60 protein-coding genes, 2 tRNA genes and 2 pseudogenes (1 of these 64 only partly in view) are annotated in these 57,426 nt (G+C 43.9%); 18 read left to right on the top strand and 46 right to left on the bottom strand.

Annotation, left to right across the window (positions count from 1 at the left end; all coding sequences use genetic code 11):
* Nucleotides 1-221 precede the first annotated feature (221 nt).
* Both VER99_RS06620 and VER99_RS06615 read left to right on the top strand, forming a co-directional pair.
* Nucleotides 222-1,136, top strand: a complete 915-nt coding sequence (locus tag VER99_RS06620) for a DMT family transporter (RefSeq protein WP_020333165.1) — start codon at nt 222-224, stop codon at nt 1,134-1,136.
* A gap of 248 nt (nt 1,137-1,384) precedes the next feature.
* A complete protein-coding gene (locus tag VER99_RS06615; protein ID WP_020333164.1) occupies nt 1,385-2,317 on the top strand; it encodes a helix-turn-helix domain-containing protein in 933 nt (310 codons plus the stop codon).
* Between the two features lie 83 nt (nt 2,318-2,400).
* Here the strand turns inward: VER99_RS06615 and VER99_RS06610 are convergent, their stop codons facing one another.
* The 8 genes from VER99_RS06610 to VER99_RS06575 form a co-directional block, all read right to left on the bottom strand.
* Nucleotides 2,401-3,387 (bottom strand): sugar ABC transporter substrate-binding protein, encoded by a 987-nt coding sequence (locus VER99_RS06610; protein WP_020333163.1) that lies wholly within the window; start codon nt 3,385-3,387, stop codon nt 2,401-2,403.
* 24 nt (nt 3,388-3,411) lie between these two features.
* Nucleotides 3,412-4,368 (bottom strand): ABC transporter permease, encoded by a 957-nt coding sequence (locus VER99_RS06605; RefSeq protein ID WP_020333162.1) that lies wholly within the window; start codon nt 4,366-4,368, stop codon nt 3,412-3,414.
* A gap of 12 nt (nt 4,369-4,380) precedes the next feature.
* Nucleotides 4,381-5,370, bottom strand: coding sequence for an ABC transporter permease (locus VER99_RS06600; RefSeq protein ID WP_020333161.1), 990 nt, complete (start codon nt 5,368-5,370; stop codon nt 4,381-4,383).
* Nucleotides 5,367-6,866: a sugar ABC transporter ATP-binding protein gene (locus VER99_RS06595; protein ID WP_020333160.1), complete on the bottom strand. Its 1,500-nt coding sequence runs from the start codon at nt 6,864-6,866 to the stop codon at nt 5,367-5,369. The genes VER99_RS06600 and VER99_RS06595 overlap by 4 nt, the downstream gene beginning before the upstream one ends.
* Before the next feature lie 315 nt (nt 6,867-7,181).
* Nucleotides 7,182-8,057 carry an arginase family protein gene (locus tag VER99_RS06590; protein ID WP_020333159.1) on the bottom strand — a complete coding sequence of 292 codons (876 nt, stop codon included), beginning with the start codon at nt 8,055-8,057 and terminating at the stop codon, nt 7,182-7,184.
* Between the two features lie 40 nt (nt 8,058-8,097).
* Nucleotides 8,098-8,751: a cyclase family protein gene (locus tag VER99_RS06585; protein ID WP_020333158.1), complete on the bottom strand. Its 654-nt coding sequence runs from the start codon at nt 8,749-8,751 to the stop codon at nt 8,098-8,100.
* Nucleotides 8,752-8,893: 142 nt separating this feature from the next.
* A complete protein-coding gene (locus VER99_RS06580) occupies nt 8,894-9,871 on the bottom strand; it encodes a quinone oxidoreductase family protein (protein WP_020333157.1) in 978 nt (325 codons plus the stop codon).
* Nucleotides 9,872-9,995: 124 nt separating this feature from the next.
* The gene (locus tag VER99_RS06575; protein ID WP_020333156.1) at nt 9,996-10,928 is read right to left on the bottom strand and encodes a helix-turn-helix domain-containing protein; all 933 of its coding nucleotides are present in this window, start codon (nt 10,926-10,928) and stop codon (nt 9,996-9,998) included.
* Nucleotides 10,929-11,265: 337 nt separating this feature from the next.
* Here VER99_RS06575 and VER99_RS06570 point away from each other — a divergent pair, with 337 nt between their 5' ends.
* Nucleotides 11,266-12,216, top strand: a complete 951-nt coding sequence (locus VER99_RS06570; protein ID WP_020333155.1) for an AraC family transcriptional regulator — start codon at nt 11,266-11,268, stop codon at nt 12,214-12,216.
* 63 nt (nt 12,217-12,279) lie between these two features.
* On the opposite strand, the gene VER99_RS06565 is transcribed toward VER99_RS06570, so the two are convergent.
* Nucleotides 12,280-12,612, bottom strand: coding sequence for an EthD domain-containing protein (locus VER99_RS06565; protein WP_020333154.1), 333 nt, complete (start codon nt 12,610-12,612; stop codon nt 12,280-12,282).
* Between the two features lie 259 nt (nt 12,613-12,871).
* On the opposite strand from VER99_RS06565, the gene VER99_RS06560 reads away from it, so the two are divergent.
* Complete coding sequence (locus VER99_RS06560; protein ID WP_020333153.1) at nt 12,872-14,110, top strand: MFS transporter; 1,239 nt, start codon at nt 12,872-12,874, stop codon at nt 14,108-14,110.
* A gap of 73 nt (nt 14,111-14,183) precedes the next feature.
* Nucleotides 14,184-15,056, top strand: a complete 873-nt coding sequence (locus VER99_RS06555; protein WP_020333152.1) for an arginase family protein — start codon at nt 14,184-14,186, stop codon at nt 15,054-15,056.
* A 182-nt stretch (nt 15,057-15,238) separates the two neighbouring features.
* On the opposite strand, the gene VER99_RS06550 is transcribed toward VER99_RS06555, so the two are convergent.
* A complete protein-coding gene (locus VER99_RS06550) occupies nt 15,239-15,529 on the bottom strand; it encodes a hypothetical protein (RefSeq protein ID WP_020333151.1) in 291 nt (96 codons plus the stop codon).
* A gap of 662 nt (nt 15,530-16,191) precedes the next feature.
* On the opposite strand from VER99_RS06550, the gene VER99_RS06545 reads away from it, so the two are divergent.
* Both VER99_RS06545 and VER99_RS06540 read left to right on the top strand, forming a co-directional pair.
* Entirely contained in the window at nt 16,192-16,329 is a 138-nt protein-coding gene (locus VER99_RS06545) for a hypothetical protein (RefSeq protein ID WP_155521825.1), read from the top strand.
* 12 nt (nt 16,330-16,341) lie between these two features.
* Nucleotides 16,342-16,518: a hypothetical protein gene (locus VER99_RS06540; protein ID WP_020333150.1), complete on the top strand. Its 177-nt coding sequence runs from the start codon at nt 16,342-16,344 to the stop codon at nt 16,516-16,518.
* A gap of 72 nt (nt 16,519-16,590) precedes the next feature.
* Here VER99_RS06540 and VER99_RS06535 read toward each other — a convergent pair whose 3' ends face one another.
* Nucleotides 16,591-17,787 carry an MFS transporter gene (locus VER99_RS06535; RefSeq protein WP_020333149.1) on the bottom strand — a complete coding sequence of 399 codons (1,197 nt, stop codon included), beginning with the start codon at nt 17,785-17,787 and terminating at the stop codon, nt 16,591-16,593.
* Between the two features lie 405 nt (nt 17,788-18,192).
* On the opposite strand from VER99_RS06535, the pseudogene VER99_RS06530 reads away from it, so the two are divergent.
* Nucleotides 18,193-18,445 (top strand): annotated as a pseudogene (locus VER99_RS06530) (transposase domain-containing protein); the annotation flags it as partial.
* Between the two features lie 157 nt (nt 18,446-18,602).
* Here VER99_RS06530 and VER99_RS06525 read toward each other — a convergent pair.
* From VER99_RS06525 to VER99_RS06515, 3 genes are read right to left on the bottom strand one after another with little or no spacing between them, the layout of a single operon-like run.
* A complete protein-coding gene (locus VER99_RS06525) occupies nt 18,603-19,922 on the bottom strand; it encodes a c-type cytochrome (protein ID WP_020333148.1) in 1,320 nt (439 codons plus the stop codon).
* 6 nt (nt 19,923-19,928) lie between these two features.
* On the bottom strand, nt 19,929-21,698 hold the full coding sequence (locus VER99_RS06520; RefSeq protein WP_020333147.1) for a GMC family oxidoreductase: 1,770 nt from the start codon (nt 21,696-21,698) through the stop codon (nt 19,929-19,931).
* A 17-nt stretch (nt 21,699-21,715) separates the two neighbouring features.
* Complete coding sequence (locus VER99_RS06515; RefSeq protein WP_020333146.1) at nt 21,716-22,441, bottom strand: gluconate 2-dehydrogenase subunit 3 family protein; 726 nt, start codon at nt 22,439-22,441, stop codon at nt 21,716-21,718.
* Between the two features lie 352 nt (nt 22,442-22,793).
* Between VER99_RS06515 and VER99_RS22995 the strand changes: the two are divergent.
* Nucleotides 22,794-23,503, top strand: a pseudogene (locus VER99_RS22995) (DDE-type integrase/transposase/recombinase); the annotation flags it as partial.
* A gap of 245 nt (nt 23,504-23,748) precedes the next feature.
* Here VER99_RS22995 and VER99_RS06505 read toward each other — a convergent pair.
* The 8 genes from VER99_RS06505 to hppD all read right to left on the bottom strand — a co-directional run bounded on the left by VER99_RS06505 (nt 23,749) and on the right by hppD (nt 29,354).
* Nucleotides 23,749-23,825, bottom strand: a tRNA-Val gene (locus VER99_RS06505).
* A gap of 35 nt (nt 23,826-23,860) precedes the next feature.
* Nucleotides 23,861-23,937, bottom strand: a tRNA-Val gene (locus tag VER99_RS06500).
* Nucleotides 23,938-24,116: 179 nt separating this feature from the next.
* Nucleotides 24,117-24,455: a hypothetical protein gene (locus VER99_RS06495; protein WP_020333144.1), complete on the bottom strand. Its 339-nt coding sequence runs from the start codon at nt 24,453-24,455 to the stop codon at nt 24,117-24,119.
* A 166-nt stretch (nt 24,456-24,621) separates the two neighbouring features.
* Nucleotides 24,622-25,284 carry a DUF2726 domain-containing protein gene (locus VER99_RS06490; protein ID WP_020333143.1) on the bottom strand — a complete coding sequence of 221 codons (663 nt, stop codon included), beginning with the start codon at nt 25,282-25,284 and terminating at the stop codon, nt 24,622-24,624.
* Nucleotides 25,285-25,427: 143 nt separating this feature from the next.
* Nucleotides 25,428-26,096: a maleylacetoacetate isomerase gene (maiA, locus tag VER99_RS06485; RefSeq protein WP_020333142.1), complete on the bottom strand. Its 669-nt coding sequence runs from the start codon at nt 26,094-26,096 to the stop codon at nt 25,428-25,430.
* Between the two features lie 14 nt (nt 26,097-26,110).
* Nucleotides 26,111-27,148: a fumarylacetoacetate hydrolase family protein gene (locus tag VER99_RS06480; RefSeq protein ID WP_020333141.1), complete on the bottom strand. Its 1,038-nt coding sequence runs from the start codon at nt 27,146-27,148 to the stop codon at nt 26,111-26,113.
* A 9-nt stretch (nt 27,149-27,157) separates the two neighbouring features.
* A complete protein-coding gene (locus tag VER99_RS06475; RefSeq protein WP_020333140.1) occupies nt 27,158-28,288 on the bottom strand; it encodes a homogentisate 1,2-dioxygenase in 1,131 nt (376 codons plus the stop codon).
* Entirely contained in the window at nt 28,281-29,354 is a 1,074-nt protein-coding gene (hppD, locus tag VER99_RS06470; RefSeq protein ID WP_020333139.1) for a 4-hydroxyphenylpyruvate dioxygenase, read from the bottom strand. Before hppD ends, VER99_RS06475 begins: the two co-directional genes overlap by 8 nt.
* A 530-nt stretch (nt 29,355-29,884) precedes the next feature.
* Between hppD and VER99_RS06465 the strand changes: the two genes are divergently transcribed.
* Nucleotides 29,885-30,991: a M20/M25/M40 family metallo-hydrolase gene (locus VER99_RS06465; protein WP_020333138.1), complete on the top strand. Its 1,107-nt coding sequence runs from the start codon at nt 29,885-29,887 to the stop codon at nt 30,989-30,991.
* A gap of 182 nt (nt 30,992-31,173) precedes the next feature.
* Complete coding sequence (locus VER99_RS06460; RefSeq protein WP_020333137.1) at nt 31,174-31,611, top strand: hypothetical protein; 438 nt, start codon at nt 31,174-31,176, stop codon at nt 31,609-31,611.
* Between the two features lie 147 nt (nt 31,612-31,758).
* On the opposite strand, the gene VER99_RS06455 is transcribed toward VER99_RS06460, so the two are convergent.
* Nucleotides 31,759-32,841, bottom strand: a complete 1,083-nt coding sequence (locus tag VER99_RS06455; RefSeq protein ID WP_020333136.1) for an ABC transporter substrate-binding protein — start codon at nt 32,839-32,841, stop codon at nt 31,759-31,761.
* Nucleotides 32,842-33,022: 181 nt separating this feature from the next.
* Here VER99_RS06455 and VER99_RS06450 point away from each other — a divergent pair, with 181 nt between their 5' ends.
* Both VER99_RS06450 and VER99_RS06445 read left to right on the top strand, forming a co-directional pair.
* Entirely contained in the window at nt 33,023-34,075 is a 1,053-nt protein-coding gene (locus VER99_RS06450; RefSeq protein ID WP_020333135.1) for a FecCD family ABC transporter permease, read from the top strand.
* Nucleotides 34,075-34,845, top strand: coding sequence for an ABC transporter ATP-binding protein (locus tag VER99_RS06445; RefSeq protein ID WP_020333131.1), 771 nt, complete (start codon nt 34,075-34,077; stop codon nt 34,843-34,845). The genes VER99_RS06450 and VER99_RS06445 overlap by 1 nt, the downstream gene beginning before the upstream one ends.
* A 114-nt stretch (nt 34,846-34,959) precedes the next feature.
* Here VER99_RS06445 and VER99_RS06440 read toward each other — a convergent pair whose 3' ends face one another.
* The 13 genes from VER99_RS06440 to VER99_RS06380 form a co-directional block, all read right to left on the bottom strand.
* Nucleotides 34,960-35,604, bottom strand: a complete 645-nt coding sequence (locus VER99_RS06440) for a hypothetical protein (protein WP_020333130.1) — start codon at nt 35,602-35,604, stop codon at nt 34,960-34,962.
* A gap of 33 nt (nt 35,605-35,637) precedes the next feature.
* Nucleotides 35,638-36,117 (bottom strand): DUF2059 domain-containing protein, encoded by a 480-nt coding sequence (locus VER99_RS06435; RefSeq protein ID WP_020333129.1) that lies wholly within the window; start codon nt 36,115-36,117, stop codon nt 35,638-35,640.
* Nucleotides 36,118-36,213: 96 nt separating this feature from the next.
* Nucleotides 36,214-37,005, bottom strand: a complete 792-nt coding sequence (locus VER99_RS06430; RefSeq protein WP_020333128.1) for a hypothetical protein — start codon at nt 37,003-37,005, stop codon at nt 36,214-36,216.
* Between the two features lie 357 nt (nt 37,006-37,362).
* Nucleotides 37,363-38,151 (bottom strand): phosphotransferase enzyme family protein, encoded by a 789-nt coding sequence (locus VER99_RS06425; protein WP_020333127.1) that lies wholly within the window; start codon nt 38,149-38,151, stop codon nt 37,363-37,365.
* Between the two features lie 76 nt (nt 38,152-38,227).
* A complete protein-coding gene (locus VER99_RS06420; RefSeq protein ID WP_020333126.1) occupies nt 38,228-38,488 on the bottom strand; it encodes a nicotinamide mononucleotide transporter in 261 nt (86 codons plus the stop codon).
* Between the two features lie 79 nt (nt 38,489-38,567).
* Nucleotides 38,568-38,948 carry a hypothetical protein gene (locus VER99_RS06415; RefSeq protein WP_020333125.1) on the bottom strand — a complete coding sequence of 127 codons (381 nt, stop codon included), beginning with the start codon at nt 38,946-38,948 and terminating at the stop codon, nt 38,568-38,570.
* Nucleotides 38,949-38,960: 12 nt separating this feature from the next.
* The gene (locus tag VER99_RS06410; RefSeq protein ID WP_020333124.1) at nt 38,961-39,116 is read right to left on the bottom strand and encodes a hypothetical protein; all 156 of its coding nucleotides are present in this window, start codon (nt 39,114-39,116) and stop codon (nt 38,961-38,963) included.
* A 116-nt stretch (nt 39,117-39,232) separates the two neighbouring features.
* Nucleotides 39,233-39,676: an N-acetyltransferase gene (locus VER99_RS06405; RefSeq protein WP_020333123.1), complete on the bottom strand. Its 444-nt coding sequence runs from the start codon at nt 39,674-39,676 to the stop codon at nt 39,233-39,235.
* A 151-nt stretch (nt 39,677-39,827) separates the two neighbouring features.
* The gene (locus VER99_RS06400; RefSeq protein ID WP_020333122.1) at nt 39,828-40,208 is read right to left on the bottom strand and encodes a hypothetical protein; all 381 of its coding nucleotides are present in this window, start codon (nt 40,206-40,208) and stop codon (nt 39,828-39,830) included.
* A gap of 148 nt (nt 40,209-40,356) precedes the next feature.
* Nucleotides 40,357-41,139: a hypothetical protein gene (locus VER99_RS06395; protein WP_020333121.1), complete on the bottom strand. Its 783-nt coding sequence runs from the start codon at nt 41,137-41,139 to the stop codon at nt 40,357-40,359.
* Between the two features lie 889 nt (nt 41,140-42,028).
* Nucleotides 42,029-42,286: a hypothetical protein gene (locus VER99_RS06390; RefSeq protein WP_014231655.1), complete on the bottom strand. Its 258-nt coding sequence runs from the start codon at nt 42,284-42,286 to the stop codon at nt 42,029-42,031.
* Nucleotides 42,287-42,487: 201 nt separating this feature from the next.
* Nucleotides 42,488-43,612 (bottom strand): 23S rRNA (adenine(1618)-N(6))-methyltransferase RlmF, encoded by a 1,125-nt coding sequence (rlmF, locus tag VER99_RS06385; protein ID WP_020333120.1) that lies wholly within the window; start codon nt 43,610-43,612, stop codon nt 42,488-42,490.
* A complete protein-coding gene (locus tag VER99_RS06380; RefSeq protein WP_020333119.1) occupies nt 43,599-44,114 on the bottom strand; it encodes a M48 metallopeptidase family protein in 516 nt (171 codons plus the stop codon). The genes rlmF and VER99_RS06380 overlap by 14 nt, the downstream gene beginning before the upstream one ends.
* Nucleotides 44,115-44,263: 149 nt before the next feature.
* On the opposite strand from VER99_RS06380, the gene VER99_RS06375 reads away from it, so the two are divergent.
* Nucleotides 44,264-44,494, top strand: a complete 231-nt coding sequence (locus tag VER99_RS06375; protein ID WP_014231652.1) for a glutaredoxin family protein — start codon at nt 44,264-44,266, stop codon at nt 44,492-44,494.
* Between the two features lie 7 nt (nt 44,495-44,501).
* Here the strand turns inward: VER99_RS06375 and VER99_RS06370 are convergent, their stop codons facing one another.
* Complete coding sequence (locus tag VER99_RS06370) at nt 44,502-45,371, bottom strand: LysR family transcriptional regulator (protein ID WP_020333118.1); 870 nt, start codon at nt 45,369-45,371, stop codon at nt 44,502-44,504.
* Between the two features lie 111 nt (nt 45,372-45,482).
* Between VER99_RS06370 and VER99_RS06365 the strand changes: the two genes are divergently transcribed.
* From VER99_RS06365 to VER99_RS06355, 3 genes are all read left to right on the top strand, one after another.
* Nucleotides 45,483-46,706, top strand: a complete 1,224-nt coding sequence (locus VER99_RS06365; RefSeq protein ID WP_020333116.1) for an MFS transporter — start codon at nt 45,483-45,485, stop codon at nt 46,704-46,706.
* 66 nt (nt 46,707-46,772) lie between these two features.
* Complete coding sequence (locus VER99_RS06360; RefSeq protein WP_014231649.1) at nt 46,773-47,354, top strand: DUF1415 domain-containing protein; 582 nt, start codon at nt 46,773-46,775, stop codon at nt 47,352-47,354.
* A gap of 139 nt (nt 47,355-47,493) precedes the next feature.
* Nucleotides 47,494-48,069, top strand: a complete 576-nt coding sequence (locus tag VER99_RS06355) for a nucleoside triphosphate pyrophosphohydrolase family protein (RefSeq protein WP_014231648.1) — start codon at nt 47,494-47,496, stop codon at nt 48,067-48,069.
* Between the two features lie 81 nt (nt 48,070-48,150).
* Here VER99_RS06355 and btuD read toward each other — a convergent pair whose 3' ends face one another.
* The 9 genes from btuD to VER99_RS06310 form a co-directional block, all read right to left on the bottom strand.
* Nucleotides 48,151-48,918, bottom strand: coding sequence for a vitamin B12 ABC transporter ATP-binding protein BtuD (gene btuD, locus VER99_RS06350; protein WP_029791807.1), 768 nt, complete (start codon nt 48,916-48,918; stop codon nt 48,151-48,153).
* Entirely contained in the window at nt 48,905-49,900 is a 996-nt protein-coding gene (gene btuC, locus VER99_RS06345) for a vitamin B12 ABC transporter permease BtuC (RefSeq protein WP_020333111.1), read from the bottom strand. The genes btuD and btuC overlap by 14 nt, the downstream gene beginning before the upstream one ends.
* A gap of 112 nt (nt 49,901-50,012) precedes the next feature.
* A complete protein-coding gene (locus VER99_RS06340; protein WP_014231645.1) occupies nt 50,013-51,041 on the bottom strand; it encodes a succinylglutamate desuccinylase in 1,029 nt (342 codons plus the stop codon).
* A 309-nt stretch (nt 51,042-51,350) separates the two neighbouring features.
* Complete coding sequence (locus VER99_RS06335) at nt 51,351-53,156, bottom strand: M3 family oligoendopeptidase (protein WP_020333108.1); 1,806 nt, start codon at nt 53,154-53,156, stop codon at nt 51,351-51,353.
* Nucleotides 53,157-53,242: 86 nt separating this feature from the next.
* The gene (gene cobC, locus VER99_RS06330) at nt 53,243-53,860 is read right to left on the bottom strand and encodes an alpha-ribazole phosphatase (RefSeq protein WP_014231643.1); all 618 of its coding nucleotides are present in this window, start codon (nt 53,858-53,860) and stop codon (nt 53,243-53,245) included.
* Between the two features lie 11 nt (nt 53,861-53,871).
* Nucleotides 53,872-54,405 carry a bifunctional adenosylcobinamide kinase/adenosylcobinamide-phosphate guanylyltransferase gene (gene cobU / locus VER99_RS06325; protein ID WP_020333107.1) on the bottom strand — a complete coding sequence of 178 codons (534 nt, stop codon included), beginning with the start codon at nt 54,403-54,405 and terminating at the stop codon, nt 53,872-53,874.
* On the bottom strand, nt 54,402-55,202 hold the full coding sequence (locus tag VER99_RS06320; protein ID WP_020333106.1) for an adenosylcobinamide-GDP ribazoletransferase: 801 nt from the start codon (nt 55,200-55,202) through the stop codon (nt 54,402-54,404). The genes cobU and VER99_RS06320 overlap by 4 nt, the downstream gene beginning before the upstream one ends.
* A complete protein-coding gene (gene cobT, locus VER99_RS06315) occupies nt 55,202-56,245 on the bottom strand; it encodes a nicotinate-nucleotide--dimethylbenzimidazole phosphoribosyltransferase (protein WP_020333105.1) in 1,044 nt (347 codons plus the stop codon). Before cobT ends, VER99_RS06320 begins: the two co-directional genes overlap by 1 nt.
* Before the next feature lie 18 nt (nt 56,246-56,263).
* A complete protein-coding gene (locus VER99_RS06310) occupies nt 56,264-56,875 on the bottom strand; it encodes a flavin reductase family protein (protein ID WP_014231639.1) in 612 nt (203 codons plus the stop codon).
* A gap of 286 nt (nt 56,876-57,161) precedes the next feature.
* On the opposite strand from VER99_RS06310, the gene VER99_RS06305 reads away from it, so the two are divergent.
* Nucleotides 57,162-57,426: the 5' portion of an NAD(P)H-binding protein gene (locus tag VER99_RS06305; protein WP_020333104.1), read on the top strand. It continues 425 nt past the right edge of the window; 265 of the gene's 690 nt are visible here — the first part of the coding sequence; the start codon lies at nt 57,162-57,164; its stop codon lies off the right edge, out of view.

Here is a 57,426-nt window from a genome sequence, read left to right as displayed (position 1 = left end):
GTTGATCCCGAGTACTCAGAAGACTCAGCGTAGAAGACATCAAAGATGTGGCTATTAGGCACTATTGAGCTATGGAACTTCCTCTTGCCAAAGATCGAATGACAGCCACCGCCTCAATAGAACTTTGACCTAAATAAACCACACCTTGGCAGATACAGCCAAGTAAGCCTGAGAATATCGAGGCATGATGATTTTACATCTCAAGGAAAGAGGAAATCATCATGAATATGGGATACTTAAACGTATTAATGTGTTACCTGCTGGTTGGTATTAGCTACCCTATCGCAGCAGAATCAATGAACAGCATACCAGTATGGACATTCATCGCTATCACCTTCGCAATAGGTTTTGCGTTTTTGTACATCATTGGTCGTGCGACTGGTGCTCCGGCTATTTTTTCACTCAGCTTTAAAACCTGGGCCATCATAAGCTTACAGTCACTGCTTGGGGCTGTACTATACACTGCATTTCTACTGTACGGATTCGAATACTCGAACGCAATTTCTGCCTCAATTTTTACGAGTATCGCTCCGGCAGTAGTACTGACACTGTCGTATTTCTTGCTTAAAGAAAAACTCAGCACTCGAAAAGGTTTTGCGATTCTGTTAGCGATAGCAGGCGTGTTAGCTCTAACAATTCCTTCAAGTGACACATCAGGTAGTACATCGATTTACGGCATCGTTCTACTAGCACTATCAACACTATCAACTTCAGGTTGTGTGATTGCAGCGAAGAAATATGACGTTCAGCTTCCTGCACTAACTATGGCGACAGGCGTATGTTTTACCGGCATGGTTTTTACTGTACCGCTAATGTTTCTGCTTGAAACCAAAGACATTGACCTGTCACTATTGTTTGATAGCAAAAACACAGTGACCATGATCTACTACGGTATTCTGGTATGGGCAGTCCCTTACTTCTGCTTCTTCAACGGCGTAACAAAAATTCCGGCAAGTGCGACTGGTATGGCTTTTGCGATTATCCCTGTAGCGTCAACTTTCTTCTCTATCATCTTCTTTGACCAGTCACTGACGATGACAGACGGAATTGCACTGCTGATGGTAACCGGTTCAATTCTTCTTTCAGAATCGAACGAAACCGAATCTTATACAGTACAAACTGAGTTAGAAAGTTAACGCACCAACACTGAACACAACAAATCACAAACGCACTCCCAAGGTGAAAATAGCACCAAGTGAGTGCGTTTAGTTTATTGACATAACATTTTTTCTCCTCAAACTTTTCTTATCAGCAAAGCTATCTCACTGTTTTCCCGACATTTATGCAATATGCACCTTTTTTGCGCACAGAAATTAACCAAGACTTTTTAGTGGCACTTATATTGCTTTATAGCTAGTAACTGGTTTTAGTTGGGAACACTTGAATGATGAGCACTATTTTTTCGACTGACACTTTGGATCAAAAAGATAGATTCAACTACTGGAATGACGTGGTAACTAAACACTACGCACCTTGTCTGGGTATCGCCAGTGATACAACTCAATTCAAAGCGACGACATCTGTTCAACACGTTGGCTCTACAGAATTAAGCCATGTCGCTTCAGAAAGTATTCGCTATGATCGTCGCACTACAGATTTACGCAATGTACCACGCGAAGACATATTTCTTTCTGTTATGTTAGAGGGCGAAGGTTATTTCGAGCAAAATGACCGTCAGGTATCACACAATGTTGGTGACATCCTAATATACGATTCTGGCAAACCATATTCATTCAATTATACTTCCGCCTACAAAGCGATGCTTCTGCGTATTCCTCGTCCGTTAATCCAGGCGAAAGTAACCCGATTAGATAATTTGGGTGGCACTGTTTTAAATGATCAGTCATCATTTGGTCGCTTAATCAAGTCGCTAATGAACGAGACATCAATTATAGCCTCATCTCCAGAGCTGATAAACGAGGACGATTTTATTGTCCCAACACTCGATATGCTGACAACGGCCATCAGTCGGGCAACGGCAAACGATAGCCCTATCGCGTCTAACAATAAACAACTAAACGAAATCAAAACTTACATCCGCAATCATATTACTGATGAAGAGTTAAGCCTTGAAAGTGTTGCTTCTCAAAAGGGTATTTCTTTGCGAACACTAAGCAGACTATTTGCCGAAGTTGGAGAAACTCCACGTAATTGGTTGCAATCCCAGCGTCTATCTTGTGCCTACGATGCACTGGCAAATAAACGTGTAACAAACATCACTGAAGCGGCACTCACTTTTGGTTATAAAGATCTTTCTCACTTTAGCCGCACTTTCAAAAAACAATTTGGTTACTCTCCACGAGAATTGACACGATAACCATCTAAAATTCAATGAGTAAAAATAAAAAAGGGATAAGTAACTGTGCTACTTATCCCTTTTGCTTCTACCCCAATACCCTATTAAAGATCTTGAATACCTTTACAGTCACTCAAGTTATCTTTAGTAATAATAGGGTTTGGCATATAGATGTATTTATCTAACTTCTCACCATCCAACAATTTCACCGCCGCATCTACTGCGTATTTGGCGTCACTGTAAGCATCAGACAATACTGTCGCATACTGGATACCCGCTTTGATATTTTTGTACCCTGGGACTTCACAACCAACACCGACTAAAGCGAGCTTAGAAGCATCAATATTGGCGCGTTCAGCTGCGACAATCACACCCGCCATCATTAAATCTTCTACCGCGTAGACACCTTCAACCTGATCACCAAAGCGAGTGAATAGTGAAGACGCGGCTGTCATAGAGACGTTCTGATCCCAGTTACCTGGTTGTTCACCGAGAATTTTAATGTCCGGTGCTAGCTTGCTTAGCTCTTCAGTAAAGCCTTTCATACGACCAATTGACGTTGGGGCCCCCGGAGTACCGGTAATCACAAAAATTTCGCCTTTTTTACCATAGCCTTTCGCTTCAAACGCATCGACCATCGCTTTCGCAGATTCACGACCAATGTCTTCACTGTTTCCGCCTGTATACACATCCCAGAATCTTTCAGACTGTTTTGCTGGTAACGCGTCACTGATGATGAGTGGAATACCCGCTTTTTGAATTTTGCGCATAGATGGAATGAGCGCGTTTGCATCTACCGGCCATAAGATAATCGCATCTGGGCGTTTCGCAATCGCCTGTTCAACCTGGTTAGCCTGGTTCGCTGGATCAAACGGACTGGTTGTTGTTTCAAAATCCAAACCCGCAGCGGTTGCTTCTTGCTTGAAGAAACGTAAGTAGTCCGCACAGTACGTACATTCTTCAGTTGGCTGAAGCAGTATCACTGACTTACCTTCCGCAGCCTGTGCCACCGACACAGTTGCGGCTGAAGCAAGCGCGGCTGTCGTAGCCAGCGCAGTTAAAGAGTGTTTTAGAAATAATTTTGTTTTCATCGTGACATCTCCGTTGTCCGTTGATTATCCATGTGTTTTTTTAACAAGATTTATACGTAGTGAACTCAGATCACCATTCATCAGAACGACGAATCCCAGAACACAACCATTGACTAATAATGTGGTCGCAGAACTTGCGCCCATAAGGCTCAACCCATTACCAAGAGCAGCAAGAATCATCACACCTACCGCTACCTGATGAATTTTGCCGACGCCACCACCAAGAGAGACACCACCCAGAATCGCGGCAGAAGCAGCTTGAATTAGGAGCGTGTCACCAAGTGTTGGCGAGCCTGTTGCCAGACTGATTGAAATCAAAGCACCTGCTAAGGCGGCTAGCATTCCAGATAAACCAAATGCAACACACAAAGCAGCAGAAGTATTTGCACCGCTCATGATTGCGGATTGTCTGTGGCTACCTGTTGCATACAGGTCTCTTCCCAAGCGAGTAAAGCTAAGAAGCAGGTATACAACTATCATCGCTGCAATCGTAATAAGGATGCGAGGTGAGAATACGTACGCTATCTGTGCATCCAAAACATCTGATGCATCAAAGTTGTAGTAAGGGACGACATTGCCATCAGCGATCCAGTAAGCAAAACCCGATAACAGAATCATCATGCCTAGTGTGCTTACTAACGAAGAAACTTTGAGTTTAATAATGAACGCAGCATTAATAAGTCCGACGACAAGGCCAAACACCATCGCCCACATCACACCTATAATGGCGCTATCTACGCCTGTTTTAGCCAGAATAAGACCACCGACAGCAACCATTGAAGCAACTGAAAGATCGAACTCACCAACAATCATAGTGAGCACCAGACCTAAAGCCACCAGCCCAACTAAACCGAAATTCTGCATTAAAGCAAACAGGTTCCCACTGGTTAAAAAGAAACTGTTCATGCAAGCAAAAAAGACAGGTATAGCGATAAACAGAAACACTCGTAATATGTCTGACGAATTCCATTTAGATTTCATTTTGCATCTCCTTTATTTACGCTTACGAGACAGTAATGCACCCAGCACTACAGAAATAAGTACAACTGCGCCTTTTACCATCAACTGCATATCCAGAGAAAAACCAGCCAACAACAGAACGTTACCAACTATCGCCAGGAACAGAGCGCCAAATACTGCGTCTTTTATACGGCCATGCCCACCAGCAATAGCAACGCCACCAACGAGTACTGCCGCAATTGCACTAAAATCCAGTCCTGCACCAAGCGACAAATTCCCTTGTGAGTTTTGCGATGCGATAAGAATACCGGTTAAAGAAGCGGTTGAAGACGCGATGATATAAGCCATCGCAACGGCTAATCCCACTCGAAGTCCAGAAAGTTTTGCAGTGGTTGCATTGATACCAATTAGCTGGATTTCTCGCCCTAAACGCATGCGTGATAAGAAGAACTCACACGCAAACAACACGAATATCAAAATAAATAACTGGTTTGGTACTCCCGGGAAGATATGACCGACACCGAGCCACTCAACGCTGACATCACTAGTTATGGTTCGTCCACCCGATACCCAGGAACCAATACCGGTAATCACCGAAGACGCTGCAATCGTCGTGATAATTGGATTGGTTTTCATTGCGCCAACTGCCGTACCCTGAATAACACCGAAGATGATGCCGACGGCCAAAGTCAAAACAATCGCCGCTGGAATACCAAACTGCAATGAGCTAGCAAAAATAATGGTGGATATAGACGTTGTCGCACTGATCGACAACATAAACAAATTGCCACTAATTGTTACCAAAGCCAGTCCGCAAGCGGCTATGCCGACCGAGACGGTAGAAAATAGAATTGAACTTAAATTTTGCGTGGTAGCGAAGCCGTCAATGAATACGCTTGCCAACACCGCAACAATCACGATGGCAAACCTTACCGATGTTGCCTGAATACGGGTTGGAGAAAACGCCGCGCCGCTCAGGGACAGAAATGGTAACGCTGATTTTGAAGAGGTTGCTCCAATCATGCTGCATCCCTCGCTTTTCCGTGCAGAATGTCTTGTAAGATGCTTTCCTGAGTCGCATCTTTCCTTAATACGCTGTTTATTACTTCGCCTTTAAATACCGTGACTATGCGATCAGCAAAGTCGAGAATCTCTTCCAGATCGGTAGAGTAAAAGACAATTGAAAGCCCTTGATCCGCTCGATCTCTTAAGCGCTGGTAAATATCGGCACGTGCACCAATATCCACGCCCCGGGTTGGCTCATTTAGCAGCAGTAAATTGGGATTCGTTGCAATGGCTTTACCCAGAACCACTTTCTGTTGGTTACCACCACTGAGTGAAGAAACAGGTTCATGATTTCGATCCGGATTGAGAGTAAATGACTCTGCTAGCTCCACACCGTTTTTTGTATCCTTAGGTTTTGAAATCACACCCCAATGAGACAGAACATCCAGCGCTCTTGAAGTTAGATTCATGCCAATTGGCGCTTCCAGAAATGCGCCTTTACCGGCTCTATCTTCTGGTACATAAGAAATAGCGTGTTGCTCAGCATCATATATAGAGTTGAGTGCTATAGGGTTCTGATTGAGCAATATAACGCCCTGCTCTGCTGGTGCTAAACCGGCTAATGTACGCAAGAATAAATCCGCTCCGGCACCAAGCTGACCGACAATGGCGACGATTTCACCCTTGTGACAGGTAAAATCTAACGGACCATAACCATTCTCTATTTGCACATTTTTGCATTCAAGCAATACGTCCCCATGCTGTCGTTGAGGCCTGATAACGCCCCTCTCAACTTCATGACCAAGCATGGCACTAACCAGTTCCGGTCCTGTGACATCTTTGGTATTACGGGTAAAGATATGTTTACCGCCACGGAACACCGTAACGCGATCGGTGATGGTAAAGACTTCATCCAAACGGTGACTGATAATGACCAACGTGGTTCCGGCTGCTTTCAGCTTACGCATAATAGAAAAGACTTTTTCAATCTCTGCATCAGAAAGAGTTGCAGTCGGTTCATCAAGAAGTAGTACATGTGCACCACTTGCAAGCCCACGTGCAATCTCAACCAATTGTCTTTCTGCTAAAGAGAGTGTTTCCGCAAGCTGGTGAGGAGAAATATGTTCTAAACCCACATCGGCAAGCAGTTTAGTGACTTGTTCTGTATAGCGACCTCTACGATAGATTTGCCCATTTTCTTTCATCCCGATAACAATGTTATCCAGCACGCTCAGATGCGGCAGGATTGAAAGTTCCTGATGGACGATAGTAATCAAAGAGGGGTCGACACGTTTACCTAGCTCGACGTTCATGCCGCCAATTTCTAATGTTCCTGTGTCTGGTGTGACATAACCGCCAAGAATTTTTACCAGCGTGCTTTTGCCCGCTCCATTTTCCCCGCATAGACCGAGAATTTCTCCGCTGCGGAGAGAAAAACTGACATCATTTAAAGCAAATACGCCACCATATCGTTTAGATATGTTATTCGCCGTCAGTATATTTTTTGCTTCCATTGCGCTGTTGTCCTTTCTCAAAATTATTGAGATTTAGGGCTCACTTTCATTTACATCGAAATGGTTTTTACGTAAGCCGTATATTTATACATCTAAATCATGCATTAAGGACATCTTAGCGTTCTAAAGCGGAGTGATACTTGTCTGACCGAGACAAGAGTTATGATAATTAGGACATAAATCGGAGCCTGAATTTAAACGCCTTAATTCAGAGCCAAAGAAACATAACAAGATAATCAGATACAAAAAAAAGGATAAGCAGTAAAACTACTTATCCAAACAGACACAATCATCAACAATACTAGGAAGAGCTACTTATTTGTTACCAAGCAACGGTAATTTTTCGAGCATGTTCTTCAGATTCAATGAATCCCATGGCAGGTGTTCTGCAATACCCAAGCCGACAACTTCAGTATTTTCACTGGCTACACTAATAACTTTTACAACATCATCCATTGTGATTTGGCCCTGAGCGATGCCTTCATAAGCATCCTCAGGAACATTTGGATTTTTGAAGAGAAGTGACCCAAAGTTAGCAATGCTGAGTACATCTAAATCCAAATGAATAGCAAGAACCTTAATGTTTTCTTCTTCTACCCATTTTTGGATCGAAGTGATTTCAGTTTGGATTTCTTCAGGGCGACATACGCGCATATTACGGTCTTTCAGAAAGTTAGCTTCAAACTCGCTCTCGTTATTAACACCCGCGTACATGATTTTATTAGCTTTTATTGGTGTGCTAACGAAATCAGTCAGGTCACTGTCACCTTCACCCATCAATGCACGTAATACAGAAGCATGAGAATGCTCAAATTCTTCTGAAGTCATGATATCCGGGTGAGCATCAACCCAAAGAATACCTAAATCATCACCATACTTTTCTTGTAAGTAAGCAAATGGTGCCAGGTCAACCAAGCAGTCACCACCTAACACAACTAAACTGTCTGGGCTGTGTTTTTCAATCAGCTCTTTTGAATTCTGGATTTGCGGAATGATCTCTGAGCGGCCAACGATGCCGTTTTCATTTTCTAATTGACGGTTTTCGTCAAAAGTTACGTTTACTTCTTCAACCGGACCATTCGTTTCAGGTGCTAACCAAGCTAATAGTTGAGCGCCAAAATAATAAGCATGATTGTTGCCGCCTTGCCATTGTGGCATTAGCAGTCTTAGGGTTTTATTTTCTACAGACATAATAAATTACCTTAAATTGGAATACAGACTAACCGCTGTATCACTCATAAACTGTTGCAAATACACGTGCAGGGAAACTCGCTAGCGGAACTCTGGGAGGAACGGCTGTCAGATAAGCATCTTTACCTTCTGCGGCAGCGATGTTGGTCATGTCTTCACAGATAACAATGCCGTTGCTTAAGAGAATATTGTGAACCGGAATTGCAGCTTCAGATGTTTCGATATTATCTACCAGTGGAGAATCTATCCCGACTAATACCACACCTTGTTCAACTAAATAGTCAGCCGCTTCAACAGAAAGGTATGGTGTATTAATTCCGTACTCTTCCTTACCGAAAAACTGGTCATGCTTACTATTAAGCAGTACCGCTTTACCTGATACTTCTAATCCATCAAAGTCTTCTCGTTCAAAAGAAACTCTGCTATCTGGCTTATTCACCACAATCAGCGGCAGGTGGGCTAATTTTTCTAACGGGTAATCACAAATCTTGTCACCATCTGGGTCTTCGTGATAAGGCGCATCAATGTAAGTACCTGAGATACCCAATAAGTTAATACCATCAATTAATGCGTTATTGCCGAATCGTGGGAAATGGTCATATACCTCAACATGGCTAAGTCCCGGATAGGTTTCCATTCCATGTTCAAGTTTATGGTTAAGCTCGATAAATTCCTTAACAACTATCTTAGTCATTGAGTCCTTCCTTATTATTTCTGTTCCTTTGAAAACTAATATACGCAATCCAGACACGAAAACTTGGCTGAAAAAGACAAATACTTGTTTGTCAGTGCCAAGCTTGCTGTCCACTACGAACTAACCAAGTTTTGCACTGCGCTTAATGGTTAAACTTAACTAAAATCGTCCCTTGAGCCTGACGAGATGTTAAATGTTGATAAGCGTCATCATATTCCTCTAGCGGAAATACGCTGTCTATCCGTGGTTTGATTTTGCCTTGTTCTAAAAGAATTTTCAGAACATGAAAAACATGTTCAACATCTTCATCCGTCTCTAAGTGCGCATCAAATCCGAGTAATTTTTTCTCATATACGACAACATCAACAATATCGATTTCTGATGTAACTCCGCCAGCGAAACCTATCGATACGACTGCTCCGTGGGTCTTCAAACATTTCATCAACTGCCCCAGAACGTCAGCCGCAACAGTATCGAAAGCTAAATCAACACCCTGGCCTTCCGTAATACCCATCACGGTAGAAAGCATGTCTTGTGACGAAAGGTCAACGACATGTTTAGCTCCTGACTCAAGAGCTTTAGCGACTTTTCCACTTGTAGAAACGACACCGATAGGTGTGCCTCCCAATGCGTTAACCAGTTGAATCAGAGCGTGACCTAGAGAGCCGGTTGCACCAGAAATCAACACTGTTTGGCCTGCTTTAAATTGACCGACTCGACTGATTGCCTGATACGCGGATACGTAATTAATCGGAAGCGCAGCGGCTACATTCAGATCAGTATTTGCAGGAAGCTCTACAATCCATTTGTTCTCTACCAGAGCAAATTCTTGCTGCAAGCCATCTTCTGTAATGCCCAATGTGCCGCCACCATAAATGGCAACCGCTGTCCCAGCTTTGAATAGGTCACTTTCTACGACGACACCAGATCCATCATTGCTTAACACTAACGGAGCTTTTGCGGCTGGTACTGCCCCCAGTCTGATCTGATTTGATAAAGGGTTGACTGTTGCAGCATGCATTTTAACCAGAGTAAATCCTGGCTTAGTTTGAGGAGTTGAGCGTTCTTCTATTTGAAGAACCGATTGAGCACCTAATTGCTTCGCGACTAATGCTTTCATTCTTATTCCGAAAATGTTCATACGCTGCACACAGCAACGTCGTTAAAAACGGAGAAATTATGAATGAGGTTACAACAGCAGCGTTACTCTCTGACGGACAACCTGTTTGCTCTGAGTGACAAGCTTAGCCTTGTCGAAGTTGAGAAGGTGTGACACCGTAGGTTTCTTTAAACATCTTGCTAAAATGAGAAATATTGGAAAAGCCATGTTGGTGTGCAATCTCACTTATTGGTATATCTGAATTTGTCATAATCAGCTTGTAGCTTGCTTTAATTCTCTGTTGCCATACCCACTTCATCACCGAAGTGTTTTCTTTACTAAACAACCGACTCAGCGTTCTTGAAGACATATGAAACTGCTGAGAAATTGATTCAACAGACAACGAATGTTCACCGATATGGTCAATAACATACTGCTGAACCAAGGTTAAATTGTCTTTTTTGTCACGCTGTACCGCACGATTACCTTCTGGCGAAACCGCTTCAAAAGCACTGCTCAGCATGGACAAAATAGCTGAGAGCATTTTGTCACCAAAAATGTCTTCCTGCTCTTCGCTTTCCCACGCCTGTTCGATCATTGAGCCAACGAAACGCCCTAACGGGGAGTCACTCTTCAATGTCTTATTTAACAAACGCTCCGAGCTGTTTACTTTTACGTTAAAAACGGAATGAGGAACAGAAATCACAATCTGGTTGTCACCTTGTGGAAAGCGATATGAGAACGGTTGATTGTTATCATAAACAACAATATCGCCCGCCAATTGTTCGGTAGTCGTATTATTTTGCGTCAGTTGTGCGTAAGGACAAAGCGATAAACAAATGAAATAATCATCCGTATAACTCGCTTCTTCCATTTCATGGTATTCCATGGGCGTAGAGCGTATACGAGTGATTAATGCGCTTCGCCCTAGAGATTTCACTGATAACTCCCCCTGAAAATCACCTTCAGTCAGGTTTTTGTTTTTGGTAAAGGCCGAGTAAGTTGAGCCAACTAAATTCTGCCAGTATTCAAAACTCTCTTGTGCTCTAACATCACGTGTGGAATAGCTTCTGCCCATTAGTTAAACCTTGCTTTCTGAGGTTATTGTTCTATCACTATTGTCAGGTATTGATTCAGGATGCACAATTTTTCTTACTGTTGATTTGAAAAACATTACTGTTATTTGGAGCGCCACTCAGTATTTTTACCAACGACGTAAGCCATAACCTACCGACTTATTGGTCAGTAGATAGTTATACTATCGAACCCCTTTCAAGGCACCAACTTAGTGCAAAACAATCAATTTGGTTCAATTAATAAAGCAAATCTTCTCCATACATCTGTTTTTGTTGACTTTAAAAAAGGCTTAATTCTTGCATTATTTGCACGTTTCCAACGTAATTTAGGGTGTAATTATGAACTTAATGCATAATACAGATATGATCAGTTCTTCTGAGAGGTTCGACTATTGGGAAAATGTCATTTCTGACAATTATGTGAAGATTCATTGTGAGTTAGGGAATAGTAAAAACAGCACTGTAGATGCATCTTTATTTGGTCATCATTTTGGCGGAGTGATACTCAACGACCACCAAATAAATGTACCTATGAAATATTATCGTTCAGAAAAAGACGTTTCTTCGGATCAAAGTGAAGACCTCCAGTTTCTCCTGCTATTGAACGGGTTTGGAGAAATTAAACAAGAGGGGCGTAAAGCTGAGATAATCAGTGGTGACATGGTTTTGTACGACTCTTCTAAACCGTTTTATCTGGACTACTCTGAAAATCATCGCGCTCTGAATATCAAATTTCCGAAGAGTCTCATACGTACCAACTTTGATAACGTATCACCGTTTATCGCTCGGACTCTAAAATCTAACAGTACAATGGGTAAACTGGCGGCTTCAACGATTAGAGAGTACGCTAGTTTACCGAAACTCAATGATATTTCCTCAGAATTAACCTTGTCTTCAGCCCTTATGGATATCATATCCACTGCTCTGAATGTCGAGTTTGATTCAGACAGTCGTGCAACGGATACTAAGAAAAAAGAAAAGCTGGATAAGATTAAACAAGTTCTTATTCATAACCTTCATGATACAGACCTGAGCACCACTACCATCGCAGAAATGCACTATATGACAACACGCACACTTAACCGCCTGTTCGCAACTGAAGGAACAACAGCAATTAAATGGCTATGGGAACAACGGCTAGAACTGGCTTACAAAATGCTGATAGGAAGAAAAGTAAAACGTGTATCGGACGTTGCCATTCATTGCGGTTTCAATGACTTTTCGCATTTCAGCCGAGCTTTCAAAAAAGCCTATGGAATGACACCAAAAGAACTTTTATCAGGAAAATAAAATAGATAGGTAATAGCGAACGGAAAGGAAGATTCATACTGAGACAAATCTTCCTTTTTACATCTATTTGACTTGAATTTTATTGAGAGGAAGCGAAATCATGCTTTCAAAATCGATAAATCTCGCACTATCATTCGAAATAGCCGTCAAATGATTACTAAACTCAGAATCTTCAGGTGATTCATACGTATAGATAGATAGCGCATCATACTCATCGTATTCGTTAGTGGTGTAAGTATCGCCCGTTTCTTCCGGCTTTCTGATTGGGTGTTGGGTATAACTGACCAAGCCTCGTGCATTACTAACCATCACGTCACGATGCTCTTCATACAAATTTAAAAACTCTTCTTTTGTCATCCCTGGTTTTCTCTTCATGAGATAAGCGACGGTATGCATTATTACTCCTTAATTTCTGACATATTTTGTTGTTCCAATAACCATTTGGTTAACTAACCACCGCCAACTTAGCACCCCCGAACATTAATAAATTGACTCAAACTACCATCTCTATTGACTTGTTTGGACAACTAAACACCTCACTCTAATTTGTCATTTTGAGTAAATTTTCCTGTCTGACTGAGTCAAGAATATTTGCAGCTCGATATGTTTAATAAGTGTTCTTAATGGATCATTTATTAACTTACATGGATGTAATATGAAAAAAATGACTAGTGAGTGGAAGCTTGTTCTTCTGCTAGCCATACTGTTTGGCATCATTGGATTGGACCGATTTGCTGTTGTATATCTTTTCCCTGTCATCGTTCCTGAATTAGGACTTAACAATGCTCAAGCTGGAGCAATAGCCTCAATATTAGCGTTTACTTACGCCATATCTACCTGGTTACTTGGGAGTTATTCTGATCGCCATGGTCGTAAAGGCGTCCTAATCTTTTCTACCGTTTTCTTTTCTGTAATGACATGGCTCACAGGTATCGCAAAATCATTTACTGCCATGCTGGCTATCCGTGGCCTGCTTGGAATTGGTGAAGGCGGTGTATTTAGCACAAGTGTCGCAACCATTTCAGAGAACGTTAAACCTGAGAAAAAGGGGCTAATGATGGGTGTCCATCAGGCATTCTTCCCGTTATTAGGAATTGGTCTTGGCCCTATCATTGCCACCCAGCTTAATGAAGTTATTCCATGGGAAGCCGTATTTTTCGTCGTAGGTATTCCGGGGATCCTTCTTGCATATGGCCTACATAAGGTAATGAAAAATAAACCAATAGCTCAGTCAGCAAGTAATAAAGACTCATCTGAACCTGAAAAAAGCAGCGCACTATCAGTACTTAAAGTTCGAAATGTTTGGGTCGCAACACTAATGAGCTGTTGTTTCCAAAGTGGGCTTTACGTTTTCTCTACCTTTGTTGCTTTATACCTAACTCAGGTTGTTCACTTAGAGCTCTCGGATGTTGGCTTTATTATCTCAGGCTGGGGCTTTGGTGGTGCATTAGGCATGATCATTATGCCTTCGCTTTCAGATCGCTTGGGAAGAAAGCCTGTCGTATTTGTATGTTCAGCTATCTACGGCGCACTAATGTTCTTATTCGCATTTAGTACTGGCCTTAGCCAAATTCAAATGTTCTTACTTTTGGGCTTTGCCGGCATCTTCGGCTTTGGTCTTGCCCCTATTTACTTGGCAATCATCCCCGCAGAAAGCGTTCCTTCCAAACAGGCTGGCAGTGCTGTCGGGATTCCTACTGGTGTGGGAGAAATGGCAGGCGGTGTGATCATGCCTATCGTCGCTGGTGGATTAGCTGACCTGTTTGGTTTACATATCACAATGGAAATTGTCGGTGGTGCGTTTGCTCTGATTGCAATTCTTTCATTGCTATTCATTGAAACGGCACCTGTGAAAATTCAACGCCGTCAGGTATCTCTGACAGCAAGTTCATAACAACAATTAAAATCTATTTTCAAATACGATTTAGCCCCAAACTTCGGGGCTTATCTAATTCAAAGGAGAATATATGTCTGACTCAAAAACACTGCGTTTACATTTCCCTCAATGGCAAGGTGGTAATAACGAAGCGTATCATTTTGGTTCACAAATGCTGGCATTTTTAGCACCAGATCCGAAAGGTCCGGTTGAAGAAGTTCCGGTCAGTCGTCCAACAGGTAACGAACTAGCAGAAGAGGAAGGACTAAGAGGTCGCTCCCAACTGCTAGACCAACTACACAGTGCTAAGGCAATTATTGAAAAACACCAGCCAGACAATATTGTTGTTTTAGGTGGTGACTGCCTTGTTGATCTTGCTCCTTTCAACTATTTAAATGAAAAGTATGAAGGTGACCTTGGAATCATCTGGGTTGATGCACACCCGGATATTTTGACACCAGAACAATACAACCACGCTCATGCAATGGTTCTCGGCAACTTGATGGGCATCGGAGACGATGAATTTAAAGCCGTAGTTAAAACTCCCGTCAAACCTGAAAATGTAATATTCGCTGGGTTGGGAGCAACCCTACCCTACGAAACAGATTTTATTCAAAAAAATAATATGGCTTTTGCTGGACCTGAAGAGTTAGCTGAAACCAGTGCACCAGTTACAGACTGGATAAAAGCGAAAGGCATTACTAAAGTCGCCATTCATCTGGACTTAGATGTAATGTCTATTGCCGATTTCGGCTCGTTGTATTTCGCTGAGCGTGATGTCCCTGCCGATAAATTTGAAGGTTTAACTCAAGGTGCAATGAAGCTTGCAGCCGTTCAACGTTTAATCAATGATATTGCAGATTGTTCTGTCGAGGTTGTTGGTTTAGGTGTGACAGAACATTTACCTTGGGATGCACTCCGTCTGAAAAATATGCTGGCAAGTTTCCCTTTACTTGGTGCGTAAAGACCTACTCCCCCCTGCCGTAATACTCAAAATAGGTAAAATTACGGGGGGTTTTACTCTAAAACCCCCATCAATTTATCAGATGAATTCATGCAAACTTGCTAGCGTCTTAAAGTTGTCGGTTCAGGAGCTAGAACAGAATGTAGCAAATTTGTGTTTGCCATAAGCCATAGACTAGTGATTTATAAACCAAGGGATTTTGCTAACTTTTCATATTCGTATTCAATCTGAGCTCTCAGTATCCCACCACGTGCTCCAGCAGGAACTTGACTTGTGCTTAGTGATGTTTCTAACTCTATCTCTATGTTCGCTAATCTTTCATTTTTCCACTTATTTAATACAAGCTCAATTTGGTCCTTTGTCATGGTTTGCTTTATCGTTTCGATACTCAAACTTTCAATGACATTGGTTGCAAAAGCATTCATTGATGTAGCTGCGAATACAATTACAATAGCTTTGATAACTGATTTCATGGTGATTTCCTTATGAGTTAATAGCTGACTCGTTTCGTTACCATCTGACGCCAATTACAATAGACCACAAAGTTATCTTCACAGTTACCATGAGAAGAAGTGATCAGCTAGTGGAGCCTTTTGTAAACTAGCTAATTGTGTTATTCATCATTGGGAAGAGGAATATCCATATTTAGTCGTAAAACAATAGAGATCTAATAAAAGAAGGATAGAATAAATTTTTAAAAAGTGTGGCAGTTAGTCCAGATTTAGTATTCGCTGGTGAGTGACAGGTTAATCGATAAGTTAGACCTGTTTCGCTCTTTAGGATCTAGACCCCGTATCATAGGACAACTCTCAGATATGAGAGCTTAGTTTGGGTAAGAAACGGAAGTTACTTACGTGTTTAATATGAAACTTCACTCCTATACTTCAACATCTTATGCATTAATGCCCTCGGTTCAAAAATATATTCCTGAACACACCACTCCTTTCATCGAGCAATATGCTGCTTTGGACTTTAATTTACTTGGAAGCCAAATTTGTTGTAGAGACGAATCTGCATGTAATTTTATTGTCGATGGAAACGAGCCAAGTATGGGAAAAATAGTCAAGTTTACACGAAACAACTTGAATTCGATCAGCTTTGCTTTTGATTCTTTCGGCGAACTCGTAATCACCAAATGGTCACACAACCGAAGGGATCTGAAGTTCTTCTGGCATCTCGTTTCCCATATCTGAGTGATAACCAGCGGCATGCGGTACTGGCGACAACAGAAATCGAGTCTAACTACCCTATTATTAATGATTCTCGTGGCTAGGGTCGTCTGAACTTGGTTGACGCAGCGGATAGTTTCGGTGCTTTTAATAGCAATATTTATGTATATATGGATGCTGATGAAGGTGGATTTAACACAGAAGACTACTGGCGTAATGATATCTCTGGTGAAGGTCGCCTGGAGAAAAGTGGTACAAATGGCAGCGTATCAATGAAGTCGCTGCCATTTTAGTATGATTTTTATGACTCTCCAACAGCGCTTATCTGAATGGCATGAAGTGTCACGACAGGTATTTTATTTTCATTAGCTTACTGATTCGGCTTGCTGTTGGCGCATCTGCAGTCGACTCACCAACCACATCACAAAGCCACCAGCAAATAACATGGCTGCCACATAACCGGTGTAATTGGCACTATAACCATTGATAAACACTAAGCTACCCGCCAATGGACCAATCGCATTAGCCGAGTTAAAGGCACACTGCAGTAATGCCCCAATCACCGCGTGTCCCCCTTTGGCAACACGCATCAACATCGCTTGTATCACTGTGCTTAAGCCTAGGCTCGCACCCAACAAAAATACCACCAGATACAAGAACCAAAGATTATCGGCAGCCGATACGTACAGAATGGCTAGCAACACACAATAAACTAAAGCCACGCCTGTCACTTTCGCGACTACCCTATCGTGCACATGACCAAACAACCAGTTGCCCAAAGTCGATCCCACACCAAAAATCACCATCGCAATCGAGATGTAGTATTCAGGCACTTGAGTTACATCAATCATGGTATCAGCTAGATAAGTATACAGGCAGAACACGCCACCAAAGCCGATCACCGCGATGAATACAATTGGCCAGATCAGCGGATTTTTCAGTACTGCCAAGTCACTTTTTAGCCCCTCGCCTTCAGCCTGCAGCGAAGGCAATACACGCCACAACAGCACACAAGCGACGAAAGCTCCAATTGAAACCAGCAACAACGCCCAACGCCAGCTAATGTTTTGCGCCAATAATGTCGCTAATGGCACACCGACGATAGTGGCGATGGTAAGACCAGAAAATACCCGCGACATATATAACGTACTTCGTCCCTCTGGAGCCAGGCGAGCGCCAAAAAGCAACGCCGTACCGAAATAAGCACCATGAGGTAAGCCACTTAAAAAGCGAAACAATACGATTTGCTCAAACGAGGTTGCGGCAGCGCTTAAACCATTAAAAGCAAAAATCAAAAAAGCGAACAACACCAAAGCACTGCGGCGATTCATTTTAGGTGTCAGCATCATTAATAATGGTGCACCGACCACTACACCTGCAGCATAGGCACTGATGATATGGCCAGATTTAGCCGCTGAGACATCAAAACTATCCGCCACCAGCGGTAGCATTGGCATCACCGAAAATTCAGTCAACCCCAAAAGAAAAGTGCCAATCGCCAGCACAAACAGAATTACGCCGCGTGAACGATTCGATGTAATGTGTGTACCATTTGAATTCATTGAGAACTCCAAAAATTGCTCTGAGAAATATGAATTTAGACGACGCTTAGATGGTTACGCTGCAGAGGAAGGCTCTCGAATAAACTCATCATACGACAAAAAATATTGCGCTATTAGCCAGCTATTCTTAGTTTCACCTCAGTTCGATTTACGGAACAACGACGTATCATCTTGTACGTGTTTAGTTACCTTACTCCAAGGATTACAAGACTCGTCGTTTGAACGGAGATTTCACCGCATAACTTTATAAGCAATCATACTTATATAACACACCAAAATGTAAACGGTTACATTTTATATATAAATAATAAGAATATGAAAAAACAAAAGATACGACAGAATCGCTTGGTGTTTACACGATCAGATCGTAAGTTCCTGATTAAGTTCAACTGAATTACGAAACAAAGCCTCGATAACAACGTGACTGAAAGAGATGTGTGTCCCTTTACGACTGGGCGAAAAATTGGATTTTCTCGACTTCAGTTGGCGGATCAACGGCAAGTGCAAACCTCTATAGTCTGGTCATAACTTGTCGTGCGAACGACATCAATCCGTACTTCTACTTAGTACACCTTTCAGGGAATTACCGAAGCGCTCTTCAAATGAAGATCTCTCCGTTCTTCTGCCGTGGAATGTAGAAATCAGTGAGGCTGAATAAGGTTTTACTGGTTAATTAAGCGTTTACTGTGTAAAAGTGTATTGTAGCTCACTTAACCACAGAAATATTATCCAGTGGTATTACATTTCATTCTCGACGGGGTTGGAATAAGAGGCAGCATCGCTGCTACCTCTTTTGTCTAAAATGAATCAACGACTTATTGCAAAGGTGTTTCTAGCTTTTCTCTTGCTTCTACTTTAGAACGCATTTCTGCAACTTCCTGAACGTTAATTATGCGTGCGCCGCTTTCGTCCCAGGTATTACGGATATAGTTCAGAACATCAGCGATCTTCTGGTCACTCATTTTCCAAGCAAACGAAGGCATTCCTGCGGCTGTAGTGCGAGTCTCGGTATAAGGGGCACGAGTCCCTTTAAGCATCGCATGGATTAAGTTAGTCGCATCTTCTGCTGCGATGGTTTTATTGTTCGCAAATGCAGGGACCATCCCGGAAATACCTTCTCCTTTGAGTCCGTGACATGCTGAGCAATTTACTTCGTACTCCAGTGCAGCTTGTTCAGTTACACCTTGCTTAGGATAAGATTTACCTTGTCCTGAAGGAGCCAGACTTTTCAGATAGTGGCCAATAGACTTCAAATCGTCATCAGTAAAGTACTGAGTCGAGTGCTGAACCGCTTCCGCCATTGGACCGGAGGCTACCGCAATACCATTTGAACCAGTTTTAAGATATTCATGAATCTCATCAACCGTCATCTGACTAATGCTACTATGTTGGTTAGGAGTTAAATCCGGCGCATACCAGTCTCCCATGTTTCCTCCATGCAGATAGCGACTATCAATTTCTGCACCAATAATGTTACGCGGGCTATGACACGCAGAACAGTGACCACCGCCATTTACAAGATATTTACCTCGGTTCCACTCTGCATCTTTGTTTACATCTGCAGAGAATGCTTCATTGTGGAAGAACAGCATATCCCAGCCAGCAAGCGACAGGCGAACATTGAATGGGAACGGCATATCTTTCGTTTCTTCAATGTCGTTTTTAACAGGCTCAACCGTTGAGAAATACGCCCACAAATCGTGCATATCCTGATCTGAGTACTTCACGTACGCCGTGTAAGGCATCGCAGGATATAAGAAGCCGTGTGAACCTATACCCTGACGCACGGCATTGAAGAAATCCCGTTCAGTCATGTTACCAATACCGGTTTCTGGATCGGGTGTGATATTAGAACTGTACAAAGAGCCAAACGGCGTTGCGATGTCATAGCCACCCGCCATTTCACCGTGACCAGCAGTATGACAGGCCGAGCAATCCCCGACTCGCATTACGTACTCGCCGCGCTCAATCGCATCTAAATCATCAGTTTTGTAATCAGATAACTTAACCGTGTCATCAGCGACATCAGAACGTGAAAGATCAAACGTATTCCAAAGCATCCAGCCAGAAACTATCAACGCAATAGCAACGACTACGGTTACGAGTTTGAACCAGCCTTTTTTCGCGATACTCATGTTTTCTTACCCCCTCACCAACTGACCTGGATTGTTAATGTAGGTCTGGTGAATGGCTCTAGCCGCGCGTACTGCCAACGCACCCACTGTTAACGTTGGGTTGTAGCCGCCATTGTTCGGAAACGCAGAAGCACCAACCACAAACACATTGTGTGCATCCCAGCTTTGTAAGTATGGATTTAACGCTGAAGTTGTCGGATCCGCGCCCATTACTGCCCCACCAATGGTATGAGAGCTGTGTTGTTTGTATGGGTTACAGCTACTTTCTGCCTGATTGTCGATCATCAAGTCTTTACCACCAGCCTGCTTCATAATGTTAACCGCTTTGTCGGTCACATAATTCGCCATACGCTGGTCGTTCTTGTTCCAATCAAACGTCAGTCGCAATAATGGCTGACCGTGACGATCACGGTATGTTGGATCGAGACTTAGATATGAATCCCGTGATGGCATCGATGTTCCCTGACAGAACATAGTTGCAGCGTTTTGGTAATCACGAGAGTACGCTTTCTTCCACTCGCTACCCCAACGTCGGGTTCCCGGACGGATAGCGTCGGCATTCTGAATTGGACGGCCGTTGGTATTAAACGCCATGATGCCCGCACCACCGATAAAGTCGACAGCGCTGTGGTCGAAGTTATCGCCGTTAAAGTCATCGATTTGAACTGCGAGTGCGCCAGCACCGATAAATGGGTTCATGTTCTCATTATCAAAGAAGCCGGTCACACTCGAACAAGTCTGGTAGCTGTAGTTTCGACCGATAGTGCCTTTGCCAGTTTTTGGATCGTATTGCTCACCAATGCCAGAAAGCAGCATCAGACGAACGTTATCCATCTGGTAAGCGGTGATACACACGATATCGGCAGGTTGAAATCCTTCTTTACCTTCTTTGGTAATGAATTTAACACCTTTGACGCTCTTACCATCGTCGTGTTTCACAGCATGCAACACTTCGGTTTCAGTCAGCAAAGTAAAATTCTTACGACGCATCAGAACCGGAAGAATACACGCTTGCGGTGAAGATTTTGAAAAGTTACCGCAGCCATGAAAATCACAGAAACCACAGTAAGTACAAGGTCCCATGGATACGCCCAGCGGATTCACATAAGCCTGAGATAAGTTACCCGCAGGTACGGTAAATGGGTGATATCCCATGTCTGAGGTGACTTTACGATATTTAGACATCCAATTGGTGTCTAGTAGTGGTGGCGTTGGGTAATCACGCGAACGAGGGCCTTCAAATACGTTACCACCCGCTATCTTTTCGCCCTGAATATTGCCTGCTTTTCCGGAAGTACCTGCAATACGTTCAAAGCGATCATAATCTGACTCTAGATCTTCGTAGGTGATTCCCCAGTCCTGAAGTTGAAGATCTTTCGCTCTATCTTTGCCGTAACGCTCACGAGTTCGAGTGGCAACCTCAAAATCCCATGGTGTAAAGCGCCATGACATACCAGCCCAGTGTGTACCAGCGCCACCTACGTTCCAACCAAATTGATAGGCAGACCAATTACGTACAGGAGCCGCAGCCTGACCTGTACGATTACGGAATGTCGTCGTTTCCACGCTCATAGGCTGAGTCATCGCGCGGCGAGTTTGCCAACGCAGTTCATCAGGGTCTACAGCGGGTGGGAAGTCAGTTGATGTATCGCGCCATGCGCCTCGCTCGATTGCAACGACATTTAAACCAGCGCGTGTCAGTTCTTCAGCAATGATCGATCCCGACCACCCTAAGCCACAGATCACAACGTCGGCTTTTGCTCTTTGAATTGTCATTATTATATTGCTCCGGATTAATCGTTCGGAATTAAACTGACTGGAATCAAGTCAAGCTCTTCGCCTCTGCGGGCGATGTAAGGACGGTAGTCGTAGCGTGCACCAGGAAAACCAATCATTTTCCAGCCAGCCATATTTCGGTTGCCACCGTAAAGCGGATCAGACAAGTAACCTTCGCGAGCATTTTGTAGCATGAGTTCAAACAGAGCCTGACCATCAATCTCTTTGCCCAGTTCAATTTTCCCTGCTTCTAAATTGAGCAGAAACTGATCCATATTGTCAGGAGATAGTGCTTCCAACGACGACCCGAAGTTATTTTTTGAGTAGGCTTCCAGCGCTTTTATTCCTGAGAGGTAGCGTTCTTTAGGCGTAGCGAGAAATTGCGGTTTACCCATGATTGCCGCTTCATTTTTGCGATCGATCGGACCTTCCAGATACAGCGCTTTGCCTGATCCATAGTCACCAGCCAACTGATCATCGAGAAACTCGATACAGCCCGCTTCGCTTGCTGACGGGCCATACTCGTCAGCCGGTATCAGACGATCGAAAATCGCACTGAGTACAGCTCTATCTTTCGGATCAACAAAAACTTTCCACCCGGCTTGAGCAGGTACGGGTAAATGGTCTTCACTCATTGCTGTTTCATGTGGGACCGCTTTCATTTCACGTGCGTCGACGTGTGGTGCAACAACTAGTGCGGACGCCGCCCGACCTAGAAGTTTCAATGCACTTCTTCTATCCATTGTGAGTTCAACCTATTGCGTTAATGTAAGCACATGTAAAATTTATGAAATACACATACAAACAAAATGGGTATGCGAAACTTTCATTCCATACCGGGTTAAATCATTGACTTACGATTAACCAATGCGGAAGCTCAAGAATAGCCACTTGGGATAATCTATGTTTCCACAAATGAATAAATCGCAATAAAATGTTGCAGAATGTAACAAGAATCCCAATGTTATCTAAGTCACAGAATTATCGCAATCGTTTAACAAGAATTACAATAAAATTTATTTTTTATTTTAAATTAATTCGAAATATTCACTCCTTATTTGTCAGAAAAAAAACCTACTAATACGCCGTAGCAGTTTGGACGCTGAGTTAAACGAGGAAACCAATGACAGCAAGAAGAAACGTATTACCCATACTCTTGGACTTAAAGCAGAAGCCCCGAAGCTAGCAGATAAAATGAGAGTAACTGCGGCAGCAAGACAGGCTACTTTACATGAATCTCAAATCTACGGGTTTCTAAGGAACTAGAAGAAAGGCACTAATACTAGTACTAGTCAGCAAGAGCTAACCGAAAAGGTACTAAGTTCAAAGAGGCTTCTGATAACAAAGGCTGAGATAGCTCAAGGCGCTTCCAGAAAAACTGGCTGATAACGTTGACAAGCACAATGTTAAAACTATTGCTGCCAGTACGAATCGTCAAGATTTAATGCCGGAAAGCTACACGTAAGTTTAGGAGCACTGCGGACAGCACTGAAGGCTGGCTATATTGGCGGAAATAATTGAACGTTGTTCAGACAAGTAATCGTTTGGTCTATCTACACAAAGGTGACTACTACGCTGGTCAGCGATGCATTATCAATAGCTCTGTTCCATCGCGGATTACCTGAAAAGGTTATCGTTCATAGTGATCGAGTTAGCCAGTATTGTTCGAAAGGCTATCGAGATATCACAACTGCACGGCTTAGAATCTAAAGCAAAGTATGAGTAGAAAAGGAAACTGCTGGAATAATGCTTGTGTTGAGAGCTATTTCCATTCGATGAAAGTTGAAACGTTCCAATACGACCCGAGTTAGGGAAAAAGAGTCAAGTTTACGGACAAAAACTTAGAATTCGATCAGTTTTACTTATGACTCTATCGACGGAACTTGTGGTCACCAAATGGTCACAATGGTGACCATCTGTGCCCAATAAGGTATGACTCAGTGAATATGATGCACATAAATATGCATAATATAGATGAGAAAGTTTGGGCTAGATTAGATAAACCCTAGATACAACAAAGCCCGCACGAATGCGGGCTTTGCATAAAATTTGGTGGGTCCGGGCGAACTCGAATCGCCGACCCCTACCATGTCAAGGTAGTACTCTAACCAACTGAGCTACGGACCCAAATTTTGTGTTCCTGCTTACCATTCAAATCAGAATGGTGCGTCCGAGTGGACTCGAACCACCGACCCCCGCCATGTCAAGGCGGTACTCTAACCAGCTGAGCTACGGACGCATTTCTCTGGAACGAGAGGGATATTAGCCATAAGCTATCTGGGGTGCAAGCATAAATTCACTAACTTTGAATCGTTTGGCGAAAATGTAAACTCAAGCCTCGTTTTCAGGCGTTTTTATAAGCGAAACACACCCAATTCAGATATAAAAACGTGATCTAGGTAACTTTCGAATTTTTGCTTAATTATCATAAGGTACGTCACTCAGCATCCAGATCTGTAAGGTATAAGAAACATCAGGACAAGCACCGAACAAAATTTGGTATTTTGGCTCAAAAGGTTCACCAATATAAGTCGTGCGAATCAATTCGCCAGTTTTAAGATCCACTTGAGTGACAACTCGCCCTTTGAAGTTTTGAAAAATAACAAACTGCTCGCTGTGATAAACCATTTGATCTCGATAAAACAAAAAATGGTCTTCTGGTGTATCAGTAAGCCTACACTCCAACGGCTTTAAATTAGGAAAAGCATTAGCATTTGAAACGAACAGCAGCAGAGCAAAAATCCATCCATATCGCATAGCACTAACCTACTTTTTGTTTCTCTTTTCAAAGTATAGGACTGATATCCAAATTACTTCTAAATGCTTGGTCCTAAGTTACTAAAAAGGCTTTGACTCAAACAAGTCAAAGCCTCAGCCAAGATAAATTTTACTTATCGTTTTCTAGATCACTAATCGTCTATTCTTACTCGTTTGGAACATCAAACACCACGTTGTAGTTCTCGGTGTAAGTACAGTTTGGTTGACGGCTGCATGTGAAAAAGCGTCGGCCTTTAAATTCACCTTGGGTGGCTGTCTTAATTATCATCGGGCTGCTGCACTTTTTACAAAAACGCACCTCTTTATCCGGCTCAATCAAATCGATGTGCGCCGCAAGTAAACGACGTAATCGCCCAACTTGATAGCTGTGTTTTATCGATGTACCAATTAACGGTAAATTGGCTGTTTTACACACGTGAATCAGCAGCTTTTGTCGCGCAGCCTTGCCTTTGTTAAGAGGCTTTCCATCATCCAACTCTAAGATCACTCGCGGTTCTAACGTACGCGGGTCACAAATTACATAGTCAAAATAGCTTCTGGAAATACGGTTACTCGCTACAAAAAGCTGCCTTTTGTTTTTAATGTCCTTCGGCGCAACCAAGCTGGACATATTAACTTTGCTAAATATCACCGCGTGATCGCCAACAGCGGTTCTTAAGGCATTGAAAAACGCAGCTTCTTGCCCTCTTAACAAAGCGCCTTTTGAGCGATATGAGTAGTCTCGGGTGTCATCATGCTTGAGCACATACTTTTGAATAATGAAGAAAAAAACAACCAGAAGAACTACGATGATAAAAATGTTGGTCATAGAGAAATCGAGCCGAAAACAACAAGTTGCTCAAGCCTAAATCGAAACGTTAACCAGAGCAACAAAAGGGCTCAATTTTGCAATAATGGTGAGATTCAAGGTAGGAAATGAGCTTAACAGAGGCCTCTATTAAGCTCTAAGATCTAACTGTTGGCATCCGGTTGATGCTCTGGCATTGCATCAATGAAAGCCGGAAGTTGGTAACAGGCTTCAACAATCGAGTTGATTATCGGATAAGTGGCCAAATCAACACCAAAGCGCAACGCATTATACACTTGCGGTACCAAGCAAATATCAACGATAGACGGCGAATCGGTCAGGCTGAACTTACAATCACCATACGTTTTTCGATGGGCTGCAAGTTTCTCCTCCAATGAAGAAAACCCTTTGTTAATCCAGTGATGAATCCAGGCAACTTTACGCTCTGCATCACACGCCAACTCCCCTTCCAAATACTGCAAGACGCGCAAATTATTCAAAGGGTGAATCTCCATGGCAATATCCTGTGCCATGGAAAGCGCTTGATATCGTAAAGGCGAACGCTTTGGAATGACAGCAACATCCGGATAATTTTCATCGAGATACTGAATAATAGCCAGCGACTGGTTTAATCGAAGCTCACCATCCACCAGCACCGGCACCAGCTCAGAGGCATTCAGTTTGTGATACTCCTCGCTGTGTTGCTCTCCTCCCTCACGCACCAAGTGCACCGATTTTGATTCATACTGGATCTCTTTAAGATTCAGACAAATGCGCACACGATAAGCCGCGGAGGATCGCCAATATCCATAAAGCGTGATCTGTTCGCTCATTCATTTTCCCTGCATTAATGCTTCAAGTACTGACTAACTTGTTGTTCAATCGAACCGAAGATATTGTTGCCATCTGCATCAAACATCTCAAGTTTGATTGCATCACCAAACGACATAAAGTTCGTCGACGGTTTACCATCGCGTATGGTTTCAATCATGCGCACTTCAGCAATACAAGAGTAACCGACGCCACCTTCTTCAATCGATGTGCCATGTTCAGTGCCTTGTTTGTTAGACACGGTACCAGAGCCGATTATCGCTCCAGCGGACAGCGGACGCGTTTTAGTAGCATGGACAATGAGATCCGCGAAGTCGAATGTCATGTCCACCCCTGCATTCGGGCAACCAAATGGCTTGTGGTTGTAGGTCGAAACCAGCGGTAAATGCACTTTGTTTTCGTACCATGCATCACCGAGTTCATCTGGAGTCACCGCGACAGGAGAAAATGCGGATGACGGCTTAGACTGGAAGAAGCCAAACCCTTTCGCCAACTCTGCCGGAATCAACCCGCGTAGCGATACGTCGTTAACCAACATGATGAGCCTGATCGATTCTTGCGCCTCGGCGATACTCGCGCCCATTGGCACATCACCCGTCACTACCGCGACTTCGCCTTCGAAATCGATACCCCACTCGTCACTGGCAAATTCGATGTTGTCGCAAGGGCCGATAAACGCATCTGAGCCACCCTGATACATCAAAGGATCTGTCCAGAAGCTCTCAGGCATTTCTGCTCCACGAGCTTTACGAACTAGCTCCACGTGATTTACGTACGCGCTGCCATCTGCCCACTGATACGCTCGTGGCAAAGGAGATTCACAATAGTGCGCTTCGAACTCTTCGAATCCTGCGACGGTGCCATTATTGAGTGCGATGTACAATTCTTCTAGTTGCGGCGCTACTACTTCCCAGTTGTCCAGCGCGACTTGCATCGTTGGCGCTAAATTTCTTGGATGGAACACTTCTGTCGCTGGTACGCAGCGAGTTAGATCTTTACTCACGACCATCAACAGGCCATCACGAGTACCATTTTTCTTGGTTGCTAATTTCATCCTTGCCTCTTATTTTTCTTGCCAGCTGTAGACGTATTCTTTGTTTTCTACCTTTTCCAGTTCATCCGAGAACTGAAGCGCGTGGCGCGTATCTATCATCACCGCCACTTCGTCGGTAAACTTCTTCTTGTATTCCTGACCCGCTTTAAATGCTTTCGGGTGAGGGCCGTGCGTAAAGCCAGCTGGGTGGAATGTCACCATGCCCGCTTCAATATTGTCACGGCTGAAGAAGTCGCCTGCGTGGTAGAACAAGACTTCGTCATAGTCGTCATTATTGTGGTAGAACGGTACTTTAAGCGCGCCAGGATCACTCTCAATCGGACGAGGAACAAAGGTACACACCACAAATCCTGCTCCTACAAATGTAGTATGCGCGGACGGTGGTAAGTGGTAACGGTGCGACATAAGTGGACGAATATCACGCCAGTTCACTTTGACTACCGCTAAGTCACCATGCCAACCAATTGCATCTAAAGGATTAAACGGATAGGTGATAACACTCACTTTATCGTGACGCTTCACCTGTACCTGTGTGCGGTTCTCAGAATATTGCGCTCGGAACTCATCGTTTATCGACGGTGTTTCCAGTACGGCAGGATCAAACACAGCGTGATTTCCCACCATGCCCTTTTCTGGCAAGGTATAAGCCGCATCGGTGTTTTCTATCATCAGAATAAACATCGGCTCGCTTGGCTCTAAGCGCCAGCTCGTTGAGCGCGGGATCATGACATAATCCCCTTCGCTCACCTTTAAGTGCCCGTAGTCACAGTAAAGATCGGCAGTCCCCTGGTGGATAAACAGCAGCTCATCGCCGTCCGCATTTCTTACCAGAAAATCCATCTTTTCATCCATACGCCAAACACGGATTTTGCAGTTAGCGTTATGCAGTAAATGCGGCACCGCCCAAGGCGTTATGTGGCTGGCTTTCTCTACGAGATTGAAATCAAACGCTCGTGGGCGAAGCTCCCCTTCCCACTCAGACCAACTTGTTGGTGCGTGTTGATGATGAAAATGTGCCGCAGGGCCAAAGAATCCACTTCGACCTGCTTCACGTTCATAAATTGCCTCTTCCGGGAAATCAGCATGTGCTTGCTTTGAGCACACTCCCTCCCGATGAGGGAATGTGATCCATTTATGCATCGTTCAGTACTCCTCGGCGAATTTGGTCTTCTTCAATCGATTCAAATAGCGCTTTGAAGTTACCTTCACCAAAACCTTCGTTACCTTTGCGCTGAATGATCTCGAAGAACACCGGGCCAATCACGGTTTGCGTAAAGATTTGCAGCAAGATACCGTCTTTCGTTGGTGCACCATCAATAAGGATTTGCAGCTCACGGAGTTTACTGACGTCTTCTCCATGACCTTCAACACGTTGGTCAACTTTCTCGTAGTAGGTATCTGGTGTTGGCATAAAGTCCATACCACGGTCGCGTAACGTTTGAACGGTTTGGTAGATGTCATCCGTTGTCAGAGCGATATGCTGAATGCCTTCGCCATTGTATTCACGGATAAACTCTTCGATTTGCGATTTATCGTCAGAGGACTCATTAATAGGAATTCGGATCTTGCCACAAGGTGCGGTCATCGCACGGCTGACAAGGCCTGTGAGTTTACCTTCAATGTCGAAGTAACGAATTTCTCGGAAGTTACCGATGCGCTCATAAAAACCAGACCACACATCCATGTTGCCCTGTTTAACGTTATGGGTCAGGTGATCGATCTCGTAAAGACCCACATCAGATTTCGCCAGACGCTCTTGCGCATCATCGTAAAAACGGAAGTCGACATCATAAATACTCTGCTTACCGTATCGGTCAACAAAATAGAGCAAGCTCTCGCCGATACCATAAATGGCTGGAATGCTGAGTTCCATCGGCCCGATTTCGGTTTTGTATTCTGTTCCGCCGTTTTGTATTGCGTGCTCAAGCGCCGCCGTGGCATCTTTTACTCGAAATGCCATCCCACACACTGACGGGCCATGTACCTTCGCAAACGCTTCAGCTTGACTATGAGGCTGCGCATTGACGATAAAACTGATGTCACCCTGACGATATAACCAAGCTTCTTTCGAACGGTGCTTCGCAATCTCTGCGAAGCCTAACGATACAAACAGTGCTTTGAGTTGTTCGATGCCTTTACTGTCTGCAGCCGTGTATTCCACAAACTCAAATCCGTCTGTACCTAATGGGTTGTATGCGTCCACCATGACTTTCTCCTTGCGTCATTAATTTGTTTACAGCGTTTCTAAACTATTTTTCTAACTTGGCGCAGGCGGAAGAAAATTGGAATACATCAACCAAAATCTCTGTTTTCAGGTTTCGAAGGTGTAAATGTAAAATATTTGTTACGCACAAGATCTATGCAATATCCGCCCGTAAATTTCACAATATTAAACATTAATTTCAATAACTTATTCTCTTCAACTGGAATTGCAACCACACAGACCAATGTAAACAGATTGTTACCGTGGTGATATTTATTGGCAGTGTGGTGATGTTTTAAACAAATCATTCACTTACATTAAAGCAGCGCCTTCAGCTTGCATGACCTTTCTCTTATAGCCTGACAATGCGATCAGTTTCTCAGCATATCTGGTTATAATTGTGTCAGCCTCCCCACTTTATTGATTCATCTCAGTATCCCTCACTCTCCAGTATGTAATAACAACGACTCTGTTTAGAGGACGTGTTCTAACTGCCCCGTTTACGCCCTCGCCCTACAAGATGAGACCTCCAAATGACACAAATCAATCAAGAACGTCTAGTTGACCACTTCTGCCAACTGGTTCGCATTGACAGCGAATCGATGAATGAAAAACAAATTGCAGAAACGCTGGCTGAACAATTGGGCGAGTTAGGCTTTACCGTTCAAAAGCTTCCTGTTCCAGAACATATTTCAAATGGCTTCAACGTATATGCGCGTTTGGAAGGCAAGAAAGAAGGCTCTATCCTGATGAGTTGCCACATGGATACAGTCACGCCAGGTATCGGTATTGAACCGATCATTGAAGACGGTATTATTCGCTCGAAAGGCAATACAATCCTTGGTGGTGACGACAAATCCGGTATCGCCGCAATTATGGAAGCTGTACGTTGCATTCAAGCGGAAAATCTAGCGCACAAAACGTTAGAACTTGCTTTCACTGTGCATGAAGAAGGTGGTCTGTTTGGCTCTGAGTACTTCGACATGACCCATGTAACGTCAAAAGAGGCAATCGTACTTGATACAGGTGGCCCAATTGGAACGATCGTGACAGCGGCTCCGGGCCAGCAAAAGATCGTTGCGACAATCAAAGGCCGCCCGGCGCACGCAGGTCTTGCGCCAGAAGAAGGCATCAGCGCAATCATGGTTGCGGCAGATGCAATTAATCAGATGAAACTCCTTCGTATCGACGAAGAAACGACGGCTAACATCGGTATGGTAAACGGTGGTCAGGCGACCAACATTGTTATGCCTGAGCTAAAAATTGTCGCTGAAGCGCGCTCGCTAAATGGTGATAAACTGGAAGCACAAGTCAACCACATGATCTCGACCTTTGAGTCTGTTGCAGAAAAACACGGTGCAGAAGTCGACATCGAATCTAAACGTGCATACGATGCGTTTGTTATTGAAGAAGACAATGCACACGTTGCTGATATCAAAGCGGCATTCGCGGATATGGGCATCGAAGCGTTTACCAAAGGCACGGGTGGCGGTAGCGATGCGAACAACTTCAACAAGAAAGGCCTGACAACCGTTAACCTTTCTACTGGGATGGCAAAAGTGCATACCACGGAAGAGTACATCGCCGTTGACGATATGGTGAAAATCACTCAGTTCATCAAGCACTACCTGGTGAAATAATCGAAAACAGAGATATCGCCTCTCACTGGCGATACTGGTTGAATACAAAGGCTCTCGCTTTCGTCGAGAGCCTTTTTTATTCTGCATCCAAAACACTCACATCGCTCAAAAGCGGCGTTTTATGGACGAATACCATCGCCCCACGCTAAAATGCGCTACTTTTGATAACTTCGTAAAACTCTATGACCGACGCTGATATCGAGCTTCAACACATTTGGCTGGAAGTTCAGGCAGAACGCTGGCACAACATCCCTCGTTTCCTGTTTAGTTTTTACTGCTACAAACACAACCTCGTTAGTAAAACGAATAAGCCGTGTTGGGAAACCGCGCGTAATGAATTATCTGCATCAAGCTCAGTTCAAGCTCGAAAAAACAGTGTGATTGACCCGCTGGTTCCGGAAGACGCAGTCGTTGGTTTGCTTAAAACGCTATACAAAGATGGAGAAATGTCTTTCGACGCTATGGCGAAAACATTAGACACGTTTTTGCACTATGTGGTGGTGAGTAAACAAGAGCACGCAAAGCTCAAGCCAAATATGCCGGCGAGCTGGTATCAGGGGCATGAAAAGCCGTTAATGGCTCGTTTTGACCTGGCAGGTATTTCAATCAAGAGCCGCTAAGTTTTAAAAAATAAGCTAACTCAAAAACTTAATCGCCTAGCTACTGTTAGTCAATGAATAGCGCGTAGTCAATGAATGGCGGGAAATAAAAAGCCGAAGTGAATCAAGAGTGACTCATTTCGGCTTATTAAATATTAAGGCTTTAGATTAAAGCTCGGTCATAAAAGTGCCAGCTGGTTTGATCGGCAGGTACTTCTGATAAAAGTTGTCGTAAGCCGCTTCAGGGTTTAAGTCACTAAACACATCTGGGTACATGATTTTGGCATAAAACTGGATCAACGCGCCGTCGATGATCGTGCGGCAAGCACCGTGGTAAGCTGCATACATACGGTTGTTTTTCACCGCAGAAATTGAAGACCAACCAATACGATTTTTAAAGCCCGCTAATCGCTCTTTTGCCAATGCTTCGTCAACACCTTCGCCCATGATCATCGAATCATCCGCACTGCCAGACTCGTAGCCAGTCATTACGATAACGTCAGGGTTTGCTGCAATGATCTGTTCTGGGTTCAGTTTGCCCCACCATTCAACAAACGGTGCAGAAATGTTGTCGCCACCCGCCATTGTCGCAATAGCGCCCCACATGTTTTTACCGAATGTGTAGCCAACCTCATTGACACCAGACGCACCGTATTCGGTGTAAACTTTCGGTTTATCCAGATTGGCTTTGGCTAAACGATCGCTGATCATCTCAACGTTCTGTTTGTATTCATTCGCGATAGTCTCTGCACGCTCTTGCTGGCCGGTGATTTCACCAATCAGCTTAGTCGTCTGAACATGACGCTCTACCGTTTGAGCGTTGTAGTCCACCACGATAACGGCAATACCTGCGCTCTTCATGCGCTCAACGTCTGACTCCAGTGCTTTGAACTGCCAATCCGCAAGCATTACCACATCTGGGCTCAGGCTTATTACCTTCTCAACGGAAAACGCATTGGTATCGACACGGCCAATCTCAGGGATATTATCCAATGATGGTCGATGCGCCACATACGCCTGCCAACTTGCTGAACGTGCCTGCCAAATGTACTTTGACATGCCTACAACGTTGTCATATGCCGCTTCGGTACCGATCGCCATGTAATCTTCTGGGTAGAATCCCACTACCACTCTTTTCGCCGGCGAATCAAACGTAATTTCACGCCCTAGTACATCTGTAACGGTAGTTTGTTCGGCAAAAGACAACGTGCTAACGCAAACAGCAGCAAGTGCGAATAAGTGTTTCAACATCAAGAAGGTTCCTTTTTATTCCATGAGTCAGGCAGAGACACTTCCACCCTCGTGGCGTATATTAATTCTTTTGTTAACGATAATGCAACTAACTATCATTAGTGCTAATATCGCCACCTTCTCACGAGCTCTGTAGGCCCCTCTACTGGTCGTAAAATAAATAATAATTAGGTAGTAAGTCGTGCAATCTGCAGTTTTAGAACAACTTATTCAGCAACAACGTAAGAGTGAAAAACGTCGAATCTTGGTGATCGGAGCTTTTGGCTTACTCATCCTGACGACCTTCATCCTTGATATCATGACAGGCCCCTCTTTACTGGATGCAACCAAAGTACTCCACTCTCTGTTTGAGTTCATCGGCTTGCCCTATCAGGTTGCGCCATCCACCCAGATCATTGTGACTGAGTTGCGACTGCCAATCGCGATAATGGCGATTGTTGTTGGCGGCGCGCTTGGTATGGGCGGCGCAGAGATGCAAACCTTACTCAATAATACAATGGCCAGTCCGTACACCTTGGGTATGGCGGCAGCGGCTGGTTTTGGCGCGGCGATTACTCTTTATATGGGGTCCTTCGGTTTAAGCAGCTATTACGCGGTGCCGATGGGAGCATTCTTATGCTGTATGCTTTCAGCGTGTTTTCTATTCTCGTTAGCATCAGCTCGTCATATTAGCTCGGGACAACTCATTCTGGCGGGTATTGCCCTACTGTTCTTATTCCAGTCACTCTTATCTCTGGTGCAGTTTGTCTCCTCTCCAGAGCTTAGCCAGCAGATCCTGTTTTGGCTGTTTGGTAGCTTAACGAAAGCAACCTGGAATACAGTCGCGATTACCTCTGCAGTTGTCTTCGTCGGCGGGATATTATTACTTAAAGACGCATGGAAGCTGACCGCCCTACGACTGGGTGAAGAGCGAGCGAAAAGCGTCGGCGTGAACATCACTCGCTTACGCATGAAAACGCTGTTTATTGTCGCGGTCATCACCGCTACTGTCACCAGTTTCGTTGGGATAATCGGATTCGTAGGCATTGTCGCGCCAAACATGGCTAAATCTATGGTGGGAGAAGATCAGCGCTTCTTCTTACCACTCTCCTTCTTGATTGGTGCGTTCTTACTTTCTGGCGCTTCAGTACTGTCAAAGATCATCGTTCCAGGGGCACTATTCCCGATCGGTATCGTTACGGCGATCATCGGCGTACCTTTCTTTTTCTGGTTGATTTTGGCGAAGCGAGGTTAATGATGCTGGTAGCAAATAATGTAAATATTCAGATTGAGTCACTTACCCTTGCCAAGAACTTCAATTTCACATTGGAACCGGGTCAGGTAACCGCCGTTCTTGGTCCAAATGGCGCGGGTAAAAGTACGCTACTCAAAGCCATTTTTGGAGATGTTAATCTGGCCAGTGGTTCCATTTCTCATTACGGTGACGAGCTAGATAGCAAGTCCCTCTCCTCATGGCGAGCCAAGTTTGGTTACATGCCACAGGACATCGGCTTACAGGTTAGTTTGACCGTTCTTGAGGTTGTACTGATGGGACGTTTAGACAGTTTAAGCCTGCGCATCGATGACAAATTACTTGGTGAAGGCTTACAAATACTAAACAGTATTGGCATGGCGCATTTAGCGAACCGGAACGTAAGCTCTTTAAGTGGTGGTCAGCGTCAAATGATCTTGTTCGCGCAAGCCATCATGCGTAACCCACAAATTATGCTGCTTGATGAACCCGTCAGCGCGCTTGATCTTCACCACCAACATGTTTTGCTCGATCACCTTGTGACTCAAACCCGAGCCGAGAATTACGTGAGCATCATGGTATTGCATGATCTCAACCTCGCCGCGCAGTACGCCGATAATCTATTGGTAATAAAACAGGGGGAATTGGTTAGCGTAGGCTCGCCAAAAGACGTCTTAACCACAGAGTTAGTGAAAGACATCTATCAAGTGGAAGCGAATGTTCATCATGACAACGACGGCGTACCATTCGTCAGAACGATGAAGGCCAGTTAGTTAAAACTCGGTAAATTGGCGTTGATTAAATATTGCTAGATATCGCAATAGTGAGCGATATCTAGCAATAAATTATCACTTGAGAAGACATCCAGTTTGGTTGCTATTTCGCGTTTAATACGAAATTTGAATGGATACCCCTAGCCAAGACGCCCCCTTTCTCTTATCGCTTGAAGAGTGCCAATTTTCAATGAAATCCCATTTGGAGTTCGTCACATCATCAACGCCTGAGTCGAACCACTCGCCTTGGGCACTATTGAGAATGTAATGCAATGAATCATCCACCGAAATGACGGATATAAGCATCGTTTTATTTGGGGTAGATTCCTCCATATCCAGAATGCTCACCGGAACCTGTAATTTTTCCATCAGCTGGAATTCGACAGGAAACACTTTACGCAAGTATTGGTTTGTTTCATCGTCACGAATGACAACTTTACATTGCAAGCCAAATTGACCAAGAACATAAAGCATTGCGCCTAGAGAGTTGTATCCCGAGTGTTCTATATAATCTGGATTCTCTCCGGGTGTAATGATCCCGGTGACTTTGTAGAGCTCTAGTGCAAGGCTGGTTAAGTCGTATGAATCGTTTATTTCTATTGAAGACCCTGTGAATACAACTTCTTCTGGTACATATCTTCGTAATTCAATAGACGATGTAAAAGGCAGTCTCCCCAAAGCTGCTAAACATGCAACCACACAATAAGGACCACAATACAAACTGCCCTCTGGCTGCCTTAATTTTGGAAAAATACTCATTTGATCCTCATTGTTGTCTTAAACACATAGCGTCTACTGTATTTGGTGCTTTTCTAAGAAAGGAGTCAGTGTCTCAATAAGTTTGGGTTGAGCACGCTCAGCTTCTTGCATGCCTAGTTGAGCGCCTGCTTGCATTAATGCCGGCGATTTTTCTACAAGTTTTTGTCCTACAGGTGTCGCGTAAAACTCAATCATTAATTCGATTTCTTGTTGGCTGAAAGCTTGAGAATAAAGTGCACCCATCTCAACGATGATGTTTTGGCGATTAATATCATTGATGAACCAATCTCTATAAATGTTAACGAGTTCCTCTTTTTCAGTTGCATTCAACTGAAGGTTATTCGCTAATTGTTCGATGACTGGTGTCATTGCTTCAAAGCCACCGGAAAGCTGTTTCTCAACTTTCATCACCTCTAGTAAGCGATCGACGACTTCTTGTTTATCAGCTGCCATACCACTAATTGGGCTAGCCACAAGTAAAGCTACCACTATAAACTTGCGTAAATTTTTCATTTTAACTCTCTAGTTTTTTAACATTCTGTTAAGGGAGAAGAAAAGGCAGATAAAGTGCCATCCGTTGCGAATCTGCTTTAAACACTGTTAGCTATTTTATTCACCCATGAGACCGATGGCATACTCACGAAGAACTCTGGCATTGTCTGCATAAGCCGCATTGCCACAAACAATGTTTTCATAACTAATCTCTGGTGATGAATAGAAAGGATGCGTTTCATCCGCATAAGCCATGATGGTACCTTTGCCACCACAAATATAACCATATGAATACTTTGTAATTTTACTCGCTAAGCTTAAGGGGAGTCGTTTTGAAAGATCAAATGGCATTCCACCAGTTTGGTTCGATAGCGTTTCCATATCATGGCTTGCCCACGCCAAATGACCTAACTCATGTTCTAACACATGATCTTTACATGTAAGTCCAATTGTAAAAAACTGAGGATACACTGATGGACGAGTTTCACCACACCAATCGGTTGTAAATTGCGAGATGTTTTTTTTGAAAACCAGACCATAAAAACCCGTTTTACTGCCATTGACCCGCTCAACTTCTTTAGAGTAGTAATACGCTAAAAAATCGTGCACTACGCTAAATTCTTCCGCTTCTTCCCCAAGAATTTTGGGAGCATAGATAATTTTGTCCAACGTCCGCTTTATAGGAATACATGAGTTTTTCAAAGCGCTATTCGAAAACGTTATCCATCGTTGAATGTGTTCTTCGATGACAAATGACTCGTAATCTTTTTGAACTGAATCTGAGATAAAGAATGTAATTGGTGTTTCTAGAGTACGTGACATTTGACATTCTGGTAGGTCAAGAGTACTACTCTGAGAGTCCCAACATAATCCGAAAATGAGTAACACTGAAGCTAGTATTTGTTTCATCTCACTACTACTCCTCTCTGACTAACAACCCACATTTTTCAGACGTCACCAAGCGTCTTTTTCTGTCCACTATGATGTCGTCTTTTTTTGAGCATTTCAAAGTATAATCAGTAAGTTAGCGATCGACACTATGAATTTAGCGATACAATATTGCATTATTCTGGACTTTCGATGTGACGCAGCCATTTGAGGAACTTTTGTTACGGGAAAGGCACACATTCCGCTTATGAGGGAAGCTACCACTATAAACTTGCGTCAATTTTTCATTTTAACTCTCTAGTTTTTTAACATTCTGTTGAGGGATGAGCAGCGCAAAGCAAAAAGGCCACGCGTTGCGAATCAATTTTATGCGCTTTGCTATAGGCATTCGTCACACATCAATACGTCTGTTATGTGGTGTGAATTATTTTCCAAATATTTGATATCAGCTAAATACGCCAAGTGATGGCCATCTTTAATATTTGCGATAAAAGCTTCATTTCCTTTACTCGCTTCATTCCGCATATGATCGACCAACGCTTGGATTCGGTGGCACATATCAGTAACAAGAGAAATTCGTTCCGCTTTACTCAAACCATAAGCATCACAAAACTGCTTTGCCCTAATCGACTGCGAATGTAGATCCCCCATTGCATCATATTTATCTGTTTTGAATGGAGCCCAACAATAAAGTGCGTAAGCAATATCCCAATTCCTTGGAGCCGGGTGAGCAGTGTCAAAGTCAATTACCCCTACGACTTTGGAACCAACCAAAGCAACATTATATGGCGCATAGTCACCATGGCAGATAACCTCCATCGGTTCTCTACATGGGAGCATCCAAGTTACATTTTCCGCTGAATTTTCTGATATAAATGAGCGAGATGCATCATGATACTGACGTAATAGTTGGCCAGCTGAAACGAGAGCTTCTACAGTTGCGATATTTCCTTTGAGAGGATAGTTGAAAACCTCACCCTCAACATATGACAGAATTTCATTGCCATTGTTGTCAAAGCCGAAAGGTTTTGGGGCAGAAGTAAAGCCTTTATTGGCGATATGTAATAGCAACTTTTGAACGGTTTCAGACCATTTACCACTTGGGCGAGACACCTTGTCCCCTAAGCGATAAATTGCATTTTCTCGTCCGCCATGCAGTTGTTCCATTTAATTCCTTATATGTTACTTGTAGCCAAACGCCTCGTAAGTACCTCATCATGTGCGTACTTTTTTGGTTTGCGAGTTACTGTTCAACCACGCCAACTTTCGATTCTTGCTCGGGTTTTGACCACTTGATAATTGCTCTTAGGTTCATTGAGAAAAAGATGATATTTGCAATAATCATGGCAACACTGCCTGTAAGGTAGCCAACCGCGACCCAACTCGTATTTCCGCACATCATTAGAATGAAGCCGATTTTGTTCTTATTCCCGATCTGCCAAATTGCGAGAAATGTAAGCACCATAGCAATCCAGTCGATCCCATAGTACTGAAAGTATTCCATTTTTCCTCCTGGTCTATAACGCTGTATTCAACAGACCGCCCTACTTAAAGCATTGTGCCTTGAATTCCTTGTAGTATTTCTATTTCTGGAATACAAAACCCTGACTACTCGGTTTCACTGCCACTTCCATTGAGCCGACTTTAACTTTTAAATTGGGATACGAACTCGTTTTTTCGTACCATGTCCCACCCACATTCATATGTACGGCTTCAGACGAATCTTTGTTTAGACTACGAAAATCTAGTTGCCCATCAATGTTATAATCGGTAACTGAGCCGCAAGTACCTTCAATACAACTGTATGATATTGCGTTGAATACTCCATCACCATCTTTGTCACCAATGGAAACAACATTCGTTGCCGTATCTGAAACATGAATGTCTGAGCCATTAATTACGACTAGCTTACTGTTTGTTTCAACGACTTTTTTGGTACTCTCTCGTGAGTACCAAACATTCAAGCCCCCAACCCTTCACTTCTGGATGACCGAGTCTGGTTTCGACATCCCAAACCCTTTCGCCAAATCGGCGTTACTTTCCACTGATACTTCTTCACATATTGGACCTTCAATTCGGGCTGAAACACTCGTTGATACTACTATTCCCAAAACAAATAACATGAACTTCATCGAACTACCTTATTGAGATATAACGCCGCTTTAACGGGTAAACAACGCCTCCACGCTACCTAATCAACTGTGCGATAACCACTAACGTAGATTCAAACCAAAAGCGCCAAGCGTTGCTAATCGTTAAACGCTTTTTTTGTGCTCAAACACATTGTGAGTTCTGGGTGTCCAGTATGCTCATCTAGTTGTTCGCTGACCACTTTGAACCCCTGAGACAAATAAAACTGACAACTAGCTTGGTTTTCCTTGTATACGGACAGACTTAATACCGTTCTCTGCGCTTTAGCATGGCTCAACAACTGCTTACCAATGCCTTCACCTTGACGTTCGGGAGCAACAAATATGGCAGCCAAGTTATTTTCATACAACGCATAAAAACCAATTACTTTAGACTCAACTTCATAAACGTAGGTCTCTGAGGATGGGATATAGATATTACGCATGTTATCGAGTTGAGATTCCCAGAACTCAGCTGAAACGAAATTATGGGCTTGAACTGAAGCGTTAAGCCAAATTTCAAGAACTGAATCTAAGTCATTTTTGTTGTACTTTCGTATCATTTTTAAACTCTAGACAATCAAATTTACTGGACAACTTCACGCCCTATTAATGGGTGAACGACGAATACCGATCCGCCGTAAAACACCTTAATCGCTCAAGCCAACGCATAGTAAAAATACCGCGTGTGCCGAATCGCTTTTAAATTATTTGTTAGGTGCGATACTTAACCAGTTGTTGCCATTCAGTAGAGCTAAATACAGTACATGGAATTCTAACCATGCGTCTATTCATACCCTCCATGTAAGTCAGTTCTAAATATGACCATATGCTAAAACCTGAAATCTCAACATCACAACCATGTCCATCCCAAAAAATAATCCCGCGAGTTGTATTGACAGAAAGATTTTTAAAGATAAATTGAAGATACTTTCGTTTATCAAAAACTAGAAAAACAGATGATAGAACGAAACATATAAGCAGAAATAGGCCAAACTCCCTAGAAATCGCATAAAGCGCGCCAAAAAATACAGCATCTTTAACTAACTCAATTCCCAAATACCTATCAATCTTTAATAGGTCTCCATCTTCCATATTTTCTCCAAAGCACATAACGCCACATTACGGTGTGAGCAACGCAGTAACCTGACCATAACCATTGCGACGTAAACACATGACCCAATCCTGAGCTGAGAATGCCAAGCGTTGGGAATCCCTCTTGAACGCTTTATTAGCTATGTTTCTAGTTAGATGCATATTTTTTTGCAAAGTTACGCAAAACTTGTGCATTATTGGCTGAGAGCTGATCACCACAAACTTCGCCACCAACACTAATATCTGGACTCGAATATGCAGGAATTATGTCTTTTTCATAAGACATTACTGTACCTCTGTTTGAGCACGTAGCACCAAAGCTATACCGCTCATTTTTATGAGGGAAGGTATTCTTTACAAAAGAGTCCACATTAAATTTTGGATTCTCCTCAAGTACTGTTTTCATATCGTGATTTGCACCACTTAAATGACCTATTTCATGCTCCATCACACTATCGTAGCAATTCAGACCAATTACAAAATAGTTGGCACTCGCCGATGCAACTCCACACCATTGCGACTTAAAGCTGTCAGCAGCATTTGAAAACAAAATTGCCTTAAAAATTGGAACACCAGAGCTGTTGGTTTCAGGAATTTCATATGCCGAATGATATTTCAGAAGATCTTTGGCGACATCAACATGTTGAAACCATGTGCTATCTATATGCGAAAGGTACTCTACTTTTGTAACTTTTCTTGTTATTGGGATACATGAATTCTCCAGCGTAAGATTTGAATATTCCACCCAAGTATTAATTTTAGAGTCAACAAATTTTTTTGAGTACTCATCAAGCACATTTTCATCAATGTAAAAATAAATTTCCGTCTCCAATTTAGGAGAGTTAGGGCAATCAGGAAGCTTCAGCTCTCCTGCAACAGCGTAAACGCATTGAATTGATAAGATGACTATGAATATTTTTACTGCTCTCATTACTACCTCAAAAATATAGCGAACGCCGCGTTAAGTAGTGAGCAGCGCTACCACCTCACCCAAAGCATTGCACCGTAAACACAAAAGCTGACTTGAACTGAAAATGCCAAGCGTTGGGAACGCTGCCTTAAACTCTTGTATGGTAAATTATTAAACATTAAGTGAGGTTAGATAGCTTAATCACTAAGTTATAAGCAAGTATTGCTGTTATCAACCAGCATAATATCGTTACCAACGTTACATTTAATTTACTCATAATCTTCTCATGCTGAAGAATAAAGAATAAAGAATAAAGGCAGTAATGGGTCAGATAGTGCCTCCAATGTAAATCCATCGGCAAGATCATTGGTAAAAGAGTACGATTGCATAGCTAACAATAATAACCAAAAATATAGAGACCATTTAGAATGCAAAATTGCATTAGTGCCCACACAAAATCCCTTGAGCGATAAATCGCCAACACTATCAATAACCATTGGGGATGCACTAGTTAACAACGACTTTAATTTACGCATCCACTTCTCATCTATTTGCCTAACGCTATTTAGACGTCACCAAGCCTGCATTTACTGTCAAATATGATGTCGTCTTTTTTTGAGCACTTCAAAGGATAATCAGTAAGTTAGCGATCGACACTACGAATTTAGCTATACAATATTGCATTATTCTGGACTTTCGATGTGACGCAGCCATTTGGGGAACTTTTTGTTCGGGAAAGTCACATAATCCGCTAATGAGGGAGTGTTAATGCGAAATGACAGAGGGATGGCTGAAATAAAGTAGTCCGTCAGTTCTAAATACCGAAGTAAATTAGAGCTGACGGGTGGAAAGAGGTAGTGGGCAAATAAAGATAAGGCGAAACCTTAAATCTCACATTTTAAATATCCATCTATTTATTATCCGCAACATTTATCGTGATCACGCCAGCTGCAAGCGCCATATCGACCACCTTTTGAAATTCGGAAGGGTGAAGCATGACATACCCCGTCAAAGCGTACCCATCATGTTTGGAGGTTGGATCTCTTTCACCGCTACCACTTATGCGGATTTCACCGGCGACTAACTCTGCCTTTCCTAACATGACAACACATTCGTCTTCTTCAACTTTATCCGTTGAAGAGTATTCTCTAACAATTCCTACCTTCATGTTTATTCACTCATATAAGGGAGTTTATTGAATAGTAGTAACGCCCTGAAAGTTCGTCAAAATAGAAAGTGATGTTGTAGGCTTGAAGCAAAAATGGAGTATGCGCTGGGAACAACTAAGTAGAATCTGTCAGCTCTGATTGCAGAGTAAATAAAGAACTGACAGATTGAAAGATTTAGGTGAGCTACATTGTTTATTTGGCTACTTAAGCGCTCGCCACGCCTTTCGCTGCTCTTTATCCATATACGACCAGGCAATAAAACGGCTGATTTTTTGTCCTTGGCTCATCTCTACCACACGAATGGCTTTTACGCCCAATTTCTCAAGCTGTTTGCGCATAGGGCGAACATTCTCTTTTTTCGAAATCAGCGTAGTAAACCAGAGCACTTGGGCGCTGAAGGCTTGGCTTTCGTTAGCCATTTTACGGATAAACGCCGCTTCCCCGCCTTCGCACCAAAGCTCTGCGTTTTGACCACCAAAGTTAAGCGTTGGTTTTGCCGAGTTTACACGCTCTGGTTTCACGCCTTTCTTACGTTGGTTAGCTCTAAGGTTGTCCACTTTACGTTGACTTCCCATCGCGGCTTCTTCTGCCGAACGGTGAAATGGTGGATTACAAGTTGTGACATCGTAACGCTCATTCGGCTGAATTACCCCGCGATAGATGTTTGCCTGGCTCATCTGGCGAACCAGTTCGATTCTGCCATTTAGTGACACATTGCCATCGACGATTGCCTGAGCCGATTCAATTGACTTAGGATCAACGTCGCTTCCAGTATAGTGCCATCCGTATTCTGTCACTCCAACAATTGGGTAGATACAGTTTGCACCAACACCAATGTCCAACGCTCGCACATCGTGATGCGGGTATTTACCTTTCACTTCCCCATCGAGTAACTCAGCGACACGGTGAATGTAATCCGCACGTCCTGGAATTGGTGGGCAAAGATAGTGTTCAGGGATATCCCAGAATTCAATATCGTAATGCGCGGCTAACAAGGCTTTATTGAGCATTTTGACCGCTTTTGGATCAGAGAAGTTTATCGAGTCTTCCCCGTTCGGATTTTTAATCACAAAAGCTTTTAGCCCAGGCTCACTTGCCGTTAATTTTTTAAAGTCATAGCGGCCACGATGCTGGTTACGTTCGTGTAATCCACTTTTAGCTACTTTAATGAAGTCCACATCGCTGTTCGTTGCCACTGGCGATTTTGCTTTAGCAGAGGTTTTTTGCTTCACACGCTTTTCGCCTTTTGCATCGCCTCTACTCTGCTTTGGCTTGGCATTTTTTTTAGAATTTTCTGGCTTAGCGGTGTGGTTATTGTTCTTCATTCGAATTCGCTTTTAAATCGAGGTAAATCATAAACAGACGGGCATCAAACTCTAACTGGTGATACTCGGGTTCCATATAACAGCACAGTTGGTAAAACGCTTTATCGTGGTTTTTCTCTCGCGTATGAGCCAGTTCATGAACCACCAGCATTCTCAGTAGTGGCTCTGGAGCTTCTTTAAAAACATTCGCAATGCGAATCTCGTTCTTCGATTTGAGCTTGCCACCATGATTACGACTGATCACGCTGTGCAGCCCTAGCGCATTATTAATCAAGTGAATTTTCTTATCGTAGACCACTTTACTGATAGGTGCTGCTTTCTTCATGTAACGATTTTTTATCGCTATAGCGTACTCATACAGCGCCTTTTCACTTTTAATTTGATGACGTTCTGGATAGCGCTTTTCAAACCAAGGAACCAGTTTACCGCTGTCTACCAGCGAGCTAACTTGCTCAACAATGTGTGGAGGGTAACCCTGAATGTATCGAAGTGACGGATGCATGGTATAAAGTCTGCTATGACAAGGGAAAGGCGCTAAATATACCTGAGATAATCAGCACTTTCACCCTCGCTTTGACAATAGATTTCGCCTTTCAATTGTCGATAAAGGCCGTTAAACTTCGCATCCCAAAGATAATGGAGAGAAATTCAATGAAACGTGTCGTTCTTTACGTCAAAGATAAATGCCCCCACTGCAAAGATGCTCAACGTTATCTGGACTCAAAAAACATCACTTATCGCCTTTGCAACGCAAAAATGCAACGTGGCCGTAAAGAGCTGGATGCGCTGGGTGCCCGCTCACTTCCAGTCCTGAAAATTGGCGACCAGTTGATGATTGGCTGGAATCCCAAAAACTTTGAAAAGATGTATAAAGGTGACTAGGGTCTGACTACAAATAACGTTTAACGAAATCAATAAACGTTCTGTCTGCAATCGATAAATAACCGTCTTTCCGCCATGCTAGCGCCAGATCGAGCGTAACTGGCGGATTAAACGGAATCCCCACCACATCTTTTTCATGCTGAGTGACCAGTTCGAGTAACGACGTAATCGCAAACTCATGCTTTACGATGCTGAGGATCAATGGCAATAAGTTGGTTTCAAATGACGACTTCATGGTAAAGCCGTGCTCCTCGCTGACCTGGTCTAAAAACTCACGATGGAAATAGCCGCGCTGGAACATCACCAATTCGTGTTCAAAAAACTCATCAAAGGTGAGTGATTCACGCTGTGCTAACTCGTGCTCTGGCGCGACAACGGCAACCATCTGGCTGGTAAACAGATGATCGGTCTCGAGATCGTCGGGTACATTGTCACAACTAATCACCCCGATATCTAACCGTCCATCAAGCAACATACTTCTTATTGAATGCGTACCCGCTTCCACCAGCGTTAATTTCAAATCCGGGAACCGGCTCTTAAACGCCATGACGATACGTGGGAAAAAATAGCTTCCCATCATCGACGGCGTACCCAAGCGCACTTCACCTTTAGCTAACCCTTTCAGTTCATTAATCGCGAGCTGTGCATCGTGCAATTGCTGAATGACCCGCTTCGCGTGAACCAACAAGGTTTCGCCCTCTTGGGTTAGGCTAATCTTCTTATCTTCTCGCCGAAACAGTGTGACTCCCAGAGACTGCTCGAATTTTTTAATAGAGATACTCAAGGCAGGCTGAGCAATGTTCAGCACCTTCGCGGCATGGGTGATGTTGCCTTGCTCAGCTACAGCAAGGAAATGTTTCAGTTGCTTTGATTCCACTAGATCAAAAATATATGGTATCCATATTTTTAATATATTTTTTTAATTTACGATTAGCTGATAGATTGATCACAGTTTCTTTATATTGCGCTCTCGCATCAGGCAGGACACATGGTCATCTTCGGCACGCCAGAATACAAACGAATCACGCTCGCTCTTGCACTGGGTTCATTCTTAGTCTTCTCTAACTTATATCAGTTGCAGCCTATGTTGCCGACCTTTGCTCAGTTGTTTGCCATTTCTGAAACGCAGGTGAACTGGTTGTTTGCCTCCTCCACGTTGGCGCTCTCTTTCAGCCTCGTACCAATGGCAGTATTGTCTGAAACCATCGGGCGAAAACCGGTCATGATGGCTGGCTTATTCGCTATCCCGATTCTGTCTGCACTGATGCTACTTGGTGATTCATTCCTGTTTTTGGTTATCTGCCGCGCCCTTATTGGTGTTGCATTGGCCGCTTTTGCTGCCGTAGCGGTCGCCTATATGGCAGAAGAACTCGATAAGCACGCCTTCTCCATGGCGATAGGTACCTATATTGCAGCCAACTCATTAGGTGGAATTGTGGGACGTATTAGTGGCGGCTTATTGGCTGACAATTTCAGTGTGGATGTAGCGATTGAAGCCATAATGGTAGTGACCCTGTTAGGCGTAATTTGCGTACATTATTTGCTACCAAAACAACGTAACTTCACCCCTTCTTCGAGTGGATTGAGACAACAAAACCGCGCTATCTTAGGTCACTTCAAAAACCAGCGTATATGGTTCGCCATGTTGATTGGTGGCCTTAATTTCGCACTATTCGTTAACCTGTATTCCGTAATGGGTTTCAGATTGGTTAGTGAGCCGCACAACATTCCGGTCGGCTTGGCATCACTTATCTTCGTTTGTTATTTAGGTGGTACGTTCTCATCCCGTTGTGCTGGCCACTGGAGTAAACGTTACTCATCTATTTTGGGGATGTTCTTAGGTGCCATTCTCAGCATGAGCGGCATGTGGTTCGCGGCGATTGAAAGTGTGGCTGCTATGCTGTTCGGCTTGCTTCTGATTAGCTTTGGAGCCTTCTTCACCCACACTTTGGCTTACGGGTGGGTTGGCCAAAAAGCGACAACCGCGAAAGCGACGGCAACGGCTCTATACCTGGTGCATTACTATGTGGGCGGCAGTCTTGGTGGATTCTTACTGCTTTACTGCTGGCAACATGGCGGATGGTCTACAGTGCTTATCGGCGGTAGCGTTGTCTATCTAGCGATGTTTAGCGCGATAGCTTATCTCAAACGCATCACACAGACACACGACACAAAGGAAAGTGAAGAAGTAGCCAGCTTGAGAAGAAGTTAATTAGGGTCAACAGAGCCTAGTATATCTGCTATGCTTGCGCCACTTTCAAAATGATTTAAAAATCGTATGTCAACGCGCTCAACACCAACAAACCAAACTACAGATGTAAACGCGATCACCCAACAAGTGGATCAATGGCTGAATGATGTCGTTATCGGACTGAATTTATGCCCGTTTGCAGCCAAACCGCAACGTAATAAACAAATTAAAATCTTCGTTAGTGAGGCGTCTCAAGAAGAAGCCTTGCTGGAAGATATTTTGTTGCAGTTAATTGAACTAAGTAACACAGAGCCAGAGAAGCTGGAAACGACCTTAGTCGTTGTTCCAAATATGCTCGACGATTTCTGGGACTACAACTTGTTTATTGATTGGGTTGAAGGCTTAATCAAGCAGCAAGATTGGGAAGGTATTTTCCAGGTGGCTACGTTCCATCCAGATTACTGTTTTGGTGGTGCAGAGCCAGAAGACGACGAGAACCTGACGAACCGCTCGCCTTATCCTATCTTCCATCTTATTCGTGAAGAGAGCATGGAAAAGGTGTTGAAACACTACCCTGATCCTGAGTCAATCCCAGATACCAACATCGCGCGTGTTTCTGCCCTTTCAGAGGAAGAGCGCAAAACTTTGTTCCCGTATTTATTTCGATAAGTTACGGCTTATAACGTTCAGAGCGGCACCTTACTTCACTCCAAGCGGCAGATTTAATAGTCAGTTAGACTCTTGTCTCTTGGGGAATAAAGAGCGGTTTGTTATCATGACCGCTTCAATCGATTCAATGGATATCAGAATGCAACTGTCAAAGCTAACCCAAGAGATTTTTGATCACTTATACCGTGACATCACCGAGTTCCGTAGCACGTTCGATCTTCCAGTCGCAGACGAAGCGAGTCTGGATGCGCAAGCGGATACGCTGCACACATCTTTGGCGATCGAAGAGCTGACTGAGCTGGCAGAAGCAGATTGTAAAACAGAACAAGCAGACGCAATCGTAGACAGCGTTTACGTTCTTATGGGTCGTCTTGTACACCTTGGTAACAGCAAAGTGGAAGACAATCTGGCGATCAGTTACCTGATTGACCTGCTACTGAACGTTGCGGTAAACCGTGGTATCGACTTTATTCCTTGCTGGGACGAAGTGCACTCAAGCAACATGAGCAAAGTGTGCCGCAACGAAAAAGAATACACAGAAACAGAAGCATTCTACGCAGAACAAGGCATCAAACTGATGGCGGTACATCAGGGCGAGTACATCATCGCCAAATGTGCAGAAGACTTTGTATCTGAAGGCAAAACGGTACGTAAAGGCAAAGTTCTAAAATCGGTTTACTACCGTCCGGCGGACCTTAAGCCACTGACGCAATAAACAGCGACAAAAATCACATCGAAAAAACGACCCGAGTAGGTCGTTTTTTATTGCTTGAAAGCTAAGAGTGAATAGGAAAACCTATTCGAAAAGCAGATACGGTTTCTCTTCAACCATCACCCTTCTTACCTGAGTGTTGAAAACCTCTCCCAGCCCCTCTTCTGTTAATACATCCTCAGCTTTGCCTGATGAGTGCAACACGCCATTACTCAGCAACAGCACTTTATCAGCATGCCTCAGAGTTCGGTTTAAATCATGGTTCGCGACCAACACACCAACACCCTGAGCTGAGACTTCTGCAATCAGCTGATAGAGCAGCCCCTCTTGGGCGATATCTAACGGAGCAGCAGGCTCATCCAAAATCAGTAGCTGCGAATACGGGTTGATACTGCGCCAAACCTGCAAACAGACACCGGCCAGTCTCACACGCTGCCATTCACCACCAGAAAGCGTCTGAATGCTACGGTGTAACTTATCCTGTAACTGAACAAGCTCAATTACTGCGTTTACCGCGTCGCGCACTTTGCCGTCACTGATCTTCACCCCACTAGGTAAAGACAGCGCGAGATACTGAAATACATCGACGTTAAATACTGGTCTGGATTGCTGACATAAATACCCTCTCAGGTAAGCCTGCTCAGACAACGGCATAGTGAGTAAATCCCCGCTATTAACGCTCACTTCACCACTCACAGAATCGTGGCTGGTAAGCGTGCCGGAAATCGCGGCTAACAAGGTACTTTTCCCCGAGCCATTTGGGCCGACGACATGCACGATCTCCCCTGCGTTACATTCAAACGACAATGGTAATAGTCGGTTTCCTACCGCAATATGCTTAACGTGCATCATGACTCTTCACCAGCATCCAAATGAAAATAGGCGCACCAATCGATGTGGTCATAACGCCCAGTGGCAGTTCAGCAGAGTCGAGTAATAATCTCGCACCGATATCAGCAAACACCAACAACGCAGCACCCGCTATCGCAGACAGCGGCAGCAAGTATCGATTTTCTGTACCAAATGCTAAACGCAGCAGATGAGGCACAACTAATCCAACAAAGCTGATTATCCCTCCAAGAGCGACCGAACCACCGACAAGGATTGAAATCGCTAATATCAATTTCCAGCGCATTTGATGAACATCGATGCCGAGCTGAGTGGCGTGGATTTCACCTAACATCAGCTTATCGAGCGGCTTGCCCTTACAGCACAGCCAAATCAAAACAGGCAACATCACTAATGTTACGGAATGCTGATACCAACTCGCCCCACCAATGCTCCCCATCAGCCAATACATTAACTGGCGAAGGCTGAGATCATCGCTGAAATAGAATGCCCAAGTAACAATTGCACTAGAGAATATTCCCAACGCCACACCAACCAACAACAAGCGTGCAGTTGTCAGGTGCATCACTCTTGCAATAGAAACCAAGATTAAGGTAAACAACATCGAACCCGCGATGGCGGCCAGCATAAAGATCAGCGGCGTCGGCAAAGTAGGAATCGCAAACATCACCAATACCATGGCGAGGCTAGCGCCACCGGAAATACCAAGCACACCCGGTTCAGCGAGAACGTTTCCTAACAGCACTTGAAGTGTTGCACCAGAGACAGCAAGCGCAGCGCCAATAATGGCGGCAGACAGCAATCTTGGTAAGCGTAAATCCACTAATAATTTGTGCTCGAATGCGGAAAGCGATTGAAAAGGAGAAAGGAAAATCTCTCCGACCATCAGGTGAATGGCAGAGAGTAATATGAGCACGGCGGACATAATCAAAAGATTGCGCTGCCAGCGACGCTCCTTGTTCAGGATAAGTTGTTGAAAATCCATAATAGCCGATAAAAACAAACGAGGCCTAACCTTACAGTTAAGCCTCGGTAAATTGCAACGACTTCGAAGCGTTACACCTAATATTTCGCGTTATGCGCCTGAAAGCTTTGCTTTAATCGTATACCAATTCGCCGTCTTCAAAGCGGGTTTTCACTTCGCAGACCATTAAAGCTGCGCGCTGACCAATGGCAACCTTACGGTTTGGAAATACAATGGCTTCGTTATCATTCTTAGCCATCAATGGCTTATCACCGTCGTGACCGAACACTTCACCATGAACAAACGACGTAAAGTTTTCTACATCATCGTCAAACATGAAGTCGAAGTCATCGTGTAAACGCACAATAGTACGGCTAACACGATATTTAATACATGGCTTAGGCAAATGCTCAGCTTTGGTACCTGAAACTAAATTGCGAAGCGCTAAATCAAACGCCGTCAGCTTATCTAAATCATTCTCACCAATTCGAGCAACACGTCCAAGCTCCATTGTCAGAGCTTGCGCGCTAAAGTTTTCTGCACTGTACCAGCTGAATGTACTCGCCGGAGAGTTTGATAATAGAACCGCTTCAATGTGGCCACTATCCAAAAACTCCATTAGAGCTTGGCTTCGAACCGGATGGCGTGTCTTAGGACTCACAGCAAACGTGTAGTGTTTAGAACCACGAATTGCACAGTGTAAGTCAAGATGCCAGCGCGTTTCTGGGTCAGTACCTTTAAAGAAGTCACAGACGTGCAACTTCAGTAAATCTGCAATAGCCAACTCTTTGGTTGGCGTATGACCTTTATCATCGAATAAGCGGTTGAGGTTTTCCTCAAGAAAACGCGTATGCGCCAAGGTAGACTCAGGGTGAGCGATGATGAATAGACAACGGGCATCAACCTGCATAAAACCGGATTCAATGTCTTTAATCATTGAGTCGACCAGTTCCATCGGTGCCGTTTCGTCGCCGTGAATACCTGTTGAGATAATGATGTTTTTCGTCTCCTGAGTGTAGTTCTCAGGGACCACTTCTAGCACACCACGCTGATAGAGTTTTAGTGTCACTCCATTAGATAGCGCCAGCTCTGCTGGTTCTACATCAATATGCATATCTAACGTATCAGCTAAAAACGATTGGCGAAAGAAAGACTTCGTCATGCGTTACTCCTTAATTGCACGGCGGGTATGTTAATAAATTGTACAAAGAATTTTTGTTGCTGCGATCCCACTTATGAGTAGAAATCGACATTTTCAACGAAAATCCAATACCGTTTCGAGCCATACACTCAAACCAAGCAACAAACCGCTTATTTGTTAATCAATTACAAATTGTTATACCCAAGTAACCTAGTGCAAATGGCATCTCAAGTCACTTGGGTATAAGGCTGTGAACTTTAACACAGCCCTGATTAAGATCATTATGATTTCACGATATTTTTCGCGTCGAGCTCATGCACCATCACAATACTATGCTGTCTGGGCTCTTTGATTAAGCAGCTGCTCAAACTCATCGACCTTCTGCTGAACCAAAGCTACACTCTGCTGCCAAAAATCAGGTTTCGTTAGATCCATCGACAAGTGCTTATCAACGACTTCTTCAGCGGTCATATTGCCTGTATCGCGAAGCAAGTTAATGTAATCGGTGTAAAAGCTGCCGCCCTTTGATTCACGCTGAGCATAAATACCTTTACTGAAGAGGAAACCAAACAGGTATGGGTAGTTGTAAAAGCTCACACCTGAAATTGAGAAATGTAATTTGCTCGCCCAGAAATACGGATCGGCTTCGCTCATCACATCACCATACCAATCTTTCCAGGTTTCAGACATCAACTCACAAAACTCTTGCGCAGTCAGTTCACCGTTTTGGCGGCGTTCATAGAATGCTTTTTCAAATTCGTAACGAACAGGAATATTTACCATCAGCGCAAGTGCAGAAGAGAGCTCTTCCCATAGCATTTCCAGCTTTTCATCGACACTTTCAGCTTTTGAAATCAGATGATCGCGAACGATGTTTTCCGCAAAAATTGAAGCGGTTTCGGCCAGCGTCATTGGGTAATACGTCTGACAAAGCGGTAAATCACGGATAACCCAGTTATGGAATGCATGACCTAATTCATGTGCTAGCGTCATCAAGTCGGAGCGACTGCCACTCCAAGTCATGAACACCAATGGAGTGCGCGTTGCAGGTAACTTAGTGCAGTAAGCGCCTAAGCGTTTTTTTGCGTTTGGCTTCGCGTCTATCCAGCCATTCTTGACCATCATTCGAACAAACTCTGACATGTCAGGGTTTACCGTTTCAAATGCTTCACAAATCACATCGATGGCTTCGTCAAAATCGTAGACTTTAGCGTCACCACTCAGGGCAGGCATAGCAGCAAGGTGATTCCACGGTTTCATCTCATCTAAACCATGCACCTGAGCCATCAGTAAACCCGCTTTTTGGCCGATAACGCGACTTTGTTTTGCTACAGCCATCATCGCATCCAGTGTTTCCGCTTGAATACGGCTGCCATGCAAACTTGGATCGAGGAAATGGACTTCACGCTTTGTCGAACGCTTTTTGTTTTCAGTCAGACGCCAACCAGCAAGCGCGTTGAGAATGGCAGCAAAGGACTCTTGATGTGTTGCCATCGCGGTCTGTACACCGCGCCACGCCGCTTCTTGTCGGTTAAATTCAGACCCATAAAGAATGCTGGCTGCCTGAGAGAAGCCAAGCTCTTCACTGCTTCCATCATCGTAGTTCAAGGTTACTTTCAATGAACCAGTCAAGTTGTCGTACAGCTTACCCCATGCAGACTTGCCATCCACACTCATCGCCGCCAACAGCTTTTCTTCTTCTGTACTTAGACGAGTATCAGCCAGGTTTCTCAAGTTCTCGATGGTGAACGCCTGACCACTCACATCGGTATTTTTATGGTTCAAAACACGCGCAATAAAATCATCATCCGCGTGTGTTAGCGTTAACTCAAACGCACTGAATGCTTGCGATAACTCAGAAAAAATACGGGTCATACGCCCTAACAACGCTTTTGCTTCCGCGTTGCTTGAATCAACAGATGAATAGCAATTAGCGAAATTAAAAATCGTACGTGCTAAGCGATTTGCTGCCTCGTTGGTTAAAATGGCGTTTTGCATCACTTCAACATTCTGGCAATCCAATGACTGCTTATTGAGAAGTTCAATACATTGCTCTACTAAAGCAATGTCATCTTGAATTCGCTGATCAGCGAGATCCTGATATACGATGGATAAGTCCCAACTTGGAGTGGTCATTTATCTTTCCTTTTTATGTAATCTGGCCAACCCTTCCCTATTTGAATTGTTTTAGGGAATAAAATTGGCCTCTTCCGTGACTTTTACTATCTATGCTCAATCAAAGGTACACCTATCGAACGAACGGAGGCGTAGATTTGGTCATCAATAGTGATTGTTATATGTGTGATTGACGCATTACTGATCGCTAACGTCGAATACCAACGCGGGTTGCGCCAGTCAACGTCTAATATATGAGCGAGAATCATTCTAATAACGCCACCATGCGTGACAATCAGCAGGTTGTCATTGATATCATTGATAATTTGAGACCAGGCACTAGTTACACGCTGTGAAAATGCGTTAAGGCTCTCAGCATTGGGTAAGGTGTGTTGTGACGGAGATTGCCAGAAGGACTCTAGTTTTTTCCAATTGTCGTTCAGCATGTCAAACGGCACACCATCGAAATCGCCAAAATTCATTTCTCTTAGTTCAGAATTTTCGCTCACAGGAAGCATTTGCTGCTCGCCGATGATTTCTGCCACGTCGCTGCAACGGGAAAGTGTAGACGTAATAATACCGCTGACTTCACGTCCCTGCTCTTTCCAAGCCTGAGCAATGTCTTGCTGCTCGGACTCTTTTACCTTTAAATCCGACTGACCGTGCAACCCAGGTGCGGCATCCACTTTACCGTGACGCATGAGATAGATATTAAGCGTTTCCATGATGTTAAGCCCTATGCTTTGAGTACGAGTGGTAAGCCAGCAGCAACAAATGAAACTCGCTGGCACACTTGCGCAAGTTGTTGGTTCATTCGGCCGGCATTATCGACGAAATAGCGGCTAATCGCGCCAAGTGGAACGATACCCATCCCGACTTCATTAGAGACAAAGATCAACGTCGCTTGCGAGTGAGACACCGCTTCTACTAGTTTATGAACTTCTGCTTCTAACTTCTCATTTGAGCATTCGTCGCCCAGTTCGAAAATCCAGTTGTTCAGCCACAGTGTCAGGCAATCAATCAAAACGACATCATCGTGATTAAAGCTTAATAGCAAATCAGCAAGATGCAGCGGACATTCGTGTTCCTGCCACCCTTCTCCGCGTTGCTTTTGATGGTGACGAATGCGATCACGCATCTCATCATCAAACGGCAAGGCCGTCGCGACGTAATGCAAGCAAGCGTGTTGAGCGTCAGCAACCTGTCTCGCGGTTTGTTCTGCTAACTTGGATTTTCCGGAGCGTGCTCCACCTAATATTAGTTGCTTCATAATGTGTGATAAAAGGCAATGAGAGTGAGATAAACCAGCAACTCAGATAACTGTTGAGCTGCCCCTAAGCAATCGCCGGTAAATCCACCAATTCTTTTGGTCAGCCATCGTTTAAAACCATAGCGAAATACCGCTAAGACCAGCACAATAACGGCGGCCTGAGTAACGCCAAGAAACATAGTAACAAGCCCACCGGTGAACAGTAGGATCGCCACTTCTAATGACGACTGTTTGTTGGCAAGGGGCTTGCTTTTGGAAGTGTCGCTGTCACTGACATACGGCATGTCGTAGATAAGCGTAGCCGCCAAAGCACGGCTGGCGGTGTATGCAACTACAATCACTAGCAAAAATTGTGGCTCCTGAGCCAGCTCGCCCCAAAAGACAAACTTCGCCAGCAGTGCCATAACCAAAGTTGCAGCGCCATAAGTACCAATACGGCTGTCTTTCATGATAGACAGTCGTCGCTCGACGGTCATTCCACCGCCGATACCATCCGCCATGTCGGTTAAACCATCTTCATGAAATGCCCCTGTCAGCAGCAGACTAAATACCATGGTTAAAACGATAGAGACGGAAGCAGGAAAAACCAAACTCAACAGCCAAAAAGTCGCAGCGCACAGTAGGCCCAATACAACACCAACCAGCGCGAAGTAGCGCCCGGCTTGGTTCATGCGAGCTTCACTGTATGGCAAATTTGCAGGAACAGGTAAACGGCTAAAGAAACTCACCGCTAACAGGAACAGCTCCCATTGATAACGCCAATTACCTGTTTTTGCTTCATGAGGTGCTTCCGACACTAAACTGTTACTCCAGCGCTCTCAAAGCTCGCCATGTTGTTGTAAAACTGAGCTGCCGCTTTCACTAAAGGTAAAGCCAGCGCTGCACCCGTTCCTTCACCTAAACGCAAACCAAGGTCCAATAAAGGCTCTGCTTGCAAATACTCCAGAACAAACTTATGCCCGGCTTCCTCAGAACAATGAGCAAACAACATGAAATCGCGCGTCTCTTCGTCAAGCAGCGTGGCAATGTATGCTGCAACTGAAACAATAAAGCCGTCGACCAATACTGGTGTTTTCTGGCGTTTTGCTTCTAAAAATGCCCCCACCATTTGCACAATTTCAAAGCCACCCACTTGGGCTAACACTTCTTTCGTGCTGAGTTCATGGCAACGCGCCACACCGTGGGCAACGGCTCTAATCTTACGGTTTAACTGCTCTTGATTGATGCCAGTACCCAATCCAACACAGTGATCTACTTCCAGTGGGCTAAGTGCGGTTAACAATGCCGACGCAGAACTTGTGTTGCCTATCCCCATCTCTCCGAACATAAGCAGGTTGGAACCCGACAAAATGGCTTGCTCTGCCACCTTCGCGCCATATTCCAAACCAAGCGCCACTTGTTCTAAAGACATCGCGGTTTGTTTGGAAAAGTTCGCAGTACCATTACCCAAGCGTTTCTCTATCAAGTTCGGATGCGATTTAAAGTCCGGTACCAGCGTATCTATCGGTGACAACATGCCACAATCGATCACTTTGAATTGAATTTGGTTAAGCTCGCAAAAACAGTTGATTGCCGCGCCGCCAGCGAGAAAGTTAGCGACCATTTGCTGTGTGACGGCGCTAGGTGCAATGCTTACGCCCTCTTCGGCTACACCATGGTCACCAGCGAATACCAGCATGGTTGGCTGACGAATTGTGATTTGTTCTACCGCTGCGCTTTGATCTTGGCTTTGTATCAGTGCCAGTTCCAAGGCGACTTTCTCAAGCAGCCCTAACGATCCAACTGGTTTGGTTTTGTTATCAATACGCGCTTGAATATCAGCGGCGAAAGTGCGGTCCATGTGTTTGGTTCCTTTTATTTATTGGGGACGAGCAATTGAGAAAGTCTTCTCTAGCGTGGCGTATTCACTTCCGCCTAAACGAGAGAGAGGATCAACGGCTAAAGCATCCACTTTTAATCTGTCGCCTTGAGTAGTTATCACTTTCTCATCGACATAAATGTGTTCTATTTCGGCAAAAATTAAGCTTTGAGGGGTTTCACCCATCTCAATGACTTCATGCAATTTACAACCGAACGCAATCGGTGCGTCTTTTAATCTAGGAAGTTCAAAGCCACCGAATTCAACCGTTTCCAGATTTGTCAGCGCTAATTCTGACTGTCCGTGATCTAAACCAGCAGAAGAATCCGTAACCTTTTGCGCCAGTGCGCTCGAAGCGATGTGAATGACCAGCTTTCCTGTCTCTAATACATTGCGAGTTGTATCCTTAACCTCGCCAGTTGGCTTTTTACCAACAGATAGCATTAGCAAGGGAGGACGGCTGGAAACGGCGGTGAAATATGAAAATGGAGCCAGGTTGAAATTCTCTTCACCAGAGTCCGTTAACACCCAAGCAATCGGGCGAGGAATGACCGTCTGAGTCATTAGGTGATACACCTGCGTCGGAGCAAGTGTGCTTACGTCTACATTCATTTTTCTTCCTTGATTCGCGTGTGCCGAAATAATATCGCAAATTCAAACGATAAAGAGAAACAGTGTACCTTTCTCTAAAGGTAATTCACCTACTTTCTCCTAAATACGAATACTTTTCGCCAAATAATGTCGATTCGCTCGGTAAAGCCGTGATGCCGTGTTTACAAGCAACCAACTTATTTCAAAAACGATGTGTGTTGTTACACTCAAGCCACGTAAAAGCTGGGTATAAGTCATTGAAATCGGCTACTATTAACTCACGCTGCTGCCATAGAGGAGAAGAGGCATGAGTAATAATACCTGTGTGATCATTGCTGGAGCCTCTGGCTTAGTTGGCAGCAAAGTGATTACTCAATTGGTGTCCCAACCGGGTATCCACACATTATATTCACTTTCCAGACGCCCTCTTACCGATATCTCAGACCCTGAGCAAAAAATCGTTCCGATGATAGACGCTGATCTTTCTATCCTGAATTGGGAAGAGCAACACCTGACGCCAGAAATCGGCTTTATCTGTTTAGGAACGACGCTCAAGCAAGCTGGCAGTAAAG

Origin of the sequence: Vibrio natriegens NBRC 15636 = ATCC 14048 = DSM 759 (assembly GCF_035621455.1) — a bacterium.
Lineage (GTDB): Bacteria > Pseudomonadota > Gammaproteobacteria > Enterobacterales > Vibrionaceae > Vibrio > Vibrio natriegens.
This window is presented reverse-complemented; position numbering and strand designations above follow the sequence as displayed.

Excerpts from the sequence above, each read along its gene's own strand:
- VER99_RS06620 (WP_020333165.1), top strand. The coding sequence starts at position 222 with ATGAATATGGGATACTTAAACGTATTAATGTGTTACCTGCTGGTTGGT.
- VER99_RS06615 (WP_020333164.1), top strand. The coding sequence starts at position 1,385 with ATGATGAGCACTATTTTTTCGACTGACACTTTGGATCAAAAAGATAGA.
- VER99_RS06610 (WP_020333163.1), bottom strand. The coding sequence starts at position 3,387 with ATGAAAACAAAATTATTTCTAAAACACTCTTTAACTGCGCTGGCTACG.
- VER99_RS06605 (WP_020333162.1), bottom strand. The coding sequence starts at position 4,368 with ATGAAATCTAAATGGAATTCGTCAGACATATTACGAGTGTTTCTGTTT.
- VER99_RS06600 (WP_020333161.1), bottom strand. The coding sequence starts at position 5,370 with ATGATTGGAGCAACCTCTTCAAAATCAGCGTTACCATTTCTGTCCCTG.
- VER99_RS06595 (WP_020333160.1), bottom strand. The coding sequence starts at position 6,866 with ATGGAAGCAAAAAATATACTGACGGCGAATAACATATCTAAACGATAT.
- VER99_RS06590 (WP_020333159.1), bottom strand. The coding sequence starts at position 8,057 with ATGTCTGTAGAAAATAAAACCCTAAGACTGCTAATGCCACAATGGCAA.
- VER99_RS06585 (WP_020333158.1), bottom strand. The coding sequence starts at position 8,751 with ATGACTAAGATAGTTGTTAAGGAATTTATCGAGCTTAACCATAAACTT.
- VER99_RS06580 (WP_020333157.1), bottom strand. The coding sequence starts at position 9,871 with ATGAAAGCATTAGTCGCGAAGCAATTAGGTGCTCAATCGGTTCTTCAA.
- VER99_RS06575 (WP_020333156.1), bottom strand. The coding sequence starts at position 10,928 with ATGGGCAGAAGCTATTCCACACGTGATGTTAGAGCACAAGAGAGTTTT.
- VER99_RS06570 (WP_020333155.1), top strand. The coding sequence starts at position 11,266 with ATGAACTTAATGCATAATACAGATATGATCAGTTCTTCTGAGAGGTTC.
- VER99_RS06565 (WP_020333154.1), bottom strand. The coding sequence starts at position 12,612 with ATGCATACCGTCGCTTATCTCATGAAGAGAAAACCAGGGATGACAAAA.
- VER99_RS06560 (WP_020333153.1), top strand. The coding sequence starts at position 12,872 with ATGAAAAAAATGACTAGTGAGTGGAAGCTTGTTCTTCTGCTAGCCATA.
- VER99_RS06555 (WP_020333152.1), top strand. The coding sequence starts at position 14,184 with ATGTCTGACTCAAAAACACTGCGTTTACATTTCCCTCAATGGCAAGGT.
- VER99_RS06550 (WP_020333151.1), bottom strand. The coding sequence starts at position 15,529 with ATGAAATCAGTTATCAAAGCTATTGTAATTGTATTCGCAGCTACATCA.
- VER99_RS06545 (WP_155521825.1), top strand. The coding sequence starts at position 16,192 with ATGGTCACACAACCGAAGGGATCTGAAGTTCTTCTGGCATCTCGTTTC.
- VER99_RS06535 (WP_020333149.1), bottom strand. The coding sequence starts at position 17,787 with ATGAATTCAAATGGTACACACATTACATCGAATCGTTCACGCGGCGTA.
- VER99_RS06525 (WP_020333148.1), bottom strand. The coding sequence starts at position 19,922 with ATGAGTATCGCGAAAAAAGGCTGGTTCAAACTCGTAACCGTAGTCGTT.
- VER99_RS06520 (WP_020333147.1), bottom strand. The coding sequence starts at position 21,698 with ATGACAATTCAAAGAGCAAAAGCCGACGTTGTGATCTGTGGCTTAGGG.
- VER99_RS06515 (WP_020333146.1), bottom strand. The coding sequence starts at position 22,441 with ATGGATAGAAGAAGTGCATTGAAACTTCTAGGTCGGGCGGCGTCCGCA.
- VER99_RS06495 (WP_020333144.1), bottom strand. The coding sequence starts at position 24,455 with ATGCGATATGGATGGATTTTTGCTCTGCTGCTGTTCGTTTCAAATGCT.
- VER99_RS06490 (WP_020333143.1), bottom strand. The coding sequence starts at position 25,284 with ATGACCAACATTTTTATCATCGTAGTTCTTCTGGTTGTTTTTTTCTTC.
- maiA (WP_020333142.1), bottom strand. The coding sequence starts at position 26,096 with ATGAGCGAACAGATCACGCTTTATGGATATTGGCGATCCTCCGCGGCT.
- VER99_RS06480 (WP_020333141.1), bottom strand. The coding sequence starts at position 27,148 with ATGAAATTAGCAACCAAGAAAAATGGTACTCGTGATGGCCTGTTGATG.
- VER99_RS06475 (WP_020333140.1), bottom strand. The coding sequence starts at position 28,288 with ATGCATAAATGGATCACATTCCCTCATCGGGAGGGAGTGTGCTCAAAG.
- hppD (WP_020333139.1), bottom strand. The coding sequence starts at position 29,354 with ATGGTGGACGCATACAACCCATTAGGTACAGACGGATTTGAGTTTGTG.
- VER99_RS06465 (WP_020333138.1), top strand. The coding sequence starts at position 29,885 with ATGACACAAATCAATCAAGAACGTCTAGTTGACCACTTCTGCCAACTG.
- VER99_RS06460 (WP_020333137.1), top strand. The coding sequence starts at position 31,174 with ATGACCGACGCTGATATCGAGCTTCAACACATTTGGCTGGAAGTTCAG.
- VER99_RS06455 (WP_020333136.1), bottom strand. The coding sequence starts at position 32,841 with ATGTTGAAACACTTATTCGCACTTGCTGCTGTTTGCGTTAGCACGTTG.
- VER99_RS06445 (WP_020333131.1), top strand. The coding sequence starts at position 34,075 with ATGATGCTGGTAGCAAATAATGTAAATATTCAGATTGAGTCACTTACC.
- VER99_RS06440 (WP_020333130.1), bottom strand. The coding sequence starts at position 35,604 with ATGAGTATTTTTCCAAAATTAAGGCAGCCAGAGGGCAGTTTGTATTGT.
- VER99_RS06435 (WP_020333129.1), bottom strand. The coding sequence starts at position 36,117 with ATGAAAAATTTACGCAAGTTTATAGTGGTAGCTTTACTTGTGGCTAGC.
- VER99_RS06430 (WP_020333128.1), bottom strand. The coding sequence starts at position 37,005 with ATGAAACAAATACTAGCTTCAGTGTTACTCATTTTCGGATTATGTTGG.
- VER99_RS06425 (WP_020333127.1), bottom strand. The coding sequence starts at position 38,151 with ATGGAACAACTGCATGGCGGACGAGAAAATGCAATTTATCGCTTAGGG.
- VER99_RS06420 (WP_020333126.1), bottom strand. The coding sequence starts at position 38,488 with ATGGAATACTTTCAGTACTATGGGATCGACTGGATTGCTATGGTGCTT.
- VER99_RS06410 (WP_020333124.1), bottom strand. The coding sequence starts at position 39,116 with ATGAAGTTCATGTTATTTGTTTTGGGAATAGTAGTATCAACGAGTGTT.
- VER99_RS06405 (WP_020333123.1), bottom strand. The coding sequence starts at position 39,676 with ATGATACGAAAGTACAACAAAAATGACTTAGATTCAGTTCTTGAAATT.
- VER99_RS06400 (WP_020333122.1), bottom strand. The coding sequence starts at position 40,208 with ATGGAAGATGGAGACCTATTAAAGATTGATAGGTATTTGGGAATTGAG.
- VER99_RS06395 (WP_020333121.1), bottom strand. The coding sequence starts at position 41,139 with ATGAGAGCAGTAAAAATATTCATAGTCATCTTATCAATTCAATGCGTT.
- VER99_RS06390 (WP_014231655.1), bottom strand. The coding sequence starts at position 42,286 with ATGAAGGTAGGAATTGTTAGAGAATACTCTTCAACGGATAAAGTTGAA.
- rlmF (WP_020333120.1), bottom strand. The coding sequence starts at position 43,612 with ATGAAGAACAATAACCACACCGCTAAGCCAGAAAATTCTAAAAAAAAT.
- VER99_RS06380 (WP_020333119.1), bottom strand. The coding sequence starts at position 44,114 with ATGCATCCGTCACTTCGATACATTCAGGGTTACCCTCCACACATTGTT.
- VER99_RS06375 (WP_014231652.1), top strand. The coding sequence starts at position 44,264 with ATGAAACGTGTCGTTCTTTACGTCAAAGATAAATGCCCCCACTGCAAA.
- VER99_RS06365 (WP_020333116.1), top strand. The coding sequence starts at position 45,483 with ATGGTCATCTTCGGCACGCCAGAATACAAACGAATCACGCTCGCTCTT.
- VER99_RS06360 (WP_014231649.1), top strand. The coding sequence starts at position 46,773 with ATGTCAACGCGCTCAACACCAACAAACCAAACTACAGATGTAAACGCG.
- VER99_RS06355 (WP_014231648.1), top strand. The coding sequence starts at position 47,494 with ATGCAACTGTCAAAGCTAACCCAAGAGATTTTTGATCACTTATACCGT.
- btuD (WP_029791807.1), bottom strand. The coding sequence starts at position 48,918 with ATGATGCACGTTAAGCATATTGCGGTAGGAAACCGACTATTACCATTG.
- btuC (WP_020333111.1), bottom strand. The coding sequence starts at position 49,900 with ATGGATTTTCAACAACTTATCCTGAACAAGGAGCGTCGCTGGCAGCGC.
- VER99_RS06340 (WP_014231645.1), bottom strand. The coding sequence starts at position 51,041 with ATGACGAAGTCTTTCTTTCGCCAATCGTTTTTAGCTGATACGTTAGAT.
- VER99_RS06335 (WP_020333108.1), bottom strand. The coding sequence starts at position 53,156 with ATGACCACTCCAAGTTGGGACTTATCCATCGTATATCAGGATCTCGCT.
- cobC (WP_014231643.1), bottom strand. The coding sequence starts at position 53,860 with ATGGAAACGCTTAATATCTATCTCATGCGTCACGGTAAAGTGGATGCC.
- cobU (WP_020333107.1), bottom strand. The coding sequence starts at position 54,405 with ATGAAGCAACTAATATTAGGTGGAGCACGCTCCGGAAAATCCAAGTTA.
- cobT (WP_020333105.1), bottom strand. The coding sequence starts at position 56,245 with ATGGACCGCACTTTCGCCGCTGATATTCAAGCGCGTATTGATAACAAA.
- VER99_RS06310 (WP_014231639.1), bottom strand. The coding sequence starts at position 56,875 with ATGAATGTAGACGTAAGCACACTTGCTCCGACGCAGGTGTATCACCTA.